Origin of the sequence: Porphyromonas sp. (assembly GCF_030529325.1) — a bacterium.
In the GTDB taxonomy this organism is placed as follows: domain Bacteria; phylum Bacteroidota; class Bacteroidia; order Bacteroidales; family Porphyromonadaceae; genus Porphyromonas_A.
This window is the reverse complement of record NZ_JAUMXC010000007.1, coordinates 1-57,671: the sequence shown is the minus strand read 5'-3', so window position 1 is coordinate 57,671 and position 57,671 is coordinate 1. Positions and strand designations below refer to the sequence as shown.

The window sequence follows — 57,671 nt, the reverse complement described above, 5'->3', positions numbered from 1 at the left end:
AACGAGCTCTCAGCGGAGCTGTCAAAAGACCACTGCGAGTCGTCGCACCTATGAGGGTGAAGGGATTGAGATCTATCTGTATGCTCCTTGCTCCCGGCCCCTTGTCGATCATAATGTCTATGCGGTAGTCCTCCATAGCCGAGTAGAGGTACTCCTCCACTACCGGAGGCATACGGTGTATCTCATCGATGAAGAGGACATCGTTGGGCTCAAGAGACGTAAGGACACCCGCAAGGTCTCCCGGCTTGTCAAGGACCGGGCCTGAAGTCACCTTTATCCCCACGCCAAGCTCGTTGGCTATGATCTGAGATAGGGTTGTCTTCCCCAGTCCCGGAGGTCCATGCAAGAGTACATGATCAAGCGACTCTCCACGCATCTTGGCCGCCATGACAAAGACACGGAGGTTGTCCACGACTGCATCCTGTCCTTTGAATGTATCGAAAGTATAAGGTCTGAGGGCTCTGTCGGGATCAGACTGTTGATCCTTGAGTCGTTCGGGTTCGATGGCTCTGATGTCAAAATCCCCCAGATTGTTATTATTGTTTTGCATCTTCATTGTCGTCGTTGAGGAGAGAAGGGGTTAGATGAGGGTAAAGTCAAGTTGTTTGCGTTCGAGATCTGCATTTTCTACCCTGACCGTGACCTCATCCCCGAGGCTGTATTTCTTGTTTTTGTGGAATCCTCTGAGGCAATAGTTCTTCACGTCAAACTCATAGTAGTCATCATCCAGATCACGGATAGACACCAAGCCTTCACAGCCGTTCTCTATGATCTCTACATACAGACCCCAGTCGGTCACCCCCGAGATTACTCCCTTGTACTCTTGTCCTATACGCTCCATCATGTACTCAACCTGCTTGTACTTGATCGAAGCTCGCTCGGCTTGAGCGGCGGTATTTTCCATTGCAGAGTCGTGTTCGCACATCTGTTCGTAAGCTCGCTTATCCACATTCTTCCCTCCGGCGAGATAATGTGTCAGCAAGCGATGGACAAGCATATCCGGATGACGACGGATAGGGGAGGTGAAGTGCGTGTAGTACTCAAATCCCAATCCGTAGTGGCCGATGTTGTCCACTGTGTATGTCGCCTTTGCCATGGTTCGTATCGTGATGGTCTCTATCAACTTTTCTTCGGGCTTGCCTTGCACGGCATCCAGTAGTTCGTTGATGGATCTTGCCGTTGCGCTTGGAGTGCCCATATATTTGAGTTTGTAACCAAAACGCATCACAAACTCTGCAAGATTTTGGAGCTTCTCCGGATCCGGCAGATCGTGTACGCGGTACACAAAGACGGGAGCTTTTTTGCCGGCTTCAGCCTTGCCGATGTGTCTTGCTACGGTACGGTTGGCAAGGAGCATAAACTCCTCTATGAGTTTGTTGGCCTCCTTGCTGACGATACTCTTGACCGCAATAGGCTTACCGGCCTCATCTATCTCAAACTTGAGTTCGCTGCGGTCGAAGTCTATGGCGTTGTTGGCAAAACGTTCGGCTCTCAATTTTTGAGCCAAGGTGTTGAGTGCAAGTATCTCTTCCTTCAAGACTCCATCCTCACCCTCTATCACGGCTTGAGCTTCCTCATAAGCCAACCTCGCATCGCTGTGTATCACCGTACGTACGATACGATAGTCCAGCACTTTGGCATCTTCGTTGAGTTTGAAGATCACCGAAAAAGCCGGTCTGTCTTCATTGGGGCGGAGCGAACACAGGTCGTTGCACAACCTCTCCGGTAGCATCGGCACGGTACGATCCACGAGATACACACTCGTAGCACGCTTCTGAGCTTCCTTATCTATGATATCATTGTCATGGACGTATGCGGTCACATCGGCGATGTGTACCCCCACTTCGAAATTGCCATCCTCAAGTACGCGGTAAGAGAGAGCATCGTCGAAGTCCTTTGCTTCTTTGGGGTCTATTGTCAGTGTCGGAACTTCTCTGAAGTCCTCACGATTGTACTTTGGATCGTATGCAGACTGCTCATCGATACGATCAGCTGCAGCTTCGACCTCCTTAGGGTAAACATATGGCAGACCAAACTCCGCAAGGATGGCATGCATTTCTGTATCGTTTTCACCGGCACGACCGATGACATCGATGACCTCACCAACAGGATTTTTAGCTCCTTCTTTCCATTCGATCACACGGACGACAACCTTGTCGCCATCTTTCGCTCCGCGGACAAATCGATCCGGGATGAATATATCGTTTGCCAGCTTATTGCTCTCTGTGAGGAGGAATGATACGCCGTTGTTGACTTCGAGTTTGCCCACAAAGTTGGCTTCCACACGCTCGATGACCTGCACGACTTCTCCCTCGGGGGCTGTGCCTCTGCGCTTGGCATGGAGCTGAATCACCACGCGGTCGCCATCCATGGCGTTGCGGGAGTTGCGCTCCGCTATGCGGATGGGCGCGCCTCCGTCATCGGGAACGAACGAATTGTGCCCCCTGCCTCCGGTACGGCGGAATATCCCTTCTAGGCTCTTGCTTGGAGCTTTGTAGAAATATTTGCCACGCCCCGAGCGTTGGATGATCTTTTCGTCTGAAAGGCTCGTAACAAGTTCAGACACCACTTCGTAAGCGATATCTCCATGCACTCCGATGGCAGCAGCTATTTGTTTGTAATTGACGGGACTATTGGGACGCTCACGGAAGTACTCCATGATCTTACCTCTCAATCGTGTGATAGAAGGCATCTTGTCGACAAAGTCATTGCCGGCACCGGCTCTGGACTTTCTAGCCTTACGCCCTGAAGCTTTGCTCCTTGGGATGTATTTACTACTCATATGTTTTGGTTTGATTTGGGAAGAAGGCACTCCTCTCCCACTTATGTACAAATGTACGAGATTTAGATGAAAGGCTCAAATGTAAAACAACACCATGCACAGCCTTGGAAAAAAGAAAAACAACTTAGCTACAATCAAATTGATATGTGTCGAAAAGAACTCGTCTAACTTGCCACATCAAGGTAGGCACCATCTTCTTGGTGGATACGAGTATCGGATCGCAAGACTCATCGGAGGTCGGGGCGACAGTCTGTGATCTTGACGTTGTAAGTGGTGGGAGAGACGCTTCGGGTCGTAAAGTCGAGGCGTAAGATAAGAGCTTCGGATTCTCTTTCCCCTTTTTGGTCAAAGACAAAGTTACCGATGCTGTAATACACATATTTCTCTCCGATCTTTTCTGCCGATTGGATGACATGAGGATGATGTCCCACAATGATATCTGCGCCTGCCTGTGTCAGTATACGGGCACCATGTCGTTGGTGCAGTGATGGGGTGGGTGAGTATTCTTGCCCCCAGTGTAGTATGACTACGATGTGATGATGAGGGTGGGAAGCCTTGTGGCCTTTGATTGCTTTGGCAAGTTCTTTTGGGGAGTGTTGGCAGACTCCGGGTCTTCCCTCAGTTTGGAACCAGTGTTCGAGAGGTATCGTCACGGAGTTGAAGAGAGCGACCGTGATACCGCTTTTGGTGATCAGAGTCGGGGCAACTCGCTCTTCCGAGGTGAGTCCGTATCCCAAAGGGGTGATACCCTCATCTCGGAGGTGTCGTGCAGTATCTTCCAATCCCTTATATCCCTGATCATTGGTGTGATTGTTGGCCATGGCAGCGTGGGTGATGCCTGCCCGTCTCAGAGTGGCTGTCCATCCCGGTTCTCCTCTGAATATAAATTTCTTGCGCAGAGGAGTCTTTCTTGAGGTGATAGGCATCTCAAGGTTGATCACAGTCGCATCGACACTACGAAAGAGAGGGGCGACCGATGAAAACAAATCATCGGCTCCCCTTTTTTCTATCTGTCGGCGCACTCCCCTGTCGAGCATGACATCCCCGGTAAAGAGTATGGAGAGTCGTTGCCCCTCCGAAGAGATAGCAATGCTCGTGAATAGGAAAAGTGATAAGATCAGCCTTAGCATCCTGAACTATAAAAGACCCTGTCGTCTGACTTCGGAGTTTTACCGATCATGACTTTTTGAATCCACTCGGGTACACTTGGAGCGTTGCCGTTTTTGAGCATCTCCTGCCACTCCTCGTCCGATAGCCTTTCGTCAAGAGGACGGACAAACTCATAGTAACTCAGTACTGCTCCTCTCGTGAGATAGAGATAACCATTGATCTCTACGAGCACAAATATGGGGTTGCCCGTACCTGTACCGACATGCAGGACACCCTGCTTATCACAGCCTAATACATTGCGTGTGTAGACATCCGCAACAACAGCGATAGACTTGTCCGGCCCTTCCACAAGTTGCCAATTGTCAAGACTTGTTCCCGGATCAAGCACCGACAGTGTGAATAGTTCGACACTCGAACCGATGATACTTATACTGTTAAGCTCCTCGGAGGTCAGGTGCCGGCCCGTAAGTTCTTTTTTTGTCACCGAGATGAGAAAATCAAGTTGTGCAGCAAGGTTCTCACTTTTACTTTCCAAGTCGGGTGTGAGACATCCGTGCTTACGCAACAGTGTCACCGCTGTATCGGTTATTTCGCGCATCTTTTCCCACAAGGGCATATTGGGCTCTACATATCCTACAACATCCGGAGTCGGAAGCCCACCGCCGCCACACTCGGCTGTCATCGGCTGCTCTCCGTAGAGGATGGCATCGTGCTTGAGCTCTGCCCATGATGCAAGGGCTGTATTGAGGTTTTTATACCCCCATTGGGGTGTTTGCATGAAGCTCGGAGCTTCTTTGCTCACGTTGTTCATTGCAAAAAGGGAGTTGAGCCAGAGATCGTACAGAGACATATAAGCCGGCTTGAAAGAGCGGAACTTGTTTTTCAACAGATCAAGTTCTTGTGCATACTCATCCCAGTTTTTATCCTCTTTGTAGAGGTTGAAGAGGATGTCTTCCGCTTGTTTTATCCCATTGGCAGCAAAGATGTCGAGGCCTTTGGGATATGCTCGCACACTGTTGGGTTGGGGATCTACAAGACTTTGAAGCACTTCGTTGTCCGGGAGATATCTCTGGGGCATGAAGTTGATTTTGTCTCTACATGTCCTTTCGATCTTAGGTTTGATCACGTTTTTGCTTTCGGCAATAGAGGCGAGTGCGACGCTGATCTTTTCTATGCCACTGTTGCTGAGGGCATCACTGAGGCTGCCGATGGATTTTTGGCGCATGACATCAACAACGTCCATGAGCGAAAGATTGTCGGATGTCCCTGTGAGGAATGTGATCTGCTCATATACTTTGTTGTACTCTTGCATGACACTTATACCCTTTGCCGTCTTTGCCTTGCGGAGTAGATGAGCTTGAAATATCGCGCGCTCAAGTTGTTTGACATCATCACGGCAAAAGTAAGCAACTTGTAGCCACATCATAGCCTTGAAGTACGCACGTGTTTCATCCTTCCGTGTGTAGTGCCCTCGGGGCTTAAACAGGTCATATGGAAATGTGAGAGACCCGGTTTCGAGAAACTCTGACGACTCAGGCTCTTCTTTCATGATATTCGTCACCTCAGCTTTGAATAGTCGTTGATATTTTTCCGGTAGAGCGACCTCTTTCTGAGTGAGTATGTAATATGGAATGGCATAAAATGTTGCCGTGTGTAATGCTATGTCTTTGATTTTTTCATCTGTCGATTCTTCCGATGTTTTTGTAGCTTCCTTGTACATCGCAAGAGCTATTTCTTTCATCGTCGGTATGAAGTGCTCTTGCTCGAGCGACTTCATGACATATGAGAAGTACATGTGCATAGCTTGCAGGTAAAGATCCGATGTTACGAAACTTGGGATCTTTCTGTAATCATTTTCTTCATAGAGATGAAAGAGTTGCTCGTATCCGCCATATCCTATGGCAAAGTTGCATTCCTTCAATTTTGCTATCAGAGTGGAGTCTACATCCTTGAACTGAAATAGATTGGCTGTCATTTCAGGATTTCCGAGTTTATAACCTCCTTGATCTGTCATCTGCTGAGCTTGAAGCTCTTTGATGCGAGCCTCTATTTTTGTCACGAACTCTGTCTCTTCAGGAGATAGTTTTATCTGATGATACTCCGTCGCAAACTCTGTCTGCTTTTCTTCGGACTCATTGAATAGCTGTTCTGTCAAAAGCCCATACCAATCGGTGTTGTTGGTGAAATATGCGTTTATGTCGGCTTCCATGAAGAACAGCCCATGAATGGCATAAACATAAGCCTTGAGCAGGCGTAACTCTTGCAACGAGTAATCTTGGATATCTTGATTGATATCTACGGACCGGGGAAGTATTTCTTCGCTCAAGAAGTTGACTGCCTTATCGATTTGTCGGTTATTCTCTTCTCCTTTGCCCTTTTTCCCTCCGGTGCAACTCCAGAATACGAGCAATATGAGACAAAAGTAGGTCACAAACTTTTTCATAGTTTTTTCCATTATTGATTTATAGTGCTGTTATCGGTCTCTCTTATGTAGTAGATCATCGGCATCTTTCAGTGCTTGTTCTCTCGCAAGGTAGCGGACAAATCGAAGTCCAAAACCTCTCCACTTGTACTCCGCAACGAGATAAGCTCCTGACCTTTCTTTCTCTATCGTACGGATGTGAGCAGGGTGACAACTACGATCGACGGCAAAGTCTTCGAGAGGCTGACTCACTCGTGATCCAAGCCAAAGCGGACGTATATAAGTCCCGTCCGCAATGCGGTATATAAACAGCCGCTTACGCACGATGCTGTCAAACCTCGTTGCCTTGATGACCCCGACAACGATCTCCGGGGTCTCGTCACCCCACAGGTCGCCGTGATCAAATCTATATACAGGGTAGGGGAGTCGCCATATCGTATGCTTGTCATCGGCATGACAAGTAAGATTCAAGGTGTACAGTGTGTCCGTCACTCGCTCCAGATATACACGAGATCTTCCCCCCTCTCCGCGCCAGATTACTTCATTTTTCCCCCTCGTACATGACGATAAAAGCATGAAGATCAAACAGGCAATGTGTCTAACTTCTCTCATCTCTTTTTAGAAAAGCCTTGATGATCTGTGCAAATATAAATATTTAATTCAAAATTTTCAGTGCTTGCCAATGCGACCAAAAGGAATAAGGTATAGAACCTTCGAAATCGATGTGTCTAACTTGATGAATCAAGATGCCTACCTTGATGTCTCAAGTTAGACAACCTTTTTTCATGGCTTCTACTCTTTGATCCACGCCGGAGTGATTGCCCATGTATGAGAGTCTAATCCGCTTATCGGTCATCGAAATGAGTTTTGGGGCATGCAGTCTGACAAAAGTGAACTCAGTGTGGGATAATGCAATCGGCTCTGAGAAAATATTGTAACTTTGTTGCTATTCAATTATCTCACGCACGGACAATGAAATTAAGAACTTACGACTTAGTCAAGAAATACCGAAACCGTACTGTCGTCAATCACGTCTCCATCGAGGTCTCTCAGGGTGAGATCGTCGGTCTCCTCGGCCCCAACGGTGCCGGAAAGACAACCACATTCTATATGACCGTGGGACTTGTGATGCCCAATAATGGGAAGATATTCCTCGATGAAAAGGACATCACCGATGAGCCTATCTATAAACGTGCGCGCAAAGGTATAGGCTATCTGGCACAGGAGGAGTCGATCTTCCGCAAGATGTCAGTGGAGGACAACATCCTTTCGGTGCTCGAGATGACCGGTCGTACACGTAAGGAGCAGATAGAGAGACTCGAAAGTCTCATCAGTGAGTTTGGTCTCGAAAAGGTGCGTCGCAATACCGGCGAACGCCTCTCCGGTGGTGAGCGTCGTCGTGCCGAGATCGCCCGCTGTCTGGCTATCGACCCGAAGTTCATCATGCTTGATGAGCCTTTTGCGGGAGTCGATCCTATCGCGGTACAAGACATACAGACTATTGTGGCAAGACTTAAAAATAAGAATATAGGTATCCTCATCACAGACCACAACGTGTACGAGACCCTCTCAATCACGGACAGGGCATATCTCCTCTTTGAGGGTAAAGTCCTCTTTCAGGGTACTGCCGAAGAACTCGCTGAGAATGAGGTCGTGCGTGAGAAATACCTTGGTAAAGACTTTGAGTTGAGACGAAAAGATTTTTCTAACGTCTGAGTCTCTGTGCCTCTTCTTCCAAGATGAAGATCGAAGACTATTCACTCCTTTTGCAAAGAGCTGTTGATGCATTTGCGTCTCTGCCGGGAATAGGTCCTAAATCGGGGCTTAGGTTGGCATTACATCTTCTCAAGCAGGAACCTGCTTTTACCCATAGCTTTTGCGATGATATCCGCAACTACATAGATGGCATCCGCCACTGCCGTGTGTGTCACAATATTTGTGATCAGGAGGTGTGTCAGGTATGTGCAGATCCTCGTAGAGACGAGTCTATGATATGTGTCGTGGAGAGTGTGCGAGAGGTCATCGCCATAGAGCGCACGGGCAACTTCAAGGGTTTGTATCATGTCCTTGGGGGGATTATTTCTCCCCTTGACGGTATAGGCCCGTCAGATCTCTATCTTCAAGATCTTCCCGATCGTGTGCGTCGTGAGGGGGTCAAGGAGGTGCTCCTCGCTCTCAGTACGACCATGGAGGGCGATACAACCAACTTCTACATCTACCGTATGCTCAAGGATACGGGCGTCAAGATCTCTGTCATTTCACGCGGGGTCTCCATCGGGGACGAACTCGAATATGCTGACGAGCTCACGCTCGGACGAAGCATCGACCACCGTATCGATTTTGAGTCTACGCTGAAACACCTGTAAACGTTGTTATTCAGGTCGGAAATCGATACCTTTGTGTCATAAGTTTTTTTACCCTTGATACTATGAACAAGTTTATCGGCATCCGTAACGTCGCACTTACTGTTTTGCTTATAATCGTCCTCCTGAAGTTTTCCATGGACTTTATCCCCGTGAGACTGCATGAGACTGTGGAGTATATCCAGTTGGGGCTTGGCTTGGTTTTTCTACTTGTCATCCTGCCTATCCTTATTTACAGGTTCAACAAAGGTCGGGCCGATGACGCCACACAGACGTTCAATAGAAAGAAGAAAAAGTGACATCTGTCTCTTTCTCTGTACGATAGCTCCTCTCCTCAGCACTAAAGAGGGGAGGATTGATTATCTGTCGACAGATTCTATCTGAAAGCAGGTGCATTTTTCTGATATTTGATGTTTTATACGGGATTTATAGTGATAAAGTTGGAAATCTAAAAGAGTTGCCGTATCTTTGCCGGTGCTAAGAGGGCATAAAGACAGCTCTCGAGCAGAGATACATAGATGATGTAACGATTCTGGACAAGTGCTACTTCGTTCAGGATTGTTTTTATTTTATCCAAAGACAAAACAGACAATATAGCATATATGGAATACATTTATATGACTGAAGAGGGCTATAACAAGCTACTCGAAGAAGTCAAAAAACTTGAGACAGTAGACCGCCCTGAGGTGATCCGTGCCATTGCAGAGGCTCGAGATAAGGGAGACTTGTCAGAGAATGCCGAATACTCGGCAGCAAAGGAAGCGCAAGGACTCCTCGAAGCTCGTATCGCCGGCATACGTTCGCAACTCGTAAACGTACGTATCATCGACACCTCAAACCTCAGTACCGATACTGTGCAGATGCTTAACAAGGTGACGATCAAAAATCTCGCTACGGGCAAGTCTATGACATACACTATCGTCTCTGATACAGAGTCTGACCTCAAAGCCGGTAAGATTGCTATATCCACACCCATCGCCAAGGGTCTTGTAGGCAAAAAGGTCGGCGATGTCGCAGAGATCGAAGTACCCAATGGAAAGGTTACATTTGAGATAGAAGAGATATCTTTCTGATATCCTTCTCGTCTCCTAAAATTCCTACGTACTATGACTATCTTTTCACGCATCATCAATGGAGAAATCCCATGTCACAAGATTGCTGAGAACGATAAGTTCTTTGCATTCCTGGACATCAACCCTGTGCAAGAGGGGCACACTCTCGTCATCCCCAAAAAAGAGGAAGACTACATCTTTGACATCTCAGATGAGGAACTCGGCGAAATGATCGTCTTCGCCAAGGCTATTGCCAAGGCTATCAAGGCTCATACCGGTTGTGTCAAAGTGGGAGTGTCTGTCATCGGACTCGAAGTGCCCCACGCACACATCCACCTCATCCCGATGAACAAGATGGGGGATCTTGACTTCAACAAAAAACAGGATACCGATCATGTCGCCCTTGCCAAGACAGCTGAGGGGATCAGATCAAAACTCTAAAGGACACCGGTCCCTGACTCAGAGCTGACACAAAAAGGTCGCTCCCTAAACTACTTCGGTTATCGGAAACAGTTTAGGGAGCGACCTTTTATATCGATGCCTGCTCAGAAGTATTATTTGTTGAGCAGTCTTTCTTCGAGGACGGCTTCTACGTGTAGGACATTAGAAGCTCGTTTGACAATCTCTCCTTGTGGGGAGATCAGGATAAAATGAGGTATCGATGTCACACCGTATACGCGGGCACCATTAGAGTTTACGTCGAGAACATCTCTCCATGGTATATCCTCTTCTTTGGCCGCTTTTGTATAAGGTTCGGGCTTGTCAAAGCTCCCGATGCTGACCATTGTAAGGCTGTCAGAGGGGAAACGATTGATCATATCTTTGACATAAGGCATGATTTTACGACAAGGGACACACCATGAGGCCCAAAAGTCTACTAGCAGATACTTTCCCTCTTCCATGAAGTCTGAAAACTTGATGGTCTTACCATCTACCATATTGATTTCAAAGTCTGAATAGGGCATGCCTTCCTGCGTCTTCCTGTTATTGAAAATCTTTTCGTACCTCATACGTTGGGCAAAACCTTGTTTAACGACTTCGGATTGAGCCTCGTATGCTTTGATAAATTCGTCGTCATCCTTATATTCGAGTCGTGAAAATGCTAGCATACCAATGGCATTATCGGAGTGACGACTCAGGTAATCAGAATACAAGTTTGTCGCCATCTCTCTGTATTGAATGGCTTGAAGATGATTGGCATATGCTTTTTCCTCATTACTGAGCTTAGAGTTTCTGAAATTTGCCATGACCCCTTGTGCCTGTTCGTTATTCATTTCTGATACTTTTGATATCATTGCTCTGAGTTCGTTGTTGAGCCTTCCTCCTTCTATATGAAATCCTATGGCTTCGTGTTTGGGTTGGAGTCTGTGCTCGCCTTCCTCTGCTATAAAAAACACATTCCCAGCCTCATTGCCCTCAATATCAACACGGTAAAGAATGGTTGTGTCGACAGGTAAGGTATAGCTAAAAGTCCCGGACTCAACTTTAAGAGAGTCGACTGTCCCGGTCATTGAGTTTTCGATAAACATATGCTTACCTTCATATTCGGCAGGTATACCATCACCTCGAAGCACAGAGACAGGTGAATTCATGCAACCGTAAAGGGCGAAAATAGAGCCTGAAAGGAGTAAAAGAGTCTTGCTTTTTTTGAAGTAGTTCTTTAGATTATTTCTTTTTTTCATAAGATTTTTTGATGTTTTATGAGTGCTGATATGATTTACCATATAGTGATGCCCACTCCAGAGACTCATAGATCCCATAAAACTCTCGTATGAAAAATTATGAGATCTATGATCTTGATTGCCGAAGTCGAACCTCGAGCTCTTGTCGGTCGATGTTTTGTATAGTCTGCGTTTAGATGCTTCAGACAGGCTCCGGTTATTTTCCCATCGGAATGACATCCAAGATCTTTCCGACCTTTGGCGAGAATGTCCTGATCTCACTCTCGGGTTGCAATGCTCCCAATGACGCAGTGTTGTCCGTAGCCATCGGGATGAAGTGTATTTGATCGTTGCCGTCAGAGGTTTCTGTCACCGCAATGAGAGCAGCTTCGTTGTACTCAGAGAGCTTAAAGAGTGCACGGTGAGGCTGTATGATCCATTCTCCTTGGCGATAGAATCGTATAGACTTCACTTTGCCAAACTTTGCCAACGATAGAAATGCAGCGGTGTTGACACTCGTAGTACCGTCGCCTTTCCAGTTGATGACATGGATACCATCCTGAGTTGCGACGTAGAGTACGGGTTGGCGTACTGCAAATGAGGCATCAACTCGTCTGTCGAGCAGTGCTTTGGCTTCTCCGGAGAGTGAGTATTTACGATCTGCCTGAAGATCATGGGAGGGAGTGAGATCAAGTTCATATATGTTGTACTCCTGCGAGACTTGATCTTTGAGGAGGAACAATGATTTACCCGGTTCTTTTCTTGGCCCTTCGATTGTCGTGGCTGCTGTGATGGCTTCCTGATTGGGAAGTATATTGGGGTCGAAGTGTTCGGACTTCTTGAAAGTCGTAACACTGTTCTGATCAAGAGTCTTAAACATCCCTTGAGTACTGTTGTACCACACAATACCTCCTCTATCTTTGAGACAACCATGTGCTGCAGTGATGTCTCCTGAAACTGTCTCGGCATCCCAACCTTCGATAGGTTCAGAGAAGAAGTTCAGTGCATTTGATGGACATCGGTAAGCGCGCTTCTCTGTGCGGATAAAGATATTGGATGAGTTGTGGGAGAATTGAAGTACCTTGGGAGACTCTTCTTCTACCATCATAAGGTCATTGCGGTCTGATGATCCGTCAAGCGAATAGTTGAGAGGGTCAAAACGCAAAAGCTTGTGATCGGCAGTCACCGCCCAAGCATAGGGAGTGTGTTTGAAGTAGACATTTCCTTTTACTGAAAAGCTGAGAGCTTTGATCAGTCCATCCCATGCGTTCCCCGCCACTTTTTCGTAGAGCCCGGTGAGGATTATCTGCTTGCCACCGATATAATCCCTTGTAAACTCTTGCGACTTGATATAGCCGAGGTCAGAAGTCTTTCCGTCCTTGGTGTAAGAGAAAAGTAACCCATCTGAAAGAACCGGGCTGACATACAACTTCCACAACAGGATAGTCTCTACATCTCCAAATGACTTGTTGGTCACGGTGTAACGCAAATAGTATGGTGTACTGGAGTCTGTCGGACGAGTGACTTTGTAATCTTTCAATGCAAGATCGGTCGAGATCACCTCCATGTCCTTTTCGTAGTCTCCTGCTTTGCGTGAGAGCTCCCACTTGTATGTGAGTTCAGCGCCTTGAGGTGCCGATACTTTGGGTTGTATCGTTAGGATCTCCTCGCCATCGATGTGTATTTCCTTGTCAACATCCTCGACTGTTATTGTGATCTCCGGAGTCGGGGTGGTCTGAAGGCTACTCTGATCCTTGTAACAGCTTACAACAGAAAGTGCCAACAAACTCAGCGCGAATGCATGAAATATTTTATTCATGATCTTATATGTTTTCATAAAAATTGGTGCAGTATAAGTCTAATATTTTCTCGCCTGTATGGGTTTACCCTTATCAGTCCCTGAGTTGTGCACGAGGGGTGCATCAGGGTGCTTGGCATTGTAGTCCTTGATGAACGCAGCAAGCCGCTTTGCATAGAGCCTCTGAGCTCCTCCTGCCCCAAGCCAATAGCTGTTCAACAGATATTTGTACTTGCCGACGGATGCATCATTGGCTTTGGCCCCCCATTTTTTTACATCATCCAAGTCATACCAATTGAAACACTCGGCAATCACCTCCAATGCCCTGGTGCTGATAAAATCATCCGATGTGGAATTATAGTCAATAGAACTATTTATCAACATGTTGTATGACATGATGAGAGCAGATGCCGTAGGTATGGGGATGGTCGCATTCCATGTGAAAACAGCTTTGGTGTCTTCGCTCGGACCGGCTCTTAAGTCACTGCTATCCTTTATTTTTAGAGATAGAGTGTAGGTGTTTTCTTTTAGTTCAGGGAGGTTGTAGAGTTGTAGCTTCACTTCTCCAACCACAGTGTCAGCAAAGATGACTGCTGATAGGATTTTGTAAGCCTCTTTGGGGGCGTTGGATTCCTCAGCAATGGTTTCGACAGTCACTTTTCGCTCTCTTGGTGCAGGATTCCCGGAAAGAACCAACGGGATAGATATAGTGTGCTCCTTAGGCATATTTACATCTATGAAAGAGAATGATGACAGGAATGCCTGCTTCTCTACATCATACCCTTCAGCTTCGGGAGCTTTTTCCCTTCGGTGAGGGAAACGCGCCGAGTCACACTTACTGTCAAAAACGGATGGCTCCACCTGAGTACAGCTCGAGAGTAAAGCTATAAAAAGGAAAGGTAAGCATCCTCGTATAATATTCATATATAAGTTCATAGCGTAAAATGATTTAGTTTGAAGCTTGTGTACGTCCCGCATTGATCTCAAAGTCCGGGAACGGAAGTCTGTAATCCTCCGGAGTCATCTTTGAGTCTTCATTGCTTGAGATCTTTTCAAGTCCCAATCTTTTGTAGACAAAAAACTGTACTCCTTCAGCAAAAAACTCTCTTTGGTACTCTTTATAGATGATTTGTAGTAGTTCTTCAGAGGAGACATCTGCCTTGATTTCTGTAGTATGTCCTCTGAACAAACGTAGCATAGATACTAACTCGCGAGCGTGCTCGATGTCTGGCGTTTCGGACAAGAGTGAAGCCTCTGCCCCCATCAAATAAATCTCCGAAAGTCTTAACAAGGAGAGGCGTCCCCTGTTTTCACCCAAATCCGCTTGAAAAAGTTTGGCAGGCACATAACCGGACGGATAGCCTGTCCCTTTGATCATTTGTTTGGTAAATCGGATATCGATGTTTGAGTTCTCAAAGATCGCTTTAGCCCTTGACTCTGCTATCCACATGGCATACACTTTGTTGGCAAAGTCGATGCGGAGATAAGAAGCTATCTTCTCTGATATTTTAGGTACTTCAAGACCAAAGAGAGACTCCTCAAACAAATTTAAGTTTGAAGCCTTTACCTTCTTGGCAGGTATCATCCCGATCTTGGTGTCAAAATGCGCACCCCTATTGGTAGCTTCTGTGACGAGATTAAGTATCATATCCGCCACGGAGCGACACTCTTTCATCTTTTCGGGTGTCCCCTGCCATTGGAATAGGCGTGCCTTGAGGGCAAGCACAGACAGATAATTGAGACGAAGGTTGCGAAGATTGAAGAAGCCATCCGAATTGATCTCATTGTACGAGTTGAATGGGTGTTCCGATACCAATGGGTCTGATGATTTCAGATCCTCCAAAGCCCTCTCGATGTCTTCCATTATCATCGCGACAGTCTCAGCATTTGTCTTTTGAGGAGGGAAGTTTTTTGTCACATCTGTCTGATAAGGTATGGACTTGAGACTTGCCCACTTTGCGAAGTCCTTTTTAGGCGTACTTTCGCCGTACAGACGCATCAAGTCGAAGTGCAAGTACGCTCTGAGAGCATACAGTTCTCCTCGTATCTGTCTGTATTCTATGGGTGTCATTTTGTTTTCCGAGTCTTGAAGGTATCTCAAGGCATCGTTGACATTGACGATGATATTGTACATCTTATCCCATATGTTTTTCGTAAGGATGACGACTCCGGAGTTTTGATACTGATGCTCATAGAGAGCCTTGCCTTGGTCGTCTCGATAGTCTTTCTCATACTGATTGGCAAGAATCTCAGTCATGTACCAAGATAGATTTTTGCCATAGAGATCAGCATGAGTCATACTGATGTAACAACCGATCAAGGTCTGTTTGAACCCATCGACCGTTTTATAATGGTCTTCTCCACGAATTTCCGACTTGGGAGATACATCAAGCCAACTGTTGCAAGCATTCATAGCAAAGATGGCAAGGATGAATGAAATATATTTCAAGTGCTTCATAATCGTTTAGAATGTAGAGGTGAGAGAAAAAGAGAATTTACGTGCGAAAGGATAAGTCGTACCTCTCTCCACATGGATGGTAGAGAATGTCGCCAAGTCGTTCATGTTGAACGCCAAGCGCAGGCGTTCGCTACGCAAGCGATTGGCCCACTTTTTAGGCACCTCATAGTAGACGGATAGTGCAGATATCTGCAACTCATCTCTACGTTGTATAAATCTCGTTGTCACACGGGTGCGATTGGCAGTATCAAATCTCTTGAACGGCGTGTTGTTTCCCGGTTTTTGCCAACGTCCTTGCATGATACGTCTGTCGACATTGTAGTCTACGTTGGCATTTTCCACCTTGTCTACGAGAGTGGAGTTGTACATCATCGCACCCACTTGGTAGTTGAAGTACAAGTTGACACCGAAGTTGCGATACTCTCCACTGAAGCCGAAGTTCCCTCTGATCTTAGGCTCGGTATTACCGCTTGCGATGAGGTCATTTGCACTGTATACATAAGTCAGGCTTCCATCTCTTTTGACATAGATCTCACGACCGTTAGACGGGTCTATACCTGCAGACTCTACTGCCCAGATGGTAGTCAGAGACTGTCCGTCCTCGTACATCAATACCGGAGCCTGCCTGTTGTTTTGTACTGCCTCCTGTCTCATACGGTCATTGTACTCCTTAAGACTTTGGCTGAGTGATACGATCTTGTTTTTGTTGTGTATCATCGACCCGAAGAGATTGATGTAGTTACCATTGGCATCACCCCATAGCCTGTAGGTCATCTTACCTTCGATACCGGTGTTACGTACCATACCGAGGTTGTCTTTCACGATTCCAAAGCCTGTAGAGCCGGGGATAGTCAGATCCGTGAGCATATTACGAGTATCAGATTGGTAGAGATCCAAAGATAGAGCGACAGGTCCCATTCGTACATCCATCCCTGCATTGTAGTCCATGCGTTGTTCCCACTTGAGATCTGGATTAGGCATATTCTTGAGGTAAGCACCTGTGAGACCGGTGTATCCCTGATTGTTGATAAAGAGGTAGGTGGGGATAGAATAGTTGGCGAGGAAATTTTGGTTTCCTGTCAGACCGAGTGAAGCCCTCAACTTCAACACTTGCAACCATTTTTTACCCTTCAAGAAAGATTCGTTGTGGATGTTCCAACCCAGGCCGGCACTCCAGCTGCTTGCCCATCGAGAGTTAGCTCCGTAGAGAGAAGAAGCACTCTCTCTGAGTGTAAGGTCGATAAGGTATCTGCTATCATAGTCGTACGATGTCGCGAGGAGGAAGCTGAGGTCGTGTATCAGACTCTGTATCCCTTGAGGTTTGGAGTTCTCGGCATAACCTTTTGCGAACGTTGCATCGGTCAGCTGGTTGTTGGAAAAGCCCTCAGCGATGTGACGGTAGTTGCTGCTTGATCTTGAACCGATGAAAGCCCCTCCGTTGACGAAGAATGAATGCTTTCCGATATTTGTGTTGTAGTTGACGTTCAAGTCGCCGGTGTAGTTGGACTCTCTTCCGTTATCCAGCGTGTATCGACCTCGTTTATCTACTTCTTTCACATGGGCAAATGCCGAGTGCATCGGAGGCAAGAATACATTGCCCTCAGCTCTGCGTTCGCTGATACCGAGGCGAAGAGTAGACTTGAGTTGAGGGAGGATATGCCACTCTGCATATATGTTGTTGGTTATGGCAATGTATTCGTTGACGGACGAAGTCCCTATTGTCCCATTGTACAAGGGGTTAGGGATGTTGTTTTCGGCCCATCTTTTGATGTTCCCTTTATCATCGACAGCTTCCCAATATGGGTTCATACGAGCATACTCACCAAACGAACCATATGGGGAGTCCGTGGCTTTGTTGGAAGCGATTGTCAGGATGTTGCGAAAGATGATGTTGTCCTTACGATAAGAGAAGTTTGCCGATGTTGATACATTGACACGAGATGACCCCTTCATGGCTCCCTGTATCTCGTTGTAGCTGAAGTCGATGATTCCCTTCAGGCTTTGAGCGTCTCCCAGTTCTATAGATAGGTTATGCTTGTGGCCTATCCCTGCACGTAGAGGTTTGGCAAGCCAATATGTATCAAGCCCTCCGACAACTTTCGCCCATCTCGACTGGTAGAGTTTGTCGAGTTCATACTGCCTTCCTTGTGTATCTGCAGTGTATACTCCGTTGAGACGCTCTACCTCCAGTTTTTCGCGAGCATTTGTAAGGCTATAGCTTGTGAGGTCAGGAAGTTCAAAGTTGAGGCTCCCGGCATAAGTGACTCTTTGTTGACCACCTTGTAGCTTTCGGGTCTCAATGACGATCACACCATTGGCCGCCTTTGATCCGTACAACGCTTTTGCCGAAGCATCCTTGAGGACAGTCAGAGACTCTATACGATTGAGGTCCATGTCCATAATGGTTTCGATAGATGTCTCGAAACCATCGACGATGAATAAGGGCTGGTTGGGGTTGAATCTCGTACTGCGTAGGTTGCTCGACTCTTCCGAGAGTACCGCCGAATTGCCACGGAGTGAAATGTCCGGCACAGAGTTCGGGTCAGAGCCGAGAGAGATATTGTCCGGAAGGTAGATAGATGGATCTAAGTTTTTGAGACTTTGCAAAAGATTTTGCCCTCCGACCTTACGGATCTCTTCCCCCTTTATCGTTGTGGCAGATCCGGTATAACTCCCCATAGGTCTGGTGTAGATACCTGTTACGATAACTTCTTTCAGTTTAGTATCTCCTTGGAGGGAAATATCCTTTTTGATATCTGTGCTTCCCTTGGGGATCACCACTTTGGTTGTTTGCAGACCCACAAAAGATACGATCAGCACAATGTCTTGATCCACGGGAACTTTCACGGTATAAGTCCCCTCTGCCCCTGTGCCTGTGACGATCTTTGTTCCCTCGATCTTGACCCTTGCCCCGATCAAAGGTAGGCGTTCATCATCATACACTGTCCCGGTAATAGTTCGCTGGGTTTTCTGTTGACCTGCTGCGAGCCAAACCGGACTCAGGAGGATCAATAACAGCATAACCCTAAGACATGTCATTAATTTAGATAACTGATGTGTCATAGTGATTTGTTTACATTTTAGTTCATTAACTAAATAAAGTGTTGCAAATCTAACAAGAAAAATATATCGAGATAATCTGTATTACATAAATAGTGTTAATATTTGTCGTAAAAGTATTTGTGTTTTCACACTTTGTTTTACGTCTGATTTTTTCAGGTATTTTTTTTGATAATATGAGGAATGTTATAAACTCGCAGTGTGCTACAAAACTTACTTTGATGTCTAAGATGAATGAAGCAAAAGTCTTTAAGACTTAGATTACATCGAGCCTTTCAATGTTTGATACTCATTCGAGCATCCTTTCTTCCCTGATTTTCATGGAACATAATATCGCCTTCCTTGCGGATATCTGAATATGTCGGTTTATCTTTCAGGGTAGTGGTATTGAATTGGGCGTGAGGTGCAGAGGTAAGAGGAGTTAAGTACAAAAAAGGGTGTGCCAAAAATTCCATTTTGACACACCCTCATCTTATAAAAAGTTACGAAAAGGAATTTCCGGATTACAAAGCCCAAGTAATACCCAGGCGAATCATGTTAAACTCCTTGACCTCGTGTTTGTCATAAGCTCCGTCCAACAAGAAGCCCTTGTACCCGATACCTAATCCTAAGCTCAAGACATTGCCATAAGGTGACAATGTATAACCACTGCGGAGGCTTATGAGTTTGCCCGGACGGTATTCCCCGCCGAAGTTGTAGATCATCTTCTTGTTGTCATTACCTGTAAACAAGTAACGAGCTCCTGCTCCCAACGTGAGGTTGCGATCCTTTAGGAAGCTGACACTACCCTCAAGCCGAGCAAGAGTAGGCTGCTTGAAGCTTTCGGCGGACTTCGCATACTTTACGTTAGAGCCAAAGTTTTCCACAGAAAGACTCAACATGCAATCTCCAAAGTCGTCATAGAACCCACGACAACGATAGTCAGCTCCCAAAGAAGCTGTGACAACATCAGCTGTTACCGAGTTGTAAGACTGCAGATAACCTACGCGTCCCCAACCTGAAAATGCTTCTCCAAAGAGACGTGTATAACCCAGTTCTACTGCCCAGTCTCGAGGATGAATCATACCACGTGTAATACCCATAGCATTGACATAAGGGACTTCCGTACCTCCCAAGTAGCGCCATCCCAAGTAAACTCCCCGGAGTTGCCCCAGACGATAGCCTGCTGAGGCTTGATGATATGTGACGCTATTGGCATCTGTGGTGTGATGGAAGCCGATCTGATAGCTGAGGCGTATCCCTTTGTCTGTACCATATAGCAGAGAGGTTGGACTTGAGTATAAGTTACCTTGAAGGCTATAGACCGGATTGACTCCTGCCATACCGGCAGAGCGCATATCATTTCCCATACCCAAAATAGGAAGGGTCTGCGTCTGACCATTTAATGTCGTGCCTAGAGCGCAGAATCCCAGGCAGAACAATATGATTTTCTTTATCATAGACTAGTGATGTTAGCGTTTGATGAATGATTGACGATATTCTTTACCTTCTGCTTCTACGTGCAAGATGTAAGTGCCTGTAGATAGACTACGTACATCCAGTTGGGAAACAGGTTGCCCTTCCGGAAGATTGACCGTATGATCCAAAACCTTTTCTCCTGAGGGTGTGAAGACCTTAACCAAGGCGCTTCGCAAGCGAGATGCAAAACGTATGTTCAACGTGCTACTTACCGGTGTTGGATAAATAATATGAACCAACTCATCTTGAACGACTTCCAGCTCGAGAATAGCTTTGGCTTGCATACCCTTGGGATCTGTAGCTGTAATTTCTAAGGCCGCACGACCAAGATTCGCACCTTTGACAGTCATGTTCGACTCATTTATGATAACAGCCACTGAACTACCTGCCCCGATAGTGCGTACGGAGTACTTGAGGGCATCCTTGTTGGCATCGCTGAAGTAGGTGTCAAGATCAAACTTCAGAGGTTCTGTATGCATAGGTAGATAAGCCTTTTCAAACTGCTTGATCTGCTTTGGAGCCACATTCTGATAGACTTCAAATGAGATGTCTTGCTCAACTGTTCCTCCGAGTTCGTCTGTAATAACGACCTTGATAGTATATGATCCCTGTGCTACAACTACACGGAAATGTAGCTTGAGCTCATCACCCACACGCTCCACTGTCACACCATGTGATGGACCTGCGATCTTATGAGTCCATTTGTGTCCATCAGGATCGGATACAGATAGTGTGAGATCATAAGTATCCTTGCCTGAGAGGCGAATAGCTGCATGATCGGGAACTGTGATTACCGGATTATGATTGGATAGAGTTTCTCCATCTTTGAAAGCCGGTTCACTCACATTACCCCATCTGTCGTATGCTTCGATAGCCAAATAGTAGCGAGTCTTGGGACTAAGGCCTTTTATCTGATAGTCTATTGTTTCTCCTAACTTGGCTGCACTCTTGGTAACGGTGATCTTATGTGCCTTGGCAAGTTTTTCCTTGGTCAATGGCTTTTTATCCATGTAGATATTATAACCAAATGCTTTTTGATCATCCTCATCACCGGCTACGTGCCAAGTCAGATCAAGTCCTGTATGAGTAGATGTTACCTTTTCCCAACGAACCATATCCGGAGCAGTCGTAGAGGCTTTGCCTGATATTGCAATATTGGCATCTATATATCCTACACCTAAACGTCCGGCATACTCAGGGTTCATCTCGTTGATATCCACGGATGAGATGGCAGTCTTGAGACGCTTAGTTAGTTCTTCTGCAGTGAATCCTTGACCACCAAACTTGGATACAATCAAAGCAGCAACACCGGATACATGAGGACAAGCCATCGAGGTACCCTGCATATAGCCATATTCGTTGTTTGGCAGTGTGCTGAGTACTTGACCTTTGTGTTGGTAGATGTCTCCACCCGGAGCCATGATAGTTACCCAGTCTCCACGGTTGGAGTATGGCGATACTCGGAAATCTGTACTCATTGCCGACACAGATATGACCTTTGTGTAGGCAGCGGGTGAGGCTGCATAGTCAGTACCTTCGTTACCTGCCGCAAAGATCACCACACCTCCCTTCATAGGAGAGTTAGGTAGCTGGTTTCCTTCAGTATCACATCCTGCGTTCTTAATAAAGTAGTCGATAGCTTCCTTTGTAGAGGGCGAGATTCTTGTTGTACCGGGAGTCCCCCAAGAGTTTTGGCTGATTACAGCACCATTGTCCGCTCCATACTTGATCGCTTGTGCAAAGCCACCACCCTTTATCCTTTTGTCTTTGGGGTCTATGTCAAATGTCTGACAAGACATGAGTTTCACTCCGGATCCGGCTTCACCGTTTCCTCCGGCAACACCACACACACCGATACCGTTGTTGTTGCGTGCAGCGACAGTCCCTGCTACATGTGTACCATGGTCGATGGCATTGATTGTCCCCTTTTTGAGGTAGAAGTTGTAGCCATAAACGTCATCGATATGCCCATTGCCGTCATCGTCTTTGCCTGCCACACCACGGAGTTCTGCCTCATTGATATACATATTGTCTTTAAGATCCTCGTGTTCAAAATCGATACCACCATCTACGACAGATACGATTACTTCGGACTTACCTGACTCTTTCTTCCATGCCTCGAATAGATTGATATCCGCTCCGGCCTTGGATCTGATAAGACTTCCATCGTTATGATAGTGCCATTGATTGGATAGCATAGGATCGTTCATTGGCAGTGCCGCTGTAGTGCTGATGCTCCTGAGCTGATTCATATCAAACTTGACAACCTTGGTCTGAGGGAGCTTAGGTACATATACAAGCTCTGTCGCTGTAACGCCGGATGACTTATCAGCCAACTCCATCGCTTTGTTACGTGCTGCCATAAGCTCTGCTTCCGAAACTTCGTCCTCCAAGGTGATATCATACCATAGGTGTAGACCTGCACGTCTGGTGCGTTCCTCATACTTGCCTGCGTGAGGGAAGACACGTTCCATATGCACTGCCTTGATCTCTTCAAGCAGGGGCACAGAACTTGTCTCCAGTTTGTCCGAGCCCTGCTGGTCTTTGAGTAAAAGTTCTATCCGTTCTACCTCACTATTAGCGAAACGAACACGAATGACATTAGGCAAAGCAATCTCTCTATCGTCTACAACTGTTTGTACAGCTGATTGTTCGAGGTCTTGGGTAGGAAGATCCAAATCATCCTGACGACAACTGCCTAAGGCAACTGAAGCACCAAGCAGTGTCAAAAGAATATATTTATTGTTCATTATCTTTTCTATTATATTATGGTGTAACGTCCATTGTGACAGAAGCCTTACCGGGATCTCCAGTTACCTTGATCCTATAGAAGGCGCCTGTTTCTGTGTGGGTGAAGATATGTACATCGCTATTCTTACCTACATATCTCATCTTGGACTTGGTACATAGGGACATAAACTCATTTGTGAGATAGAAGTTGCCATCTTTCTCCCAAAAGAACTTGCTCGTATCGACTTCTCTGAACTTGAGCGAAAATCCTGTGATCTTTTCCTTGCCTTGCTCTTCCGCAGATGGTTTGAGGGTGTATGTTGTCTTCTCAGGTGCAAGAGGGTTGACGGATGTGTAATAGATAGTACGAGTCTTGGAGATTGAGCTTACAGTGCCATCCTTCTTGTTGGTTACACCTCCATTGGCAGTCTCCCACTCATGAATTTTATCCTTGTCATAGCCGGTCCACCCTTCTATGTTGGAGAGACGTCCGGGGAACACCTCAAAGGTGGGATAGGCCTCTTTCTGATTGGGAAGATATGTATAGAGTAGGTAGATCTCATTACCTCCTGCCCCTAAGCCCAACTCAGCCATCATTTCCATCTTTTTATTGAAGAACTTAAACTTCTTATCATCCGGAATAAAGCCCAGATCTTCTAAATAAGCTGTAAACTCATCATACGCTTTATCCAGCTCGTAAATATCACTGTATGCATATGCTTGAGTCATCTTATCGCCGGCAAAGCGATACTCCATACGAGTAAAGAGCTTACTCTTGGTTGCAAATTTCCATAGGTCTTTGTTGACAGCTCCATAGGCTCCCGAGTTATCCCCAGGTCTACCGATGACTGTACTCTTACGAGCTTCTTCAAACTCCATGAGAGGGTCTATCGTTGTCCCAAACTTCAGGTAGGGAAGGATGATAAACATGATACCCTTTTGAGAAATCTTGACAGAAAAATAGTCTCCGGTATTGGTCTCTCTGACGAGGATATTAGCCTCTCTGTCGGGACGTTCTTCTGTTTCGGCTACTACAATCTGTATAGAACCCTTAACAAGATTAGGACGTACGCTGACCCAATCTTCAGAAGAGATGACTTCCCAGGTTTTACTGTGGGTATATACAGGTATCACAAAGGTATCTCCCCACTGATCCACCTGAAACTCGGTCTTGTCTGTAGAGATAGATCCGCCTATGCCTCCAGTGGTTGCTGCCTGCTTGACGACAACCTGTTCTGTAGTCTCGCCGGCAGTGACAATGACTGTGGCTACACGTTCATGGCCTGTGTCATTGAGTTTAGCCATTAGGTGCATTTTATTCTCAGACTTTGTGCACTCCAACCACTCTGCGGATGTAATACAGCTCCATGAATCTCGTGTAGTGGTGATATTCACATCTGCTTTTGTCGTTGTATTGTCCAGTAGGACTACGCTTTGAGATAGAGTAAGCTCTACGGAGTTATCCTCATCCGGTAGTATATCTCTGGTACACCCGTATAACCCAATGGTGAGCAGACCAATCAGGACTGTGGTATATTTAAGTAAGTGTTTCATATTATTTAATCTTCTGGAATTAGATATTACGATTGATTTGGAACTTGATCTTCACCATCTTTTTAGGAGTCTGTCCTTTCTCCGGATATGGATGCTTCACCTGCTCTACAAGCATCTCAGTCTTACGGTCCGGAGAGAGATAGCTATATCTGAGCTTGGTGTCTGAATAATAGTTGAAGGTGAACTTATCCTTACGGATAGCCTTACGAAGCTCTCTCGTGAAGTAAGTCTTTTGATTATCCGCTGTGTACATGTACCTTGGCATATTTTCATAGAAGTGGATTGCTTCAATCAATTTGCCTGATACAGAGCTAAAGTAATATACGTGTAACTCCTCTTTATCACCATCAAAAGAACGGAACACCAATCTTCTATCTTCCTTAGACAGACTGTCTATGTACTCTCTACCCAGATTCTTTTGATACGCCTTGATCTCATCGGGAGTTGTGCTGTTGATCTCTGTGTTTTCAAGAGGTAGGCCATCAATAGGCTGGGTAGCAACCTTCTCCAGAGGATAGTAGGTATAAAGCATGTGATTGGCCTTAAGTTCTGCTTCTGACTGGTGTTTTGTAGAGTAGTAGATGTTGTCCCCTTCGTGATTAAACCCTTCATCCGACAGATATCCGTAAAATTCAGCTTTTTCCTGATCGGTTGTCATCTTCTTCGTATCGAAGAATACCTGACTCCTCATGATTGTCTCATCTATATCTACGGTGTACAGTATAGTACGGAAGATGGGGCTGACCGTCTCAAATTTGTACACAGGGTTGTACTCTGTGGGAGTCTGTACAAGGTTACTGTTTCTATTGGTTTCGAAGTTTATGAGTTCTCCCTTGCTGCTCTCATAACCTGTAAAAGGAAGGATGAAATAGACCATACCTCTCTGTACGAGCTGAAACTCCTTCTTGATACCGGATGTGGTTTCTGTGACAGTCACTGTGGCATTTCTCTTGTAGCGAGAATCATTGGCAATGACTTTGATCAATAGCTGATCGTCCCTGTGTTTGGGTGTAACTTCTACCCAACTCTCACTTGACTCTGCAGTCCATGTCTCTACGTTGGTATTGACATCCACCAAGATCTCTGCTCCCCACTGATCTATGATATCAGGCTGATTGCTTAGGGCCAGAGTGATTGCAGTCCCGTGTTGTTTTACATTAAAATTATATACTTGATCTGCTGCTACTATTTGCACTGTTGTTTCTCTATACTGAGCTTCGGTATTGGCGGAGACAGACAATACTATTTCACGACCTGATGCCTTGGCTTGCAACCAAGAGCTTTTGGAGAAACAGGTCCACTCTTGTACATTGGTTTGTACAGATACACGGTGCTCTGTAGCTTCTGCAGGTAGAGTCAGAGTCTCTTGCTGAGACACAACCAATTCTGTTTTTTGTCTTGATGGAGATACCTGCTCGTCTCTACATGAAGTAATACATAGAGATAGGGCTACAAGGATTGCTATTATATAATATTTCATAGCTCTACGTTTGTAATGTTAGTACTGATCATGTTATTTGACTCTGTTGCTCCCATTGCCTGTGAGGTGCCGGTTATTTTCTCCGGTGTCGGACCGAAGTTTACACGCAGCAATCTACGAGGACCCAACACGATACTTTTGATGGCTACCTCTACTTTCTTAGTTTTATTTTTGAAGTAGTAGCTTCTGTTACCGGGGTAGAAGTACATAAACTCAAAGCCCTCGCGTTCCAACAATGCCTTGAACTCATTGGTCAAATACTCCATACCTCCGTATCTGTATAGACCTAACTCATGACTTATGTAGAGATATAAATATCCATTTAATATGAATTTCTTTGTCTCGGGAGTATCTCCAACCTTGTCAAAGAAGTATCCTCTGGCATAGAATGGATTCTCGGCAAAAAAGATTGGAGTCCCAAGTGCTGCAGAAAAGTCTTCATCGTACTTGCCACCATTGGCTTTTTCCCAATCTCCAACTTCTTTGCTGGTAGCTTCTCCAAATCTCAGCATGCCTGTATCGAATTTAGAGAGTGTAGGCATAGGACCGGGTTGCTCTACGATGGGACGACAGAATATGATCGATACATCTCTCTTCTCTACTTTGTCAAGGGTCGTATATATCGACATATCAATTTTCTTCTCCTTATGGACATATAGTAACAAGCCTTTGGTACGTCCATCCAATGGCGTAATACGCTCAAAACCTTCACTTAGTAGGAACTCATGAAATTCATTAGTGTAAGGGACAGTTTTGTCTCCTATTACCGTGGTAGCTTGCAGCATATCACTGCCGTAGTCTTCAAACTCGTACCTTACACGCTGGAAAACTTTACTTACGCTGAAGAAGGTATAGTCTTTGACACCGAGATTGGGGTTGGGTGTGCCTGCCAATTTACTCTTACGAGCAAGCTCTCTCTTCTGTACACTTGCGAAGTCTGTGCCCCAGTCTGAGAAGGGGAGGAAGAAGTGTAGCTTGCCATTTTGCTTGACTTTGATGGTTTTGATCCGGTCATTGGCTGATATCGCTATCTCTGCCGTACGGGCATCTGTGGTTTCATTGGCTTTGACTTTCACGACAAGCTCACCGACTCGAGGACGAGCGATGGTCTCTATCCAGTCTTCTGACGGATTGTTTACAGTCCATTCGGTACTGTTAGACTTGAGTATAAGTCTCATTTGTCCCTCTTCTTCTGCAAACGTGATCTCTGCCGGATCTGTTTCCACTATCAGGGTAGGATAGCCTTCCTGCTCTATCTGTAGAGCCTTTTTGATGCCGGAGGAAACGACCAGAACTTGGGCTTTGCGTACATTAAGAGTTTCATTAGGTCTTGCGTTGAGCACAAGATAGTCTCCTGCCTGTCTGGCTTCCAGCCAGTCCGCATTACTTGTGGTGGCCCATTGCCCCTGACTCGAACTTACTGCGATGATCTTCTCGCCGGTGCCGGATTCCAGTCTTATCACTTCATCAGCATCTACCTTGAGCCAAGATGAAGTGTCAATACTGTCTTTCCGGCATGAGGATAGGAGTAATAAACAACTCAATATCCCCAAAAAGAATACAGATGTTTTCATTTCATAGATATTATTTTAGTGTCAAAAATGGTGTCAAGTATAAGACGCTCAGCATCAAGACATATGTCTGAAAGCATATTGCGAGGTTTATTTTATTGGCTAAATAGTGGTTGATTTTTTTAGGTTATAGTTTAAATTGTTTTCATACTTAGAGTATAATGTTACTATTCTGATGAGTGTTTTTGGGACGCTCTGTTCAAATTCTGTTTCCGCTATGGTAACGATCGGCGCAAAGTTGTTGAAAATATTTTGGCTTGTCAAGGGTAATTTGGTTAAAATTGGTCATTTTGTTTGGTTTTTAACTTCTGTCTTTCTTTATCCTTTCTGTTGTGTGTGGAAAAATGGTTTCAAATATTAAAAATGAGTTTTCCCAAAAGTGGAGGTGCCCTCTGAGGGCAAGCAGGAGTACGTTGGCTTCAATTTTTCTTTTCTGGCGCACGACAAGATGCTTTCTGTCCTACACCATAAAGTCTTCCGATTGGGGAATGTCGAGATATCCTTTCAATGTCTGAAAATGCTCGATGTCAGTTGGATGTTTTTGCCGGAATATGTTTCTTTTTGGTCTCTCCCTACTGACAGTTTTTTTAGTAGACTTTGCTTTGTGGAGAGGATGAAAAAAGGTTGTCTAACTTGACGCAACAAGTTAGACAACTTAATTCATCAAGTTAGACACATTAATTTCGAGGGTTCTTTACCTCGTGATGTGGGGTAGGATCATGTGTCCTTTTTCCGATGAAAAAACACAGCGATGACGGAAAATGGTGGGCGAAAAATGAGTATATTTGCGTTTCACCCACACGCCAATGGTGGAGGTGTGGGGAGAGACTTTGGGGATAATGGATATTAAAGATAATCAACATCATAAAGAGTGTATCTCGGTGCAGGGTGCCCGGGTGCACAATCTCAAAAATATCAATGTGGACTTGCCTCGTAATGCCCTCTGTGTCATGACCGGGCTCAGTGGTAGTGGGAAGTCTTCGCTTGCCTTTGACACTATTTTTGCCGAGGGTAACCGTCGTTATATAGAGACGTTCTCGTCCTATGCTCGTGGCTTCCTTGGGGGATTGGAGCGTCCCGATGTGGACAAGATCACGGGGCTGAGTCCGGTAATCTCCATCGAACAAAAGACAACCAACAAAAATCCCCGAAGTACCGTGGGGACGACAACAGAGATCTACGACTTCTTACGTCTCCTTTATGCACGTACAGCCACTGCTTATTCGCCTGCCACGGGGGAAGCCATGATAAGATTTACTGAAGAGGATATCGTCTCGGGGATACTTCGTGACTTCGAGGGAAAGCGTATTTATATCCTTGCGCCCATTGTCAAGGATCGTAAGGGACACTATCGCGAACTTCTCGAAAAGATGCGGAAGCGTGGATTTATCCAAGTCCGTGTCGATGGTGAGATGATCGATCTCGTACCGGGGCTTGCTTTGTCCCGATACAAGACCCACAGGGTCGAAGTCTTGGTGGACAAGCTCAAAGTCGATGCCGGTAGCCACGAGCGTGTGCGAGAGAGTGTACGCATGGCTTTGAGGATCGGCAAGGATCTGATCCTTGTCATCGACTTCGATACGCCTGATAAGGGGCGTTACTTCAGTTGCAGTCTGATGTGTCCTGTGTCGGGGACAGCTTTTCCGGATCCGGCTCCGCATACATTTTCGTTCAACGCCCCACAGGGTAGTTGCCCGAAGTGCAAGGGGCTGGGGACTGTGCCCACTCCGGACATGAAAAAGATCATCCCGGATGACAAACTGAGTGTCGCAGGTGGAGCTTTGGCACCGCTGGGGAAGTTCAAAAACAACATGATATTCAACCAACTCCGTGCCATAGCGGAGCACCACGGATACGCCATAGATGATCCGATATCCGAGTATCCTGAGGAACTCATGGATGATATCCTCAACGGGGTGGACTATACTTTGAGGGTCAAAAACGATAGTGGTCAGTGGGAGCGCTTGTTCAGTTACTCGGGACTTACGGAGTACATCAAGGAGATAGCCGAACAGTCGGAGTCGGCTTCGGCTCAGAAGTGGGCGGAGCAGTTCAACACCTATGCCCGGTGCCCTTCGTGTCACGGTAAGAGGTTGGGACAAGAGCCGCTCTCCTATAAGATCGGGGGAAAAGACATCATCGAAGTCACAGAGATGTCTCTGCCTGACTTCAAACAGTGGGCGATGACAGTGCCGGATCTTGTCGATCCGAAGCGTAAGACCGTAGCCAAGGAGATCATCAAGGAGATAGTATCGCGTACGGACTTCCTCCTTGATGTGGGATTGCATTATCTGACCTTGTCCCGTTCGACCGGAAGTCTGTCGGGCGGAGAGACACAGCGCATCCGCCTGGCAACTCAGATAGGCAGTAGGCTTGTCAATGTCCTTTACATCCTTGACGAACCAAGCATCGGTCTCCATCAGAGGGATAACATCAAGCTCATCCATTCGCTCAAACAGCTTCGTGATCAGGGGAATACCCTCATCGTGGTGGAGCATGACAAGGACATGATGCTTGAGGCAGATTATGTCGTAGACCTTGGTCCCGGTGCAGGACGCAAGGGCGGGCAGGTCGTCTTCGAGGGGACTCCGGACAAGATGAAGGATGCCGATACCCTTACGGCAAAGTACCTGAGGGGCGAGAAGGAGATCGAAGTGCCCGAGGCGCGTCGTAAAGGCAACGAGCATCGTCTCGAACTCATAGGTGCGACGGGGAACAACCTCAAAGGGGATACCCTCTCCATCCCTCTTGGTACACTGACTTGTATCACAGGGGTGTCGGGGAGTGGTAAGTCTTCGCTTATCAATGATACGTTGTATCCGGCTCTAAGCAAGCACTTCTACCGATCGTTGGCTCAGCCGTTGCCTTATGAAGACTTGAAAGGACTTGAGTACATAGACAAGGTCGTGGCGGTGGATCAGTCACCTATCGGGCGTATGCCTCGAAGCAATCCGGCAACATACATAGGAGTATTTACGGATATCCGCAACCTCTTTGTCGAAACACCGGAGAGCCGTATGCGTGCATACAAACCGGGACGTTTCTCATTCAATGTCAAAGGGGGACGATGCGAGACGTGCAAGGGGAATGGTTACAAGAGGATCGAGATGAACTTCCTGCCCGATGTGTTTGTACCTTGTGAGACGTGCAAAGGGATGCGTTACAACCGTGAGACACTTGAGGTCAGATTCAAAGGCAAGTCCATCGCGGATGTCCTTGAAATGACGGTGAATATGGCGGTGGAGTTCTTCGAAAACATCCCACACATCCTCGGTAAGATCAAGACTTTGCAGGATGTGGGACTGGGATATATCAAGTTGGGACAGCCATCATCTACTCTTTCGGGTGGGGAGTGCCAGCGTATCAAGTTGGCAGCGGAGCTCTCCAAACGTGATACGGGTAAGACCCTTTATGTCCTTGATGAGCCGACAACAGGCCTTCACTTCGAAGACATCCGAATGCTGATGAATATCCTCAACAGACTTGTGGACAGAGGGAACACCGTCGTTGTTATCGAGCACAATATGGATGTGATCAAGGTCTCCGATCATCTTATAGATATAGGGCCGGAGGGTGGTCAAGGTGGCGGACGGATCATCTTTGAGGGCACACCTGAGCAAATGCTGGAGTCTACCGTGGGTTATACCGCCGAATACTTGCGCCGTGAACTCTTCCCCAAAACAAAGAAGAAATGATCTCGATAGAAGAATTACTGGATTGTCTCAACGACGAACAACGGGCTGCCGTCCTCTACAACGAGGGTAACAGCCTCATCCTTGCCGGTGCAGGTTCGGGCAAGACAAGGGTGCTCACGACCAAGATTGCGTATCTCCTTACCCAAGGTTATGTCCCCTCTCAGATACTTGCCCTCACGTTTACGAACAAGGCTGCGGGAGAGATGCGTGAGCGTATCGGTTCGATGATAGGGGATGACTTTGCCCGTTATCTCTGGATGGGGACATTTCACTCCATCTTTGCCCGATTACTGAGGCGTTATGCCCCCTTGCTCGGGTACAGTGACAACTATACTATCTACGACTCCGCCGATAGTAAAGCTCTCATCAAGATGATTCTGAAGGAGATGGCTCTTGATGAGAAATTTTATGAGCCGAAGAGGATCATTTCTCTCATCTCAAACGTAAAGAATGAAGGGGTCATGCCTGACCGGGTGGCTCAGGATCAACAGGCAATGAACTACTTCACTATCAAAAAGATTTCTCGTTTCCCGGAGGTCTACTCGGCTTATGTTTCTCGCTGTCATAGAGCCAATGCAATGGATTTTGATGACTTGTTGCTCAATATGTATCGCCTCCTGTCACAGCATGAGATCGTGAGGAATGAGATGCACGAGAGGTTCAAGTACATCCTCGTGGACGAGTACCAAGATACCAACAGAGTGCAGGACAAGATCGTCAAGCTCCTCAAGGGCGAGGGTACACGTGTCTGTGTCGTGGGTGATGATGCTCAGAGCATCTATTCATTTCGTGGAGCTGTCATCGACAACATCCTCAACTTCAAGCGTAATTTTCCCGATGCTGTCCTTCTCAAGCTCACAAAGAACTACCGTTCGACAGGTACGATAGTCAATCTGGCAGGTAAGCTCATCGAGAAAAACTCCAAGCGTATACCAAAAGTCGTCGAGGCTGTGGCAGAAGAGGGGAACAGAGTGGGGCTTATCAGTTCTTTCACTGCGCAAGTCGAAGCTCAAACTATTGCTGCCAAGATCTTTGCTCTTATCAAAAACAAAGGTGTCTCTCCCGAAGATATTGCCGTACTCTACCGCACAAACGCACAAAGCCGACTCATAGAGGATAATCTCCGCATGTTCGGAGTCCCTTATCGCATCTATGGAGGTCTGTCTTTCTTTGATCGTAAAGAGGTCAAAGATGTCCTCGCCTACTTGCGTCTTGTTGTCAATCCTAACGATGATGAAGCCTTTCGTCGAGTGCACAATACTCCGACAAGAGGTATTGGAGCAACGACATTCGCTGCGGTATCTGCTCTTGCTCTCAAGTATGACAAGAGCTGCATGCAGGTGGCTTCGGATCCTCTCCTCCTCCAAGAAAGTCTCAAGTCGGCTGCCATCAAGCATCTATCTGCCTTTGTCAGCCTCATCGAGACGATGCGTTCACGCAAGGATGAACTATCTGCCGATGCCTACCTCAAGTATGTCATACATACCAGCGGAATCCCTACCATGTATAGTGACGGCAGTGTAGAGGCAGAGGGTAAACTTGAGAATATCGACGAACTCCTTAATGCGCTCTCCGAGTACATGCGCAGTAAGTCCGATGAAGGGGATGATACTCCTACGATCGAAGATTTTGTCCGCGAGATGGCTCTCTTTACCGATCGTGATGCAGTCGAGGATGATGACAGCCCCAAGGTGACCCTGATGACGATGCACGCCTCCAAAGGGCTTGAGTTCCCTCATGTTTACATAGTGGGGCTCGAAGAAGGCCTCATCCCATCCGGTCGAAGCGACTCCGAGGCAAGTATCGAAGAAGAGCGTCGCCTCCTCTACGTTGCAATCACGAGAGCCAAAGAGGCTTGTACCCTATCCTTTGCAAGAGAGCGAATGATCCATGGGCAGACCAATATCAGTTCTCCCAGCAGGTTTATCTTCGATCTTGATCCCTTGTATGTGGAGGATTATACCGGGATACTTCGGAGTAAGCAACGCTCTACCCGTCTTCCTTCGGGCGATCGCAAGCCGTCCTCACCCTCTTCAACTTCCGATCCTGCGCCCAAGCGAATGACTCGCATCATCCGCAAGTCTTCCGCTACCAAGGCCGAGGACGAACTTGATACGATCATGAGCGAAGTGGATGGGATGGACTTCAAAAAGGGCGATCATGTATATCACGATCGTTTCGGGAGAGGTCTTGTAGAGGGCTTTAGCAACAGTTTTTCAGGCATCAAGGTGCATGTCGATTTTGAAGAAGAGGGCAAGAAAGTCCTCATTGCCAAGTTTGCCCGCTTACGTCCCGAGTAAAATCCAACGAACAGCCATAACAACTCACAGTCGATACATTATTTCTCAACCTATGCAAGACAATAAAGTCACCGTCAAGATCATCAACGAAAGTCCGTATTCACTCCCTGCTTATGCCACTATTGCCTCCGCGGGTATGGATGTCTATGCTCATATCTCCGAGCCCGTGACCCTTGGCTCTCTCGAGCGACAAGCCATACCGACAGGACTGTTCATCTCTCTGCCTGTGGGATATGAGATGCAACTGCGTCCCCGAAGCGGTTGGGCACTCAAGCACGGACTCACACTCCTCAATACCCCGGGTACAATCGATGCGGATTACCGAGGAGAAATCAAGGTCATCCTTGCCAATGTGTCTTCCGAACCATTCACCATTCAGCCCGGTGATCGCATCTGTCAGATGGTGCTCGCGCGTCATGCTCAAGTTGAGTGGCAAGAAGTGGATGTCCTCGATGCTACCGAGCGTGGAGCGGGCGGATTCGGGCACACCGGAAAGAAATAAAAGATACTTCTCTAAGGAAGAAAGTTCGGACACAGTCAGGGGTGTTCGGACTTTTTTGTGTCATGCCTCCGGCTCTGAGCACGGTAGTCTCTGCAGGTTTCTTTTTCTTTGGAGATAATGCTCTTATTCTCTGTTTGTTGAGATGAAAAATTGTCAGGAGCATTCTCTTCTGTTTTGATCGCTGATGGCGAGATGCAGCAACAGGTGTGTAACCTTCGAAATCAATGTGTCTAACTTGATGAATGAAGTTGTCTAACTTGTTGCATCAAGTTAGACAACCTTTTTTTCGGATGCCGAGAGACTGTCGGAGCAGCTCTCTGATTCTCTAATTCGCGACATCGGAACAATGGCGATAGTCCTTGATGTAAATCCGGCAAAAAGTGGAACCTTCAATAAACTCATGAGTCTTGCATATGAGATGCGTCATGTGAAATCCGAACATCAAAAATATCGCAGCATAAGTATTATTCTATAACGGATAATGTGTATCTTTATCGCTGACTAAGTATTTATCCCTATCAAACATATTTTGACGCCCTGATCATGGCGAAAAGCAAAAAGAAATCTTCGACCAAAACCTCTGAAGAGCGTATTGTCATAGCCGGTTGTTACCACATCCCTGTCCTCCTGCATGAGAGCGTGGATGCCCTCGATATACGCCCCGACGGCATATATATAGATACCACACATGGCGGTGGCGGACACAGTCGGGAGATACTCAGCAGATTAGGTGAGGGTGGGAGACTGTTTGGGGTAGATAGGGATCTCGATGCGCTCGACAACTGCACCATTGACGACGAACGCTTCACTTTTGTACGGTCCAATTTCCGACATATAGCTCACTTCATGGACTACTATGGGGTAGACAAAGTGGATGGCATACTTGCCGATCTGGGTGTATCGTCGCACCATTTGGATGATGAGGAGAGAGGATTTTCGTTCAGATTTGATGCTCCCATCGATATGCGTATGAATCAGGCCGGTGGGCGTACAGCTGCAATGCTGATCAAGGAAACTGAGGTGGGGGAACTTGCGAGGATACTCAAGACCTATGGCGAGGTCAAAGGTTCGTACAAAATAGCATCTTTACTCAAGGAGGCTGACGCGGCAGGCGAACTCTCCACGATAGCAGATATGCTTGAGGCGATCCGACCGGTGTGTCCCCCTCATGACAAGAAGAACCTGGCAAGGATATTCCAGGCTCTCCGTATCGCGGTAAATGAAGAGATAGACGCTCTCCGAGAACTGCTTGAAGTCTCTGTGGAGCTACTGCGTCCCGGGGGACGTCTGTCTGTGATCACATACCACTCTCTCGAGGATCGCCCGGTCAAGAACTTCATCCGAACGGGCAATATCGACGGCATGCGACATACAGATGTCTTCGGAGCTGTCATCTCTCCGATGGAGCCTCTCGGGAGTAAGCCTATATTGCCCTCTGCCGAAGAGATAGCGGCGAATCCCCGCTCGAGGAGTGCAAAACTCCGTATAGGGGTGCGTAAGGAGGATTGAGAAAACACAACAAAACAGGTAAAGATATGGCAATCGAAAATACCGGAACGGAAAAGGCCAAGAAGCTATGGCGCTATCTGGGGGGAGAGTTCCTCAGTGACGGTTTTCAGGTGCAAAATCTGAAATGGATCGTTGCGGCCACCATACTTGCGCTTGTCCTCATCGCCAACAATTATACGGCAATACGTAAACTAAGAAAAATCAACAACCTGAAGAGGGAGATCACAGACTTGAGGATGGAAGAGGTCTCCATATCTTCCACGCTCATGGGTGCAACACGCATATCTGCCATAGAGGAAAGAGTCAAGGAGGAAAACCTTGAGATATCCATACCCAAGACACCACCTATCATCATCGAAAAGTAATACTACTGACGTCATGGAAAGTCAAAGAGAGAAAGATCGCAAATTGGAGATACTCACAGAGCGGAGTAAGTTTGCCTCTATCGCTTATATGTTGATAGGGGTCGTTGTTGTGTTGTCAGCGATAGTTGTCTTTGTTTCTACCTTTGGGGTTGCCGTGACGAGTGCAGGGTACTGGAGGGAGTTGGACACTCAGTCTCGATTGCCCGATGCCTATGCTCCGGCTTCTCGGGGAAATATCTACTCCGACAATGGGACAGCCCTTGCGATAAGCATCCCCAAGTACACGGTACGTATGGACTTTGGGGCTAAAGGGATAGTGGACTCTACTTTCATGAACAACCTCGATGCTCTTGCCAAGGAGTTATCAAACTACTTTGGTAACAAAAGCAAAGCGACATATAAGAACGAGCTGCTATCTGCATACAAAGCCAAGAAGAGAGCATACCGTCTCTTGCCCTTTGAGATCACACACACGCAACTTAAAGCACTGAAACAAATGCCTTTTCTCTCTATACCCAACCGAAATAAGTCGGGGATGGTGGTAGAGATGGTTGTAAGACGTGAAAAGCCGTTCAACACCATGGCTTCTCGCACCATCGGCAACCTCGAGCAGGATGTGGACAGCCTCAAAAGAACGCACGGCAGCAGCGGTCTTGAACTTGCGTTTGACTCTCTGCTGTGTGGTACTCCCGGTGTGGACATGAGACGATACATCGGAGGTACGACCATACGTATAGCCAAAGTAAGCCCCATAGATGGGGTGGATGTCCACACGACAATCAACGTGGGGATACAAGACATCACGGAGAGGAGTCTGCGCGAAATGCTTGTGGAAGTAGATGCGGACTGGGGATGTGCCATAGTAATGGATGTCAAGACGGGTGAGATCAAGGCCTTGTCCAACCTCGACCGCATACGTGAGGGTGTATACGCTGAGAAGACCAACCACGCTTTGGCCGACTTGCTTGAGCCGGGTTCGACCATCAAAGTGCCTTCGATCATGGCTGCACTTGAGGAGGGGAGTTGTTCTCCAAGCGATTCCATAGAGACGGGCAACGGGCTCTACAACTATGGCGGACGTGTCGTAAGAGATCACAATGCACACAAGGGTGGATATGGTAGGATATCTGTGGCTCAGTCTATCCATTACTCTTCCAACGTAGGTGTCGTGAAGACGATATTGAAGGCATTTGAGAAGGATAAAAAGAAGTTTATAGAGCATTTGGACAAAATGTCTCTTTTTGAGCCTATAGAGCTTGAAATACCGGGAACAGCCAAAGCTCGTATCCAGAGGGATGTGAGCCGGTGGTCGAGGACTTCGATGGCATGGATGTCGTTCGGGTACGAGTCCATGGTACCTCCGATATATATATGTCGTTTTTACAATGCCATAGCCAACGACGGAAAGATGATGGAGCCTTTTATCGTGTCTGCGATAAAGGATAAAAACAAAGTCATCTCGGAGCACAAGCCCAAGGTGGTCAATAAGAAAATAGCTTCCTCCAAAACCATCAAACAGATGAAAGAAATGCTCAGGGGAGTGGTGACTTCGGGAACGGGTAAAGATGCTGATTCAAAACATGTGGACATAGCGGGAAAGACGGGTACAGCCCAGCGCTCGAGCGGTGCGGGAGGTTATGGAAATGCGGGACACAATGTGTCGTTCTGCGGCTTTTTCCCTTATGAGAAGCCCAAGTACACTTGTATGGTCACCGTGAGCAGACCTCGCAATGGTTATCCTTCGGGAGGACGTATAGCCGGAGGGGTGGTGCGTAACATCGCCGAGCAGATATTTGCCACAACCATGAGTATGGATATCAAGGAATTGACTCCGGACTCTACCGCACATTTCAACATCGCCATACATGGAGGCTCTCGGGCAGCGGTCAAGCACGCATCGGATATTTCCGGTGTCTCCCTGCACAACAGTAGTGGTAGTGGAGATTGGTTCAGCGTCAACCAGAATGCTGAGCAGAGGAAGGGGCTCAATGACTTCAATGCCTTCGACCCTGAAAAAGGTGTCGTGCCTAACTTGCTTGGGGTGTCCTCGACCGACGCCATATTCATAGCTGAAAGGGCGGGACTCAAGGTATCCATCACCGGGCATGGTGGGGCTGTGGCTCAGCAGTCTCTCCGTGCGGGCCAGACATTCAGCGGTCATCCGATCATTACACTAAGACTACACTGATACTTATCTGAAATATAACCACATATGATACTTAGCCAATTACTCAAAGGTGTCTCGCACGAACAACTCGGCAATGCCTCAAATGTAGAAATAAAAAAGATAACGAGTGACTCTCGGAAAGTCGGAAAAGGAGACCTTTTTGTCGCAATAAAGGGGACAATCACCGACGGACACAATTATATCGATCAGGCAATAAACTCTGGTGCTGCTGCTATCCTTTGTGAGGAGTTTCCAGAGGAACAAGTCGAAGGGGTCGCATACATCCGTACCGAACACACCGATGTCATCCTCGGAGACCTTGCGGCAAACTATTATGATCACCCTTCGGAAAAGCTCAAACTCATAGGAGTAACGGGCACCAATGGGAAAACTACGATAGCTACATTGCTGTACCGTCTATTCAAAGGATTGGGGCATAAAGTCGGTCTCATATCGACAGTTTGCATATATATCAACGATGAAATAAGGGAGTCTGAGAGGACCACGCCTGATGCGTTGACTCTGCAAGGTATCCTGGCAGAGATGGTCGAGGCAGGATGTCAATATGCTTTCATGGAGGTTTCGTCACATGCAGTCTGTCAGCACCGCGTAGGTGGCACGGTTTTCGTCGGAGGTATATTTACCAATATCACACACGATCATCTCGACTATCATGGTACGTTCCTGAACTACCTTAGAGCGAAGCAAGGCTTTTTTGACTCTCTCGGTAAGGAAGCCTTTGCTCTCACAAACATTGACGAAACCAATGGAAGTGTCATGGTACAAAACAGTAAGGCCACGATCCATACGTATGCTTTGAAGCGAGATGCAGACTTCAAGGGTAGGATACTTGAGCAACATCTCGAAGGTACAGATATGCTCTTTGGCAACTCTCAGGTGTTTACACACTTTGTCGGTAATTTCAATGCATACAATCTCTTGGCTGTCTACGGTACTGCCGTCCTTCTTGGAGCAGACAAAGAGGAGGTCCTCTGTCTCATGAGTGATCTGAGACCTGTCGATGGACGTTTTCAGACCATCTTGTCTCCAAAAGGTTACGTAGCAGTTGTGGACTATGCACATACTCCCGATGCTCTTGAAAATGTCCTTACGACACTTACGGACCTGACGAGCAACACGGGTGGACGACTCATCACCGTTGTTGGATGTGGCGGTAATAGAGATATAAGCAAACGTCCCGTAATGGCTGCCATAGGTGCTAAGCATAGTCAGCTGCTTATCTTGACTTCTGATAATCCTCGTGATGAAGATCCTGTCGAGATCATCCGACAGATGCAGGAAGGTCTCGATGCAGAAGCAGCTGCTCGTACCCTCAGTATCACTGATAGACGAGAAGCGATCCGCACAGCCTGCACCATGGCTCTCCCCAAGGATATAATCCTCATCGCGGGTAAGGGACATGAGACCTATCAAGAGATCAAGGGTGTGAAGACTCACTTCTCAGATTTTGAGATAGTTAATGAGATTACGCAGACAGAAAAACCTTTATCATAACATATTTATAGGAGAAGGACAGTATGTTGTACTATTTGTTTGAATACCTCAACTCTTTAGACTTTCCCGGTATCGGGGCCTTTACCTATGTGACTACCCGTGCCGGATTGGCATTTATCTTGTCTATGCTCATCGCCACCATTGTAGGTAGACGCATCATCAATAAGCTCCAACTCATGCAGATCGGAGAGACGATACGCAACTTGGGTTTGGAGGGACAGCTTTCCAAGAAAGGTACTCCGACGATGGGCGGTATCATCATCATTATCGCGCTGCTTATCCCAAGCCTTTTGTTTTGTAAGCTCAGCAATATATACATTATCCTGATGATCGTCACCACTCTCTGGCTCGGCGTGTTGGGATTTGCGGACGATTACATCAAGGTCTTCAAAAAGCATAAAGATGGATTGAGAGGCAAGTACAAAGTAGTCGCACAGATAGGTCTTGGGGTCCTCGTTGCGGTGACGCTTACCATGAGTCCTGCCGTGGTCATCAAGGAAAATAATCAGGCCATAAATCCGGATGGTACGACACAAGTCCACTACACCAAGATTGAGCACAAAAGCGCACAGACGACTATACCTTTCGTCAAAAACAATAATCTCGACTACAGCAGAGTTGCAGATATTCTCGGTCTTGACGGTCATAAAGACCTTGTGACTTTCCTTATCCTCATCATTGTAAGTACCTTCATCGTCACAGCCGTCTCCAACGGCGCCAACCTTACCGACGGTCTTGACGGCCTTGCGGCAGGCTCCTCCGCTATCATTGGAGTTGTGCTTGGTATCCTTGCCTATATGTCCTCGCACATCGAGTTTGCCTCCTATCTCAACATCATGTTTATCCCCGGAGCCGAAGAGCTTGTAGTCTTTGCTGCTGCCTTTATCGGAGCTATCGTCGGTTTTCTGTGGTACAATTCTTATCCCGCTCAGGTATTCATGGGCGACACAGGCAGTCTCACTCTGGGTGGTATCATCGCGGTCTATTCCATAGTCCTACGCAAAGAACTGCTATTACCTATCCTCTGCGGGATCTTTTTGGTCGAAAGCCTTTCTGTGATGATACAGGTTTTTTACTTCAAGTACACAAGGAAGAAGTATGGTGAGGGCAGACGTATCTTCAAGATGACCCCTCTCCATCACCACTTCCAAAAGCCCGGGAATGCAGGTATAGACGCTGTGATCCAACGTCCGTTTGCTCCGGTGCAGGAAGCCAAGATCGTCTTCAGAATGTGGATCGTCGGCATCATCCTCGCATCTCTGACCATCATCACGCTCAAACTCAGATAATCTCTCCCCTTTTATCAAAGCATAAAATCATGGCATATACTATCGTCCTCGGTGGCGGTGAAAGCGGTCTTTGGGCTGCAATCCTCGCAGCACAACAAGGAGACCGCGTCTTACTCTCGGATAACGGCCTTCTGTCTGCCGAAAGTAAAGAACAGTTGACAGCGCACAATATTCCTTACGAAGAAAACGGACACGTCCTACCCGACATCGAGCAGGCCACCCAAGTCATCAAAAGCCCGGGTATTCCCGAAAAAGCACCTGTCATACAGAGATGTCTTGCCATCGGTCTTCCCATCATCTCGGAGATAGAATATGCATACAGATACATCGGCGACAGTCGGGTGATAGCCATCACCGGAAGCAATGGCAAGACCACCACGACTTCACTCATCACCCACCTCCTCAAGGAAAATGGTATCGATGCCATTGCTTGTGGTAATATCGGCCGGTCTCTCGCTCAGTGTGCCGTCAGAGACAGACACGCTGTGTACGTCGTCGAGTTGAGTAGTTTTCAGCTTGATCACATGTACGACTTTCACGCTGATACTGCAGTGCTTACCAACATCACTCCCGATCACCTCGACAGGTACGAGTACAGCCTTGAGAAATATGCCGATGCCAAAGGGAGAGTATTTCAAAACCAAACAGACAAGGACATATCGATCTATTTCCGCGACGATGAAGTGACGGTAGCCATGCTTTCGCGCAGGGGCGAACCCCTCAAGAGCGAAATCCTCACTTTCGGTCTTGGGAATGACACCGATCGAGGAGCATACGCTGATGACACCAACTTTTATATCATTCACAAAGGAATTACTTATTCGGTAGCGTATGCCGATCTTCCGCTCCAAGGTATCCACAACGTCTACAACATGATGGTATCCACCATGGTAGCCCTCAGTATGGGCATAGACATCGAAGGCATCAAGAAGGCTCTCGGCACCTTCAAAGCTGTCGAACACCGTATGGAACCTGTAGCCGTCATCGACGGAGTAAGGTACATCAATGACTCCAAGGCTACCAATATCGACTCCACACACTATGCCCTCTCCGCAATGCCCGATCATAAGACGGTGATCCTCCTCGGAGGGACAGACAAGGGCAACGACTACAGCATGATCTATGATCTGGTGAAAGCCAAGGCCAAAGCCCTCATTTATCTCACCACAGACAACGCGAAGTTGCACGCAGCCTTTGACAACCTCGGAGTACCGACTGCTGACGCTCACAGCGTTGCCGAAGCTCTCGACTTTGTCGGCACACTCAGCCTCGAAGCCGGAGATGTGGTCCTCCTTTCGCCCGCTTGTGCGAGCTTCGACTTGTTCAAAAACTACGAACATAGAGGCAAGGTATTCAAGGAAGAAGTCCTCAAGCGTGCATCAAAACCATGAAGCGTATAGGGATACTCTCCGATACCCATAGTACTTGGGATGAGAGATTTGCTCATCACTTTGCCGAGTGCGATGAGATATGGCATGCCGGCGATATCGGAGATATCTCTGTCCTCGAAGAGCTCCGTAAGATATGCCCCGTGCGAGCTGTCTACGGCAATATCGACGGAGCTGCGATACGGCGCGAATGTCCTGTCGAACAAGTCTTTGAAGTCGAAGGAGCAAAGGTCCTCATACGCCATATCGTAGGACGTCCGGGGAAGTATTCCTTCGGCATACCGACCCGCTTACGCGTCGAGCGTCCCAAGATCCTCGTTGCCGGACACTCTCACATCCTGATGGTCAAGTACGATCAGACCTTCGATACCCTCTATATCAACCCCGGAGCAGCCGGGACTTACGGGGCTCAGGTCGTACGTACGCTCATTCGATTCACCATCGACTCAGGGATCCCTCGCGATCTCGAAGTCATCGAACTTCATCCGAAGTAAAATCCAACCCTCCCTCATCACACATATATAATATTATGCTCACCGGAAGTCTTCCTCCGGTGGTGTCTGCGTTGCACCCCATAGAGCCCCAAAAAGGTTGTCTAACTTGATCAATCAAGTTAGACAACCTTCGATCACAAGTTAGACAACTTCATTTTGACTCTTCTTTACTTTGTGTCGGATAAGGCTTGCCGAGCATCAAAATGAGTCCGGGAGATCCCTCAAACCAAGCCTATACCGTCCGTCCTCCTTGCCTGTCTCCTGCCACGATGAGAGACTTTTCAGAAAGAGTGTACATATAGTAATGATAATCAAGCCTCTTTTTCGTTTTTTTTCGTACCTTGCACTCGGATATAGGTAATGCGGGAGACCGGATTGCCGTTTTGTTGTACTACCCCCTCACTGCGGGGCGACAGTTCGCTGTGCGTCATCGAGTTGAGGATCTATCTTGAAAATTATCTTTGACTATGGAGCATGATCTTGAAATGACCAATGTGACTAACGAAGAAATCAACGCTACGACCGAGCCTACCCAAGCAGCGGCAGAGTCTATGCCTAAGTCTAATGAAGTAGAGACCCTCTTGCAGGTGATCTCCGAGAAGGTGAAAGCAGGCACTTTACCCGAAAAGGCTGAGATGGACCGTCTCACGGCACTTATCTATCGCAAGCCTCAGGTTGCTACTGCCGATGAAGATGAAGAGCACGAAGAGCAAGATCTCGATGAGGCTCCCGAGTCCGGTGTGGAGGATGCCCTCATCATGAGATTTATCAACCTCCAGACTCGCTACAAGGAGTTGAGACACAAGGCGAATGAGGAGTTGAAAAAACAACTCGAAGAAAACCTCAAAGTGAAGACTGCCCTCCTCTCAAGGATGAAGGACTTGCTGACTTCGACCGAAGACTTCGGCAAGATCAAAACGGAGTTCCGTAAGATACGTGAGGAATGGTCTCAGATAGGGGATGTCCCTCAGAACGAAAAGGCAGAGGTGCTCAAGATGTATCAAGAACAGATGGAGCAGTTCTACGAGATCAATGCCATCACCAATGAGTTCAGGGAGTACGACTTCGCAAAGAATAAAGAGGAGAAAACTCATCTCATAGAGCGCGCCAAAGCCCTTGGCGAAGAGCCGGATGTCATCAAGGCATTCAACGAACTACAAGGACTCCATGACAGATGGAAAGAGACCGGTCCCGTGGCTTATGATGATCGTGAGCCGATGTGGAGAGAGTTCAAGCAGGCATCTACCGTAGTCAACAAAAGACACCAGGATCACTTCACGGCTCTCCGTGCCAAAGAGGTCGAAAACCTCGAGGCAAAGACGGCTCTGTGCGAGCGTATCGAAGCCCTCAGTGCCAACCTTCCCGACTCTCGCGAAGGCTGGCGGAAGTTCATGGACGAGATCAACGCCCTCAAAGAAGAGTGGCGCGGTATCGGTTTTGCTCCTAAGAAGCATAACAACGAGATATACCAAAGATTCAAGACTACTCTCAATGACCTCTACAGCAAGCGTAGGACATTCCTCAAAGAGTTGAGCATCGATGTGGATGCAAAGCTCGAGAAGTACAGAAAACTTACCGAACAAGCCGTAGCTCTCAAGGACAGCAAAGAGTGGAAAAAGACGACCGAAAAGATCGTCAAACTCCAAGAGGAGTGGAAGGCTGTCGGTGGTCTCGGCACTCGTGTTGCGGAGGCTACAAGGTTGTGGCACACATTCTCTGATGCTTGCAACGCATTCTTCAAGACTCGCCATGCCGACTTCAAGGAGAAAAATGCGGAGCGCATGCAAAACCTCAAAGCCAAGCAGGAAATCATCGCCAAGCTTGAAGCTCTCAGAGCAGAGCCTACCGAAGATCTGCAGGATGATATAGAGGCTCTACAAGAGGAGTGGCAGGCTCTTGGTCATGTCCCCAACAAAAACAAGGACGAGATCAACGATGCATACTACGGTCTCATCAGAGAGTTGCAACGCAATGCCAAAAGAGGTGAAACCAGGGGCGGTGGCAAGAAGTCTTCGTTTGATCAAGACCTCTCGACCTATACACCTGAACAGCTCTCCGACGAACAGCGTCGCCTGACTCGCATCATCGGCCGTATCGAAGAGGAGATCAAGCAGTACGAAAAGAATATGTGGTTCTTCCAACCTACGGGAGAAAAGAAAGTCAATCCTCTCACTCTGCAGATACAGCGTAAGATCGACAACCTCAAGGCAGATATCAAGAGGTTTGAGGAGCGTGTCGCAGACATCAAGTCTCGCCAAAAGGGAGAGTAATCCCTCCCCCTGCAGGGCATCCCAAAAGGATTGGCTTGACCTAAAGCAAAAAAAGAAATGAGTCTTGACTCATGGCATAACTATAAGTGCGTGCGAGGCAATAAGCCTTGTGCGCACTTTTTCAATCCCGGCTACGAAGCATCGGTAGCCTTGGGCGACAAGTCCTACACACCCTCCGGCATGGTACAGATGATGCGGAGGGATCTGTGGGAGCTTCCCTACTACTATGCCGGAGCCGATGACATCGTACTCAATCCGGAGCATCTGCCCCCACAGGCCACTCTATCCGAGTATACCCTCGCACCATGGGGTTGGGCGCCTGAACTCAAATACGGTAAACTCGCATCGCTGGTCTCTTTCTCATACGATGAGATACGTTTGTGGAGTTCGAGACAAAATACTTATGCTCTTGTCGAGCGGTTGATTACCCTTTTCCCGATCGACTATGACAGAGGCTTTTTGCCATACGCCATCACGGATCAGTCCATACCCCAAGGATTGGATATGGAGAAAAAGTATGTGTTGAAAGAGGAGTTCTCGTCTTCCGGTCGTGGAGTGGTTTTTGTACGGGGAAGCGAAGTCTCCGAAATCCTCTCCAAAAGGCAGAATAAATCCGCCAACAAGCGGATATATCTCGAAAACTTTTACTCAAAAGTAGGCGATAGGGGTTATGAGTTTTATCGAGATGCCGAGGGGCATGTGACCTATGTGGGGCCTTCGGACTTCAAGACGATCGAAGGGCGTTATGTCGGCAATGTGATAGAGCCTGCCGAAAGTATACACAGACGTTGGCGACAAGAGCCGACAAGTCCCTCTCATGACACCTATGTCAATCAACTTCTCCAAGCCCTTGATACACTGCAATTGGGCTCCTACCAAGGACCCATCGGTATCGATACCATTGTGTATGAGGATGCCCGAGGGCTTCATCTGCATCCCTGCATAGAGATCAACATACGCCCAACCATGGGTTGGCTCGCAATATCTCTTGCCGAACGCTATCTTCCCGAAGGTATGAATGGGAGATTTGAGTTGGTACACTTCCCGAGTGCTGATGCGCTCCAAAGAGATCTTGTTCCTCTTCTTGCCTCTACAACTCCTCTTTATCAGAGGGATATCTCTGTTCAATCCCTCTCTCCCGGGACTTACCCGCTCAACACCCTTACACCTCAAAGCCGATTTGCAGCTCTCCTTGTGATTTGAGGTGTAGATGCCTTCCAATCATGGCCGGTGAGTAAGTGTCAGGTTGCTCATGAATTCCTTCATTTAAGGACTTTTTGAAGTGATCAGAAGATTATGTTGTTATTAAATCTTGATATTCTGTTAAAATAGCGATGTTTTTCTCTGATTGCTTTGCTTATTATGTTTTTTATTTATAAATTGTCAGGCATGATTATAGAAAAGTTTGCATTGTTCGGTGTTCGTGAAAGGCACACACGGCTTTAATACTTGCAGAAGAACCATTGAAATGTAAACTAAATCATGAAAAGAGTAATTTGTACGGACCTGGTAATTTTCACCCCGTCCAAAAACTGATTGACCGGAGATCGAAGTCATATGTATCACTGATCAACTGTCTGTCTCCAGGGTACAGGCAGGCGATGAAAAAAACATTTATATCCATGAACAGAGCGCGAATAATCGGACTCATTCTTATGATCCTCATTATCTCATGTAATCGCAAAAGTGAGGATGCAGATATGTTAGAAGTGTCTATTGATAAACTATCCTTCGTGGCGGACGGGGAGAGTAAGTCTATAGTGATAAAGTCTTCATCTGAATTTTGGAGTTGGCAGGGATTGCCCGATTGGATTTACGTGAAAAAGGTTGATGATGGTACAGCTCTGATCATCGTTTTCCGAAACGATGGAGAAGAGGCGAGGCTGGGTGAGATCGTCTTTGTCAATGGGGATCTGAAGCGCAGTGTAAGCATAGAGCAAGCTGCAAGGCCTATGGATTATTACTTTGAAACGGAGGTCAAAAAGATAGAGTTTGATGATGTTAATGATCCCGTGGATGTAAAAATAGACACAAATGCGAAAGCATGGGCGGTCTTGGAAAAGCCGGACTGGATAACAATCACAAAGTCCGAGACCGGACTTACTGTGCAGGCAGACAAAAATCTCATGGAAATAGAGCGAAAAGGTGTTGTTATCCTTGAAGCAAATGAGATTCGTGCCCAAATAGAAATCTCCCAAGCACCCAAGGCTTATGTGAGATTGTCACGTGGACTCGAACCTTTTGACTATATGGGTGGTGAGCAAACCATCTTCTTTGTAAGCAATAGAAAAGTAGAGGTCAACCCACTATATGGTGAGTTTGATCATTTTGGATACAATGTTGTGAGCGATAACGAATTGCAAGTTTCTTGTAGAGTAAATGACAGAGAGAAGGATATCGCAAGTTCGTTTACGTTCGAGTACAAGGATCGAGTACTTCTCGAGGTCGAAGTCAATCAAAGAAAGAGCAGACTGAGAGAGGATCAACGGAAATACCTCATTGCGTTTTACCATGCGACCGGAGGTGCTCAATGGAAAAATAATACCAATTGGCTCTCGGACAAGCCCTTGTCTGAATGGTACGGAATCCGAATGACTTCGGATGGGCGTTTCGTGTTTAGGGTAGACCTGTCAGACAATAATCTGAAAGGACCTATACCTGAAGGTTTCTCTATTCTGTACAGTGCCCGAACGATAAAACTCTGCAATAATGAGTTGGAGGGTTCCATCCCAAAAGAGGCGAGCAAGTTTACGGTCCCTATCGTTTTGGACTTGTCCAATAATAACTTAACGGGTAGTATCCCTGTTGAAATTTGCAATAGCCATTCTCTGAGAGACATAGACCTGAGATGGAACAAACTTAGTGGAGTCTTGCCGGAATGCTTCATAGAACAAATCTCAAAAAAGGCTTGCCCACAGAAGGAAGGATATAAGTTTGACAATTATGATTGTAATGAACCCAAACTATAGCTACAGCTTGTAAGATAGCTGTATATGAGGAGGATGAAACTTTGATTTTTCTCTTTTTCTTTCTTTTCGTGAATAGCTGAATCGACCTGTTGCCCTAATTTTGCTCTTGATACCTGAGCTTGAACAACGATGTTTTTCTCCGATTGCTTTCTTGTTATGTTTTTTATTTATAAATTGTCAGGCATGATTATAGAAAAGTTTGCATTGTTCGGTGTTCGTGAAAGGCACACACGGCTTTAATACTTGCAGAAGAACCATTGAAATGTAAACTAAATCATGAAAAGAGTAATTTGTACGGACCTGGTAATTTTCACCCCGTCCAAAAACTGATTGACCGGAGATCGAAGTCATATGTATCACTGATCAACTGTCTGTCTCCAGGGTACAGGCAGGCGATGAAAAAAACATTTATATCCATGAACAGAGCGCGAATAATCGGACTCATTCTTATGATCCTCATTATCTCATGTAATCGCAAAAGTGAGGATGCAGATATGTTAGAAGTGTCTATTGATAAACTATCCTTCGTCTCAGACGGGGAGAGTAAGTCTATAGTGATAAAGTCTTCATTCGAAAGGGAACCGAACCAATGATGTCGAAAAGAGAGAGTAAGTCTATAGTGATAAAGTCTTCATCTGAATTTTGGAGTTGGCAGGGATTGCCCGATTGGATTTACGTGAAAAAGGTTGATGATGGTACAGCTCTGATCATCGTTTTCCGAAACGATGGAGAAGAGGCGAGGCTGGGTGAGATCGTCTTTGTCAATGGGGATCTGAAGCGCAGTGTAAGCATAGAGCAAGCTGCAAGGCCTATGGATTATTACTTTGAAACGGAGGTCAAAAAGATAGAGTTTGATGATGTTAATGATCCCGTGGATGTAAAAATAGACACAAATGCGAAAGCATGGGCGGTCTTGGAAAAGCCGGACTGGATAACAATCACAAAGTCCGAGACCGGACTTACTGTGCAGGCAGACAAAAATCTCATGGAAATAGAGCGAAAAGGTGTTGTTATCCTTGAAGCAAATGAGATTCGTGCCCAAATAGAAATCTCCCAAGCGCCCAAGGCTTATGTGAGGCTGACAGAGGAGCCTAAAGTCTTCCACTACTTGGGTGGAGTGCAAATACTGCCTTTTGAGACTAATCGAGATATCGAGATCGAAGCACACCCTTACAACCCTGTTAGTGCATTTAAATTTGAGCTTGTAGATGGGAATAAGTTAAACGTCTCCTGCTCAATAAATCATATAGCAAGAGAGCGGGGGCGTACGCTTCACTTTCTGTACAAGGGGCGTTCGCTCCTTACCGTAAAATTTGCCCAAGAGAAGAGCAATCTTGCAGAGGATCAAAGGGCATATCTCATCAAGTTTTATCACTCGACAGGAGGAGAAAATTGGAAGAATAATACGAATTGGCTTTCAGACAAACCTATCTCCGAATGGTATGGTGTGTCAGTAAGAGCCGGGGATGATCTGAATGGGGGAATATACAGAATCACCTTACCTGATAATAACCTCAAAGGGACTATTCCTGAAGGCTTTTCGATTTTGGTTGGAGCAAGATTCATAAAACTTCAGAACAATTCCTTGACAGGTCCAATTCCTAAAGATCTCGGCGACATAAATGAGGCGCTCTTTTTATACTTACAAAATAACGACCTTACAGGAAGCATACCTCCCAATATTTGTAATCTCACTTCCAGAGGAGGAATTGATCTTAGGTGGAATAAACTCACGGGAATACTTCCGGACTGTTTCACGGAAAAACGATCGGCTCGGGCTTGTCCACAGAAGGATGGATATAAGTTTGACAATTATGACTGTAATGAGCCCTAACTACAGCTTGTAAGATTGCTGTATATGAGGAGGACGAAAATCAAAGTTTCGTCCTCCTCTTGCTTTCAATAGATGATATTGTCGAGGCTTTCCTGATTTGTGGTGATACCCGCTGTATTGTGGTATGATCATGTCTGTCTGTGTCTTTCGCGAGATTTTTGGGAGGATAAGTCTCTACATATCGGCAAGATTGAAATTTTTTAACGGCATAATACCCCATATATTTTGCTAAAAGGGCAAAAAATGTCATCTTTGTATTTTGAATAGTGACATTATACTATTGGTGCACTATTTGATGAGCATTTAACAATTGAAGTTATGTCATACAATAATATATATGCGATAGTAAAGTCGGCTCTTGTGGCTGCAACTCTCGCGCTCTTCCCGATCATGGCTGAAGGGCAGGATGTCACATCCTCCCCTTATTCGAGATTCGGGTACGGACTCCTCAATACTCCCGTGTCTACGGCACTGAAGGGTATGGGAGGAGCGGCTATCGGAGTGCAGAGCGACAAGATTGTCAACTTTGCAAACCCTGCCGCCTATGCAGCATCGGACTCACTTTCGTTCATTATGGATATCGGGGTGAGTGCCAATTGGTCTCGTTATGGCGATGGAAAGGTATCCAAGAGTGCCATTCTTGGTAATCTTGACTATCTTGCCATGCAGTTTTCGCTGTACAAGGATCGTCTGATATTCAGCACGGGTATTGTGCCGTTTTCGACAGCCGGTTACGGATTGAAAAATCTTATCCGCATCGAAAATAGCGAGAGACCCGGAGAGATGTTCCAGCAGACGTTCAAGGGTACCGGCTCTATACAATCTCTCTATGGGGGATTGGGAGCGAAGGTCTTCGGAGGGCTTTCGTTGGGTGCAAATGTTCGCTATACGTTTGGGGCTATCACTCACACATCTCAGACGACTCCAAGTTCGACACTGTTCAACCGGACTTTGAAGTCAAGCGATATACGCGTCTCTGCACTTTCTTTTGATTTCGGAGCACAGTATAAGCTGACATATGGTGACGAGAACTACATCGTCCTTGGTGCTACGTTTTCTCCTGCCGCGAAAATGAGTCCGGAACTCACTCTCGTCGAAAACAAAAATGCAGGAGCTGCCATACAGCCCGAGATCATAAAAAAAGAATTGAAACCGGATACTGAGCTCCCTCTAAAGGCCGGTTTTGGGGTGTCTTGGAACAAAGGCAATAAACTTTTGCTCGCAAGTGACGTCCAAATGACAAGATGGGGAAGTGTCCCCAATATCTTCGCAAATGATAAACTTATGCTGAAGGACTCGTACAAGGTCTCCTTGGGTGCAGAGTACTCTAAAGACAGATTCTCGAGAGACTATGCGGACAAGATCATCTACCGTGGCGGTGTCAATTATGAAACCTCGTACACCGACCTACCCATAGTGGGGAAGGTAGACAGAGTGGGCGCAGCCCTCGGTATCGGGCTCCCGGTGTCTCCATACAATGAGCGTACTTCGTATGTCAACTTGTCTCTCGAGTATATCAAGGGACTTCCTTCGGGTGGCAACAATGTCTTTTCAGAGGATATGGTGAGACTCTCTCTCAGCATCAACTTCAGTGAAACGTGGTTCAAGAAGCTGAGGATATACTAAATCAAAACGAAACAAACAACCTAAAGGGAATAATCACAATGAAAAGAATGATCATGGTGGCAGTAGCCCTCTTCATGAGTGTGGCTGCCTTTGCACAGAATCCGGCTACAGCCGGCAACGACAGTATCGAATGCCGTCGCAACATTATGTTCTTCAAGACGCATGCAAAGAGCCAAAACTATGTCGATGCGTACGAGTTTTGGAAGAAAGCATACAGTCTATGTCCGGGCGAAACCAAGGATATCTACATCGTCGGTGCAAAGATCTTGAACTGGATGATCGATAATGCAAAGACTCCGGAAGAAAAGGAAACATACTTCAACGAACTTATGGGGATGTATGACAGCCGTATCAAGTACTTTGGCAATGATCCCGGTACCGGTACCGACTACATATTGGCAGCAAAGGCTGACGACTATATGAGAGTTAAGGGTAACAAGACTGACTTCAACCTCCTTTACTCTTGGCTTAAACCCGCAGTGGATGAGAAGAAGGGTGCGACAGATCCTTTGGCTCTTTCCCTCTTTGCTTATTCTTCAATGCAGAGAATGATGAGAGACCCAAACTTGAAATCTCAATACATCTCAGACTACATGGCTGTGGCAGGATACTTGGATGAAGGTCTCAAGGCTGCCAGAGATGCGGAAAATGAAGATGTGGCTTCATTCTACATACAGTGTAAGAATGGTACAGATACCAACTTTGCTGCAAGTGGAGCTGCAAGCTGTGAGACAGTCGCAGAAGTATTCGGCCCTAAACTTGATGAAAATAAGGAAAACAAGGAATACCTCGAAATGATCATCACAATGCTACGCCGTTTGAGATGTGATGATAGCCCTGTGTACTTCAAGGCTGCTGAATACCTATATGCAATCACTCCGACAGCTGAGGGTGCTATCGGTATCGCTCGTCAGGCAATCATGCAAAAGCAGTTTGACAGAGCTTCGAAGTTCTATGAAGAAGCTCTCAAACTCAGCACAGATGCTGAAGTAAAGGGTGAAGCACACTATGCAATGGCAACAATAGCTTACGAACAAAGACAGTACAACAAAGCAAGGCAACACTGTCTCAAGGCTATGGAAGAGCGCCCCAACTTTGGTAAGCCTATGATCCTCATTGCAAGTATGTATGCAGCTACAGCATCTTCGGTGTATCCTAATGATGCTATCATGCAGCAGATAGTTTACTGTCTTGTGGTAGATAAGTGTGTGAGAGCAAAGGCTATAGACCCATCTATCGCGGATGATGCCAACAAGCTCATAAATACTTACTCTCGTCACTTCCCACGTAAGGAAGATGTATTCTTGCACCCTGATCTTTCGGAAGGCCAGTCGTTCACTGTCGGAGGTTGGATCGGAGAGACTACAACTATCCGTGTGACCAACTAATCTCTACATTCCGTGGATATAGAAGACAGTCATAAACAGGAAAAAAACAGTACAAAGACACTGACACGCCCCACCTTTTGGGGGTGTGTCGGTGTCTTTCTATATATTATCTGGTCGGCAACGGCCTGTGGTCCGGGTAAAGGAGACACCGTCAAAAGTGAAGTAGACACTCTTGTCTTCACGACCATGACAAGAGGGGTAGAGACCCTTGTCTCGGACTCCGGGGTGACAAAGTATAAGCTCGTTGCAGAGCTTTGGTACACTTATGATCAGCCCGAAAAGAAGTGGCGCTTTCCCGAAGGTATATACCTTGAGCAGTTTGATACCCTCTTCAATGCACAAGCTACGGTAAAGGCTGACTCTGCCTACTATTATGAAGCCAAGAAGTTGTGGCACCTCATGGGTAATGTGGAAGTCATGAATAGAGAGGGGCAAAAGTTTTTCTCCAACTCCCTGTTTTGGAATCAGGAGAGAGAAGAGGTCTACTCTCATGACTCTGTGCGTATCATACGATCCGAGGGGCAGGAGTTGAGAGGGAAGTATGGTTTCAAGAGTAACCAGGACATGACAAGCTATATGATCTTTACTTCGTCCGGTCATATGGATGTGGACAAGGATGCTACGTCTCCGACTCTTCCCAAGGATTCTATCAAGGCAGATAGTATTGCTATCAGTGAGACGCTTGATCCAAGTTTGAGATAAAAGATGCGATACTTCCGACTAAAGAGAACACGATGATATACTTTTGGATCATAGTAGTGCTGATGTTTTCAGCATTTTTCAGTGCCAGCGAGATAGCCTTTGTCTCAGCAGACAGACTTCGTATAGAGTTGGAAAAGTCTCACGGGCGTTTTTACTCAAGGATGCTCGCGATTTTCTTCGATCGCCCCGACTTGTTTATCACAACGATGCTCGTCGGTAACAACATTGCCCTCGTCATCTATGGTCTTCTCATGGCTCTTTTGCTCGAGCCATATTTTCATGATTTTATCTCCAATGACTTCATGGTCGTCTTCGCTCAGACGCTTGTGTCGACGATCCTTATACTCATCGTAGCTGAGTTTATCCCCAAGGCTGTATCCAAGCTGAATCCCAATTGGCAGTTACGCAACTTTGCGCTACCTCTCTTTCTGCTTTATATCTTACTTTATCCCATAGCTTTATTTTCGTCGTGGTTGAGTAAGATCCTTTTCAAGCTCTTCAGAATCAAAGATCTGGACGAAAAGGATGTTCGTCTCGGACGTCTTGATCTCGACAACTATATAGAGTCAAATGCTCAGGGAGACCAACCTTCTCTGAACAATGAGGTAAAGATACTCCAAAATGCTCTTGACTTTCCGGATGTGAAGGTGAGGGACTGCCTCGTCCCTCGTAATGAGATAACAGCTGTCAACATCGACACCACAAAGGACGAACTTATCGAGATCTTTGACTCTACCGGTTACTCCAAGATCCTTGTCTACAAGGATACCATAGACGACTTGGTCGGGTATATTCATGCCATCGAGATGTTCAAGAATGCCGACCATTGGCAACAGCACATCAATCCTACCATATACGTCCCTGAGACACAGGCGGCAGACAAGGTGATGCGTCTCTTGATGCAGAAGAAAAAGAGTATTGCCATTGTAGTCGATGAGCTTGGCGGGACTGCAGGTATCGTCACACTGGAGGATATCGTCGAAGAGATCTTTGGTGAGATTGAGGATGAGCATGATATCAAGTCTGTGGTAATGCGAAAGCTGAGTGAGGATGAATACATCCTCTCGGGACGTGCTGAGGTCGATCAGGTCAATGAGGTTTTTGAAGAACTCGAACTCCCTTTGTCCGATGAGTACAAGACCATATCGGGTTTGCTCATAGACTTCTATCAAGGTTTTCCAAAACGAGGCGAAGAGATACATTACCCTCCTCACTTTCTCTTTCGTATCATCAGATCGACAGGCAACAAGATCGGCTTGGTCAAACTCAAAGTCATCAAACCTTGATTTGCTTGATAGGCCGTCCAAGCGTTAGCAAAAAGAACAAGAAAAATATTTGGTATATAGTATCGCCAATGTAGATGCCGATTTAATTAATAAAAAAAGGGTCGTCTGAGAGACTTTCTCTCGGGCGACTCTTTTTTATATGCCAATTCTCTTTCTGCGTGTGGGACGATTGATCTCCTTTTGGGGGCAGCTGTTTGTTTTCTTTCTAAGCGATCAAGGTGCAAGGGGATATTTTCCGATCCTTTTTTTTATAGGGGCGATCCGTTTTTATCTTAAGTTCTTTTGATGTCTATTCATTCATGATCATATCTTTTCTGAAGGTGTTAAAAAGGGGCTGTCTTGTGATTTATCACGTCAGATACTTTATTTATCAAGGGAGTTATATTGATTCGTTATGTTAGGGGCATATAATCAGCGTGTTATGTCTCTTTTTCTTTACTTGATTCTACCCTAAGGATTATTGGTTTATAAATCCGGTGCTGCGGCATGAGATATTCTCCTTTGTAAAAAAGTCTTCATTTTCTCCTTCGGCAAGGTTTATCTGAAGATTTGGTTGTGAAAGTGAAAGTGTATTTTATTTTATTGATAATTAGACTTTTGGCTTCGTTTTGGTGTTGTTTGAAGTGTTGTTTTTTATATTAAATGAATGTTTTTATGATGTTAATTTGCACTATTTAACCATGCGGTTGTGTTGCTTATCAAAGAATATGCATAACTTTGCCTCGATTAAAAATAAAATGATAAATGATTGCCATGGGAGACGCAAGTTCCGTATTCCATGATTTTTTACAACAAAGAGAAGATTGATTTTATTTCAAATCCAATAGTTTGAATAATTGAAGGGACGCTTTGAGAAAAAATAAGAATTTATCTACTGCAATTTGAATTCTTGTGATTCGAGAAAAAATACCGGATCGGATCAAAAGAGTACAAGACAACTAAGGAATACGAATTACAACTAATTTTATCACAACTCATCTTAATTAAATGGTAAAGAAAATTCTATCGACCGGAGTATTTCTGGTTTTGGTTGCTTTGCTTTATTCCTGTACAGGCATAGGGGCAAACGTAGACATCACAGTACCCAAGGGACCAAAGGGAGACCCGGGGCTTTCTGCGTATGATGTGTGGAAGGAAAATGTAAATAACGGTACTATCGATTGGCCTAAGGGCGAAGTCGATATCAATGACTTTTTCCGATTCCTCAAAGGTAAGGACGGAAAAGATGGCAAGAATGGTGTAGACGGCAAGGATGGCAAGTCTGCATATGAGGTGTGGAAGGAGTTCATCTCTACAGGCAATGCCGATGATCCTCATAACCCGGGTAAGAAATGGAATCCAAATAGAAATACTGAAAAGGATTTCTGGATGTTCCTTGCAGGTAAGGACGGAAAAGATGGACAGGACGGTAAGGATGGTATGAGTGCATATGATCTATGGAAAAAAGACCTCGCTGACAAGTGTGGTACTGCAGACCAGATCATGAATCCTCACAATCCTTCACAGCCATGGCCTTGCGACAAGAACACCATGGAAGATTTCTATAAGTATCTGAGAGGTGTTGATGGTCAGAGTGCATATGCTCTATGGAAGGAAAAAGTACTTGATGGTACTATAAAGTGGCCTAAGGATCAAGTCGGTGAGACTGACTTCTTCAGATATCTCAAGGGTAAAGACGGTAAGGACGGCAAAGACGGTGTCGACGGTCTCAACGGTCTCAATGCTTATGAAGTATGGTATCAATATATATCATCAGGTGATGTGGAGGATCCTCATAACCCCGGTCAAAAATGGCCTGCAAATAAAAATACAATGAAAGATTTCTTTGTATATCTGACAGGTGCTAAGGGAGAAAAGGGTAACCCCGGTGTAGACGGTAAGAGTGCTTACGAACTTTGGAAAGAGGAACTCGAAAAGAGATGTGGTACTGCCGATCCTATGAAGAACCCACACAAGCCTACAGAAAACTGGCCTTGCGATGAAAAGGGTATGGAAGACTTCCTCAGATACCTACGTGGTATGGATGGTGCAAGTGCATACGAAATCTGGAAGAAGGGTGTCCTTGACGGTTCTATAACAGGCTGGCCAACTAATGAAGTGTCTACAGCTGATTTCTTCAGATATCTCAAGGGAGATAAGGGTGAAAAGGGCGACAAGGGTGACAACGGTAAAGATGGCGTAAATGGCTTGAGCGCGTACGAAATCTGGAAAAAGTACATCGAGCCGGGCAATGTCCCTAATCCACACAATCCTACAGAAATGTGGAATCCAAATGAAAACTCTGAACAGGACTTCTGGAGATTCCTTGCAGGTAAGGATGGTAAGAATGGTCTTAACGGTGTTAACGGTAAGAGTGCTTATGAGCTTTGGAAGAAGCAAGTTGAAGAAAATTGTGGCGATCCAGTAAATCAGGTAATGAATCCACATGACCCAACTAAGCCGTGGATATGTAGTAGAGTAACTCAGAATGATTTTTGGGATTACTTGAGAGGGCCTAAGGGTAGCGATGGAAAGGATGGCAAAGATGGTGAGCCGGGTCAGGCTGTTGAAATTGGACGACCTAATGTCCTTCCTGTATTCTTCAATGGTAAGTTGAGAGAGTATGTTGATCCTACAGATGGATCGGTGTCATTCCAAGTTTTTGATAAAGACGGAAATAAGGTTCAAGATGGAGTTAAGGTTAAGGGTATTCCTGGAGTTACAGATCCTAATCATGAGTTTGTAACCGGTCCAGACGGTAAGATTAAAGTCCCCAAAGATCTTCTTCCTGTTCGATTTGCTCCCGGACAAAGAGCTGGTAAGGCTCTTGTGGATTTGGCAAAGAATGGTGTTTTTGAGGAAACAGCTCCTAATATCTTAACTCCTAACCGTAT

General features: G+C 46.3%; 38 protein-coding genes and 1 pseudogene (1 of these 39 running past the window's edge). 24 read left to right on the top strand and 15 right to left on the bottom strand.

Annotated elements, in window-relative coordinates; genetic code table 11:
- From ruvB to Q4A14_RS02275, 5 genes are all read right to left on the bottom strand, one after another.
- On the bottom strand, positions 1-556 hold the 5' portion of the coding sequence (gene ruvB / locus Q4A14_RS02295) for a Holliday junction branch migration DNA helicase RuvB (RefSeq protein ID WP_303169635.1). 503 nt of this gene lie to the left of the window's left edge; 556 of the gene's 1,059 nt are visible here — the first part of the coding sequence; its start codon is at positions 554-556; the stop codon falls past the left edge of the window.
- Positions 557-580: 24 nt separating this feature from the next.
- Positions 581-2,692 (bottom strand): ribonuclease R, encoded by a 2,112-nt coding sequence (rnr, locus tag Q4A14_RS02290; protein ID WP_303169641.1) that lies wholly within the window; start codon positions 2,690-2,692, stop codon positions 581-583.
- A 317-nt stretch (positions 2,693-3,009) separates the two neighbouring features.
- Positions 3,010-3,912 carry a CapA family protein gene (locus Q4A14_RS02285; protein ID WP_303169634.1) on the bottom strand — a complete coding sequence of 301 codons (903 nt, stop codon included), beginning with the start codon at positions 3,910-3,912 and terminating at the stop codon, positions 3,010-3,012.
- On the bottom strand, positions 3,906-6,335 hold the full coding sequence (locus Q4A14_RS02280) for a DUF3160 domain-containing protein (RefSeq protein WP_303169633.1): 2,430 nt from the start codon (positions 6,333-6,335) through the stop codon (positions 3,906-3,908). The genes Q4A14_RS02285 and Q4A14_RS02280 overlap by 7 nt, the downstream gene beginning before the upstream one ends.
- A gap of 30 nt (positions 6,336-6,365) precedes the next feature.
- Positions 6,366-6,926 carry a nuclear receptor-binding factor 2 gene (locus Q4A14_RS02275; protein WP_303169631.1) on the bottom strand — a complete coding sequence of 187 codons (561 nt, stop codon included), beginning with the start codon at positions 6,924-6,926 and terminating at the stop codon, positions 6,366-6,368.
- A gap of 360 nt (positions 6,927-7,286) precedes the next feature.
- Between Q4A14_RS02275 and lptB the strand changes: the two genes are divergently transcribed.
- From lptB to Q4A14_RS02250, 5 genes are all read left to right on the top strand, one after another.
- Positions 7,287-8,030, top strand: coding sequence for an LPS export ABC transporter ATP-binding protein (gene lptB / locus Q4A14_RS02270; protein WP_303169629.1), 744 nt, complete (start codon positions 7,287-7,289; stop codon positions 8,028-8,030).
- A 23-nt stretch (positions 8,031-8,053) separates the two neighbouring features.
- Positions 8,054-8,680: a recombination mediator RecR gene (recR, locus tag Q4A14_RS02265; RefSeq protein WP_303169627.1), complete on the top strand. Its 627-nt coding sequence runs from the start codon at positions 8,054-8,056 to the stop codon at positions 8,678-8,680.
- 62 nt (positions 8,681-8,742) lie between these two features.
- Complete coding sequence (locus Q4A14_RS02260) at positions 8,743-8,976, top strand: hypothetical protein (protein ID WP_303169625.1); 234 nt, start codon at positions 8,743-8,745, stop codon at positions 8,974-8,976.
- Positions 8,977-9,279: 303 nt separating this feature from the next.
- Entirely contained in the window at positions 9,280-9,750 is a 471-nt protein-coding gene (gene greA / locus Q4A14_RS02255; protein ID WP_303169624.1) for a transcription elongation factor GreA, read from the top strand.
- A gap of 33 nt (positions 9,751-9,783) precedes the next feature.
- The gene (locus Q4A14_RS02250) at positions 9,784-10,170 is read left to right on the top strand and encodes an HIT family protein (protein ID WP_303169623.1); all 387 of its coding nucleotides are present in this window, start codon (positions 9,784-9,786) and stop codon (positions 10,168-10,170) included.
- Between the two features lie 113 nt (positions 10,171-10,283).
- Here Q4A14_RS02250 and Q4A14_RS02245 read toward each other — a convergent pair whose 3' ends face one another.
- The 10 genes from Q4A14_RS02245 to Q4A14_RS02200 all read right to left on the bottom strand — a co-directional run bounded on the left by Q4A14_RS02245 (position 10,284) and on the right by Q4A14_RS02200 (position 27,502).
- A complete protein-coding gene (locus tag Q4A14_RS02245) occupies positions 10,284-11,411 on the bottom strand; it encodes a TlpA disulfide reductase family protein (protein ID WP_303169622.1) in 1,128 nt (375 codons plus the stop codon).
- A 196-nt stretch (positions 11,412-11,607) separates the two neighbouring features.
- Positions 11,608-13,209 carry a hypothetical protein gene (locus Q4A14_RS02240; RefSeq protein WP_303169621.1) on the bottom strand — a complete coding sequence of 534 codons (1,602 nt, stop codon included), beginning with the start codon at positions 13,207-13,209 and terminating at the stop codon, positions 11,608-11,610.
- Positions 13,210-13,248: 39 nt separating this feature from the next.
- Positions 13,249-14,112, bottom strand: a complete 864-nt coding sequence (locus Q4A14_RS02235; RefSeq protein WP_303169620.1) for a DUF4843 domain-containing protein — start codon at positions 14,110-14,112, stop codon at positions 13,249-13,251.
- A gap of 25 nt (positions 14,113-14,137) precedes the next feature.
- Positions 14,138-15,646 carry a RagB/SusD family nutrient uptake outer membrane protein gene (locus Q4A14_RS02230; protein ID WP_303169618.1) on the bottom strand — a complete coding sequence of 503 codons (1,509 nt, stop codon included), beginning with the start codon at positions 15,644-15,646 and terminating at the stop codon, positions 14,138-14,140.
- Positions 15,647-15,652: 6 nt separating this feature from the next.
- A complete protein-coding gene (locus tag Q4A14_RS02225) occupies positions 15,653-18,667 on the bottom strand; it encodes a SusC/RagA family TonB-linked outer membrane protein (RefSeq protein ID WP_303169616.1) in 3,015 nt (1,004 codons plus the stop codon).
- 542 nt (positions 18,668-19,209) lie between these two features.
- The gene (locus Q4A14_RS02220) at positions 19,210-20,145 is read right to left on the bottom strand and encodes a PorV/PorQ family protein (protein ID WP_303169614.1); all 936 of its coding nucleotides are present in this window, start codon (positions 20,143-20,145) and stop codon (positions 19,210-19,212) included.
- A gap of 12 nt (positions 20,146-20,157) precedes the next feature.
- A complete protein-coding gene (locus Q4A14_RS02215) occupies positions 20,158-22,914 on the bottom strand; it encodes a S8 family serine peptidase (protein WP_303169613.1) in 2,757 nt (918 codons plus the stop codon).
- 16 nt (positions 22,915-22,930) lie between these two features.
- On the bottom strand, positions 22,931-24,448 hold the full coding sequence (locus tag Q4A14_RS02210; protein WP_303169612.1) for a BACON domain-containing carbohydrate-binding protein: 1,518 nt from the start codon (positions 24,446-24,448) through the stop codon (positions 22,931-22,933).
- A gap of 19 nt (positions 24,449-24,467) precedes the next feature.
- Positions 24,468-25,928: a BACON domain-containing protein gene (locus Q4A14_RS02205; RefSeq protein WP_303169611.1), complete on the bottom strand. Its 1,461-nt coding sequence runs from the start codon at positions 25,926-25,928 to the stop codon at positions 24,468-24,470.
- The gene (locus tag Q4A14_RS02200; protein ID WP_303169610.1) at positions 25,925-27,502 is read right to left on the bottom strand and encodes a BACON domain-containing carbohydrate-binding protein; all 1,578 of its coding nucleotides are present in this window, start codon (positions 27,500-27,502) and stop codon (positions 25,925-25,927) included. The genes Q4A14_RS02205 and Q4A14_RS02200 overlap by 4 nt, the downstream gene beginning before the upstream one ends.
- 836 nt (positions 27,503-28,338) lie before the next feature.
- Here Q4A14_RS02200 and uvrA point away from each other — a divergent pair.
- From uvrA to Q4A14_RS02105, 19 genes and pseudogenes are all read left to right on the top strand, one after another.
- Entirely contained in the window at positions 28,339-31,194 is a 2,856-nt protein-coding gene (uvrA, locus tag Q4A14_RS02195) for an excinuclease ABC subunit UvrA (RefSeq protein ID WP_303169608.1), read from the top strand.
- Entirely contained in the window at positions 31,191-33,494 is a 2,304-nt protein-coding gene (locus Q4A14_RS02190; protein ID WP_303169607.1) for an ATP-dependent helicase, read from the top strand. Before uvrA ends, Q4A14_RS02190 begins: the two co-directional genes overlap by 4 nt.
- Before the next feature lie 52 nt (positions 33,495-33,546).
- The gene (gene dut, locus Q4A14_RS02185) at positions 33,547-33,996 is read left to right on the top strand and encodes a dUTP diphosphatase (protein ID WP_303169606.1); all 450 of its coding nucleotides are present in this window, start codon (positions 33,547-33,549) and stop codon (positions 33,994-33,996) included.
- 543 nt (positions 33,997-34,539) lie between these two features.
- On the top strand, positions 34,540-35,505 hold the full coding sequence (gene rsmH / locus Q4A14_RS02180; protein WP_303169605.1) for a 16S rRNA (cytosine(1402)-N(4))-methyltransferase RsmH: 966 nt from the start codon (positions 34,540-34,542) through the stop codon (positions 35,503-35,505).
- A gap of 26 nt (positions 35,506-35,531) precedes the next feature.
- Complete coding sequence (locus Q4A14_RS02175) at positions 35,532-35,870, top strand: FtsL-like putative cell division protein (protein WP_303169604.1); 339 nt, start codon at positions 35,532-35,534, stop codon at positions 35,868-35,870.
- Between the two features lie 13 nt (positions 35,871-35,883).
- Positions 35,884-38,058, top strand: a complete 2,175-nt coding sequence (locus Q4A14_RS02170; RefSeq protein ID WP_303169602.1) for a penicillin-binding transpeptidase domain-containing protein — start codon at positions 35,884-35,886, stop codon at positions 38,056-38,058.
- 24 nt (positions 38,059-38,082) lie between these two features.
- The gene (locus Q4A14_RS02165; RefSeq protein ID WP_303169600.1) at positions 38,083-39,552 is read left to right on the top strand and encodes a UDP-N-acetylmuramoyl-L-alanyl-D-glutamate--2,6-diaminopimelate ligase; all 1,470 of its coding nucleotides are present in this window, start codon (positions 38,083-38,085) and stop codon (positions 39,550-39,552) included.
- A gap of 23 nt (positions 39,553-39,575) precedes the next feature.
- Positions 39,576-40,841: a phospho-N-acetylmuramoyl-pentapeptide-transferase gene (gene mraY, locus Q4A14_RS02160; protein ID WP_303169598.1), complete on the top strand. Its 1,266-nt coding sequence runs from the start codon at positions 39,576-39,578 to the stop codon at positions 40,839-40,841.
- Between the two features lie 29 nt (positions 40,842-40,870).
- Positions 40,871-42,232 carry a UDP-N-acetylmuramoyl-L-alanine--D-glutamate ligase gene (gene murD, locus Q4A14_RS02155; RefSeq protein ID WP_303169597.1) on the top strand — a complete coding sequence of 454 codons (1,362 nt, stop codon included), beginning with the start codon at positions 40,871-40,873 and terminating at the stop codon, positions 42,230-42,232.
- A complete protein-coding gene (locus tag Q4A14_RS02150) occupies positions 42,229-42,723 on the top strand; it encodes a metallophosphoesterase (RefSeq protein WP_303169595.1) in 495 nt (164 codons plus the stop codon). Before murD ends, Q4A14_RS02150 begins: the two co-directional genes overlap by 4 nt.
- A gap of 467 nt (positions 42,724-43,190) precedes the next feature.
- On the top strand, positions 43,191-44,993 hold the full coding sequence (locus Q4A14_RS02145; protein WP_303169594.1) for a DUF349 domain-containing protein: 1,803 nt from the start codon (positions 43,191-43,193) through the stop codon (positions 44,991-44,993).
- Between the two features lie 57 nt (positions 44,994-45,050).
- Entirely contained in the window at positions 45,051-46,196 is a 1,146-nt protein-coding gene (locus tag Q4A14_RS02140) for a hypothetical protein (RefSeq protein WP_303169592.1), read from the top strand.
- Positions 46,197-46,615: 419 nt separating this feature from the next.
- Positions 46,616-47,962, top strand: coding sequence for a BACON domain-containing carbohydrate-binding protein (locus Q4A14_RS02135; RefSeq protein ID WP_303169591.1), 1,347 nt, complete (start codon positions 46,616-46,618; stop codon positions 47,960-47,962).
- A 589-nt stretch (positions 47,963-48,551) separates the two neighbouring features.
- Entirely contained in the window at positions 48,552-49,796 is a 1,245-nt protein-coding gene (locus Q4A14_RS02130) for a BACON domain-containing carbohydrate-binding protein (RefSeq protein ID WP_303169590.1), read from the top strand.
- 318 nt (positions 49,797-50,114) lie between these two features.
- Positions 50,115-51,422 (top strand): hypothetical protein, encoded by a 1,308-nt coding sequence (locus Q4A14_RS02125; RefSeq protein ID WP_303169589.1) that lies wholly within the window; start codon positions 50,115-50,117, stop codon positions 51,420-51,422.
- Between the two features lie 38 nt (positions 51,423-51,460).
- Positions 51,461-52,810 (top strand): lipopolysaccharide assembly protein LapB, encoded by a 1,350-nt coding sequence (locus Q4A14_RS02120; protein WP_303169587.1) that lies wholly within the window; start codon positions 51,461-51,463, stop codon positions 52,808-52,810.
- Between the two features lie 12 nt (positions 52,811-52,822).
- Complete coding sequence (lptC, locus tag Q4A14_RS02115; RefSeq protein ID WP_303169586.1) at positions 52,823-53,512, top strand: LPS export ABC transporter periplasmic protein LptC; 690 nt, start codon at positions 52,823-52,825, stop codon at positions 53,510-53,512.
- A gap of 32 nt (positions 53,513-53,544) precedes the next feature.
- A complete protein-coding gene (locus Q4A14_RS02110; RefSeq protein ID WP_303169585.1) occupies positions 53,545-54,798 on the top strand; it encodes a hemolysin family protein in 1,254 nt (417 codons plus the stop codon).
- Between the two features lie 987 nt (positions 54,799-55,785).
- Positions 55,786-57,671: pseudogene (locus Q4A14_RS02105) on the top strand (hypothetical protein); the annotation flags it as partial.

What these genes read in the sequence shown, in the direction of transcription:
- murD (WP_303169597.1), top strand. Translation starts at nt 40,871, where the DNA reads ATGGCATATACTATCGTCCTCGGTGGCGGTGAAAGCGGTCTTTGGGCT.
- Q4A14_RS02125 (WP_303169589.1), top strand. Translation starts at nt 50,115, where the DNA reads ATGTCATACAATAATATATATGCGATAGTAAAGTCGGCTCTTGTGGCT.
- Q4A14_RS02130 (WP_303169590.1), top strand. Translation starts at nt 48,552, where the DNA reads ATGATGTCGAAAAGAGAGAGTAAGTCTATAGTGATAAAGTCTTCATCT.
- Q4A14_RS02275 (WP_303169631.1), bottom strand. Translation starts at nt 6,926, where the DNA reads ATGAGAGAAGTTAGACACATTGCCTGTTTGATCTTCATGCTTTTATCG.
- Q4A14_RS02120 (WP_303169587.1), top strand. Translation starts at nt 51,461, where the DNA reads ATGAAAAGAATGATCATGGTGGCAGTAGCCCTCTTCATGAGTGTGGCT.
- Q4A14_RS02145 (WP_303169594.1), top strand. Translation starts at nt 43,191, where the DNA reads ATGGAGCATGATCTTGAAATGACCAATGTGACTAACGAAGAAATCAAC.
- Q4A14_RS02215 (WP_303169613.1), bottom strand. Translation starts at nt 22,914, where the DNA reads ATGAACAATAAATATATTCTTTTGACACTGCTTGGTGCTTCAGTTGCC.
- Q4A14_RS02240 (WP_303169621.1), bottom strand. Translation starts at nt 13,209, where the DNA reads ATGAATAAAATATTTCATGCATTCGCGCTGAGTTTGTTGGCACTTTCT.
- lptB (WP_303169629.1), top strand. Translation starts at nt 7,287, where the DNA reads ATGAAATTAAGAACTTACGACTTAGTCAAGAAATACCGAAACCGTACT.
- Q4A14_RS02220 (WP_303169614.1), bottom strand. Translation starts at nt 20,145, where the DNA reads ATGATAAAGAAAATCATATTGTTCTGCCTGGGATTCTGCGCTCTAGGC.
- Q4A14_RS02280 (WP_303169633.1), bottom strand. Translation starts at nt 6,335, where the DNA reads ATGAAAAAGTTTGTGACCTACTTTTGTCTCATATTGCTCGTATTCTGG.
- Q4A14_RS02205 (WP_303169611.1), bottom strand. Translation starts at nt 25,928, where the DNA reads ATGAAATATTATATAATAGCAATCCTTGTAGCCCTATCTCTATGTATT.
- Q4A14_RS02210 (WP_303169612.1), bottom strand. Translation starts at nt 24,448, where the DNA reads ATGAAACACTTACTTAAATATACCACAGTCCTGATTGGTCTGCTCACC.
- Q4A14_RS02200 (WP_303169610.1), bottom strand. Translation starts at nt 27,502, where the DNA reads ATGAAAACATCTGTATTCTTTTTGGGGATATTGAGTTGTTTATTACTC.
- mraY (WP_303169598.1), top strand. Translation starts at nt 39,576, where the DNA reads ATGTTGTACTATTTGTTTGAATACCTCAACTCTTTAGACTTTCCCGGT.
- Q4A14_RS02285 (WP_303169634.1), bottom strand. Translation starts at nt 3,912, where the DNA reads ATGCTAAGGCTGATCTTATCACTTTTCCTATTCACGAGCATTGCTATC.
- Q4A14_RS02260 (WP_303169625.1), top strand. Translation starts at nt 8,743, where the DNA reads ATGAACAAGTTTATCGGCATCCGTAACGTCGCACTTACTGTTTTGCTT.
- Q4A14_RS02110 (WP_303169585.1), top strand. Translation starts at nt 53,545, where the DNA reads ATGATATACTTTTGGATCATAGTAGTGCTGATGTTTTCAGCATTTTTC.
- Q4A14_RS02230 (WP_303169618.1), bottom strand. Translation starts at nt 15,646, where the DNA reads ATGAAGCACTTGAAATATATTTCATTCATCCTTGCCATCTTTGCTATG.
- Q4A14_RS02140 (WP_303169592.1), top strand. Translation starts at nt 45,051, where the DNA reads ATGAGTCTTGACTCATGGCATAACTATAAGTGCGTGCGAGGCAATAAG.
- recR (WP_303169627.1), top strand. Translation starts at nt 8,054, where the DNA reads ATGAAGATCGAAGACTATTCACTCCTTTTGCAAAGAGCTGTTGATGCA.
- Q4A14_RS02175 (WP_303169604.1), top strand. Translation starts at nt 35,532, where the DNA reads ATGGCAATCGAAAATACCGGAACGGAAAAGGCCAAGAAGCTATGGCGC.
- greA (WP_303169624.1), top strand. Translation starts at nt 9,280, where the DNA reads ATGGAATACATTTATATGACTGAAGAGGGCTATAACAAGCTACTCGAA.
- Q4A14_RS02170 (WP_303169602.1), top strand. Translation starts at nt 35,884, where the DNA reads ATGGAAAGTCAAAGAGAGAAAGATCGCAAATTGGAGATACTCACAGAG.
- Q4A14_RS02135 (WP_303169591.1), top strand. Translation starts at nt 46,616, where the DNA reads ATGAACAGAGCGCGAATAATCGGACTCATTCTTATGATCCTCATTATC.
- dut (WP_303169606.1), top strand. Translation starts at nt 33,547, where the DNA reads ATGCAAGACAATAAAGTCACCGTCAAGATCATCAACGAAAGTCCGTAT.
- Q4A14_RS02245 (WP_303169622.1), bottom strand. Translation starts at nt 11,411, where the DNA reads ATGAAAAAAAGAAATAATCTAAAGAACTACTTCAAAAAAAGCAAGACT.
- uvrA (WP_303169608.1), top strand. Translation starts at nt 28,339, where the DNA reads ATGGATATTAAAGATAATCAACATCATAAAGAGTGTATCTCGGTGCAG.
- Q4A14_RS02235 (WP_303169620.1), bottom strand. Translation starts at nt 14,112, where the DNA reads ATGAATATTATACGAGGATGCTTACCTTTCCTTTTTATAGCTTTACTC.
- Q4A14_RS02150 (WP_303169595.1), top strand. Translation starts at nt 42,229, where the DNA reads ATGAAGCGTATAGGGATACTCTCCGATACCCATAGTACTTGGGATGAG.
- Q4A14_RS02190 (WP_303169607.1), top strand. Translation starts at nt 31,191, where the DNA reads ATGATCTCGATAGAAGAATTACTGGATTGTCTCAACGACGAACAACGG.
- rsmH (WP_303169605.1), top strand. Translation starts at nt 34,540, where the DNA reads ATGGCGAAAAGCAAAAAGAAATCTTCGACCAAAACCTCTGAAGAGCGT.
- Q4A14_RS02165 (WP_303169600.1), top strand. Translation starts at nt 38,083, where the DNA reads ATGATACTTAGCCAATTACTCAAAGGTGTCTCGCACGAACAACTCGGC.
- rnr (WP_303169641.1), bottom strand. Translation starts at nt 2,692, where the DNA reads ATGCCTTCTATCACACGATTGAGAGGTAAGATCATGGAGTACTTCCGT.
- Q4A14_RS02250 (WP_303169623.1), top strand. Translation starts at nt 9,784, where the DNA reads ATGACTATCTTTTCACGCATCATCAATGGAGAAATCCCATGTCACAAG.
- Q4A14_RS02225 (WP_303169616.1), bottom strand. Translation starts at nt 18,667, where the DNA reads ATGCTGTTATTGATCCTCCTGAGTCCGGTTTGGCTCGCAGCAGGTCAA.